The sequence below is a fragment of the Sivoneniella epilithica UHCC 1019 genome, from assembly GCF_040830845.1.
Taxonomy (GTDB): Bacteria; Cyanobacteriota; Cyanobacteriia; order Leptolyngbyales; family Leptolyngbyaceae; genus ULC077BIN1.
Genome location: NZ_JBFPDP010000012.1, coordinates 57,672 through 115,342, shown reverse-complemented (window position 1 = coordinate 115,342; position 57,671 = coordinate 57,672). Strand labels below are relative to the sequence as shown.

45 protein-coding genes and 1 tRNA gene (2 of these 46 cut by a window edge) are annotated in these 57,671 nt (G+C 48.3%); 29 read left to right on the top strand and 17 right to left on the bottom strand.

Annotated features, from left to right (window positions below; genetic code table 11):
* On the bottom strand, positions 1–866 hold the 5' portion of the coding sequence (locus tag AB3R30_RS10070; RefSeq protein ID WP_458649045.1) for an NAD(P)H-quinone oxidoreductase subunit F. Its footprint begins 970 nt before the window's first position; 866 of the gene's 1,836 nt are visible here — the first part of the coding sequence; its start codon is at positions 864–866; the stop codon falls past the left edge of the window.
* Between the two features lie 636 nt (positions 867–1,502).
* Here AB3R30_RS10070 and AB3R30_RS10065 point away from each other — a divergent pair.
* The 6 genes from AB3R30_RS10065 (at position 1,503) to AB3R30_RS10040 (ending at position 6,656) form a co-directional block, all read left to right on the top strand.
* Positions 1,503–1,811, top strand: coding sequence for a carbon dioxide-concentrating mechanism protein CcmK (locus AB3R30_RS10065; protein WP_458649044.1), 309 nt, complete (start codon positions 1,503–1,505; stop codon positions 1,809–1,811).
* Between the two features lie 104 nt (positions 1,812–1,915).
* Complete coding sequence (locus tag AB3R30_RS10060) at positions 1,916–2,257, top strand: carbon dioxide-concentrating mechanism protein CcmK (RefSeq protein WP_171574167.1); 342 nt, start codon at positions 1,916–1,918, stop codon at positions 2,255–2,257.
* 6 nt (positions 2,258–2,263) lie between these two features.
* Positions 2,264–2,566, top strand: coding sequence for a EutN/CcmL family microcompartment protein (locus AB3R30_RS10055; protein ID WP_458649043.1), 303 nt, complete (start codon positions 2,264–2,266; stop codon positions 2,564–2,566).
* Positions 2,567–2,709: 143 nt separating this feature from the next.
* Complete coding sequence (locus tag AB3R30_RS10050) at positions 2,710–4,809, top strand: ribulose bisphosphate carboxylase small subunit (protein ID WP_458649042.1); 2,100 nt, start codon at positions 2,710–2,712, stop codon at positions 4,807–4,809.
* 108 nt (positions 4,810–4,917) lie between these two features.
* Positions 4,918–5,559, top strand: coding sequence for an LbetaH domain-containing protein (locus tag AB3R30_RS10045; protein ID WP_458649041.1), 642 nt, complete (start codon positions 4,918–4,920; stop codon positions 5,557–5,559).
* Positions 5,560–5,651: 92 nt separating this feature from the next.
* A complete protein-coding gene (locus AB3R30_RS10040) occupies positions 5,652–6,656 on the top strand; it encodes a carbon dioxide-concentrating mechanism protein CcmK (protein ID WP_458649040.1) in 1,005 nt (334 codons plus the stop codon).
* Positions 6,657–6,720: 64 nt separating this feature from the next.
* On the opposite strand, the gene AB3R30_RS10035 is transcribed toward AB3R30_RS10040, so the two are convergent.
* Genes AB3R30_RS10035 through AB3R30_RS10020 form a run of 4 tightly spaced genes read right to left on the bottom strand, consistent with a single transcriptional unit; the run spans position 6,721 to position 10,809 of the window.
* Positions 6,721–7,551: an ABC transporter permease gene (locus AB3R30_RS10035; RefSeq protein WP_458649039.1), complete on the bottom strand. Its 831-nt coding sequence runs from the start codon at positions 7,549–7,551 to the stop codon at positions 6,721–6,723.
* Complete coding sequence (locus AB3R30_RS10030; RefSeq protein ID WP_458649038.1) at positions 7,548–8,480, bottom strand: ABC transporter permease; 933 nt, start codon at positions 8,478–8,480, stop codon at positions 7,548–7,550. Before AB3R30_RS10030 ends, AB3R30_RS10035 begins: the two co-directional genes overlap by 4 nt.
* Positions 8,481–8,538: 58 nt before the next feature.
* Positions 8,539–9,651: an ABC transporter substrate-binding protein gene (locus AB3R30_RS10025; protein WP_458649037.1), complete on the bottom strand. Its 1,113-nt coding sequence runs from the start codon at positions 9,649–9,651 to the stop codon at positions 8,539–8,541.
* Between the two features lie 24 nt (positions 9,652–9,675).
* The gene (locus AB3R30_RS10020) at positions 9,676–10,809 is read right to left on the bottom strand and encodes an ABC transporter ATP-binding protein (RefSeq protein WP_458649036.1); all 1,134 of its coding nucleotides are present in this window, start codon (positions 10,807–10,809) and stop codon (positions 9,676–9,678) included.
* A gap of 469 nt (positions 10,810–11,278) precedes the next feature.
* Here AB3R30_RS10020 and mrdA point away from each other — a divergent pair, with 469 nt between their 5' ends.
* Together mrdA and trmFO are read left to right on the top strand one after the other, a co-directional pair.
* A complete protein-coding gene (mrdA, locus tag AB3R30_RS10015) occupies positions 11,279–13,090 on the top strand; it encodes a penicillin-binding protein 2 (RefSeq protein ID WP_458649035.1) in 1,812 nt (603 codons plus the stop codon).
* A 49-nt stretch (positions 13,091–13,139) separates the two neighbouring features.
* On the top strand, positions 13,140–14,507 hold the full coding sequence (gene trmFO, locus AB3R30_RS10010) for an FADH(2)-oxidizing methylenetetrahydrofolate--tRNA-(uracil(54)-C(5))-methyltransferase TrmFO (RefSeq protein ID WP_458649034.1): 1,368 nt from the start codon (positions 13,140–13,142) through the stop codon (positions 14,505–14,507).
* A gap of 48 nt (positions 14,508–14,555) precedes the next feature.
* Here trmFO and AB3R30_RS10005 read toward each other — a convergent pair whose 3' ends face one another.
* The 4 genes from AB3R30_RS10005 to aqpZ all read right to left on the bottom strand — a co-directional run bounded on the left by AB3R30_RS10005 (position 14,556) and on the right by aqpZ (position 17,403).
* Positions 14,556–14,765, bottom strand: a complete 210-nt coding sequence (locus AB3R30_RS10005) for a hypothetical protein (RefSeq protein ID WP_458649033.1) — start codon at positions 14,763–14,765, stop codon at positions 14,556–14,558.
* A gap of 186 nt (positions 14,766–14,951) precedes the next feature.
* The gene (locus AB3R30_RS10000; protein WP_458649032.1) at positions 14,952–15,488 is read right to left on the bottom strand and encodes a pentapeptide repeat-containing protein; all 537 of its coding nucleotides are present in this window, start codon (positions 15,486–15,488) and stop codon (positions 14,952–14,954) included.
* Positions 15,445–16,446 (bottom strand): UDP-glucose 4-epimerase GalE, encoded by a 1,002-nt coding sequence (gene galE, locus AB3R30_RS09995; RefSeq protein WP_458649031.1) that lies wholly within the window; start codon positions 16,444–16,446, stop codon positions 15,445–15,447. Before galE ends, AB3R30_RS10000 begins: the two co-directional genes overlap by 44 nt.
* A gap of 180 nt (positions 16,447–16,626) precedes the next feature.
* Complete coding sequence (gene aqpZ, locus AB3R30_RS09990) at positions 16,627–17,403, bottom strand: aquaporin Z (protein ID WP_458649030.1); 777 nt, start codon at positions 17,401–17,403, stop codon at positions 16,627–16,629.
* Positions 17,404–17,799: 396 nt separating this feature from the next.
* Between aqpZ and AB3R30_RS09985 the strand changes: the two genes are divergently transcribed.
* The gene (locus tag AB3R30_RS09985) at positions 17,800–19,197 is read left to right on the top strand and encodes a mechanosensitive ion channel (protein WP_458649029.1); all 1,398 of its coding nucleotides are present in this window, start codon (positions 17,800–17,802) and stop codon (positions 19,195–19,197) included.
* Between the two features lie 77 nt (positions 19,198–19,274).
* On the opposite strand, the gene mscL is transcribed toward AB3R30_RS09985, so the two are convergent.
* The gene (gene mscL, locus AB3R30_RS09980; protein ID WP_458649028.1) at positions 19,275–19,676 is read right to left on the bottom strand and encodes a large conductance mechanosensitive channel protein MscL; all 402 of its coding nucleotides are present in this window, start codon (positions 19,674–19,676) and stop codon (positions 19,275–19,277) included.
* Positions 19,677–19,989: 313 nt separating this feature from the next.
* Here mscL and AB3R30_RS09975 point away from each other — a divergent pair, with 313 nt between their 5' ends.
* A complete protein-coding gene (locus AB3R30_RS09975; RefSeq protein WP_458649027.1) occupies positions 19,990–20,715 on the top strand; it encodes an ATP-dependent Clp protease proteolytic subunit in 726 nt (241 codons plus the stop codon).
* Between the two features lie 72 nt (positions 20,716–20,787).
* On the opposite strand, the gene rpiA is transcribed toward AB3R30_RS09975, so the two are convergent.
* Positions 20,788–21,507 (bottom strand): ribose-5-phosphate isomerase RpiA, encoded by a 720-nt coding sequence (gene rpiA, locus AB3R30_RS09970; protein WP_458649026.1) that lies wholly within the window; start codon positions 21,505–21,507, stop codon positions 20,788–20,790.
* 69 nt (positions 21,508–21,576) lie between these two features.
* On the opposite strand from rpiA, the gene AB3R30_RS09965 reads away from it, so the two are divergent.
* The 3 genes from AB3R30_RS09965 to AB3R30_RS09955 all read left to right on the top strand — a co-directional run bounded on the left by AB3R30_RS09965 (position 21,577) and on the right by AB3R30_RS09955 (position 25,094).
* Positions 21,577–22,674 (top strand): tetratricopeptide repeat protein, encoded by a 1,098-nt coding sequence (locus AB3R30_RS09965; protein ID WP_458649025.1) that lies wholly within the window; start codon positions 21,577–21,579, stop codon positions 22,672–22,674.
* Between the two features lie 8 nt (positions 22,675–22,682).
* Positions 22,683–23,450 (top strand): MOSC domain-containing protein, encoded by a 768-nt coding sequence (locus AB3R30_RS09960; protein WP_458649024.1) that lies wholly within the window; start codon positions 22,683–22,685, stop codon positions 23,448–23,450.
* A 279-nt stretch (positions 23,451–23,729) separates the two neighbouring features.
* Positions 23,730–25,094 (top strand): NAD-dependent succinate-semialdehyde dehydrogenase, encoded by a 1,365-nt coding sequence (locus AB3R30_RS09955; RefSeq protein ID WP_458649023.1) that lies wholly within the window; start codon positions 23,730–23,732, stop codon positions 25,092–25,094.
* A gap of 203 nt (positions 25,095–25,297) precedes the next feature.
* On the opposite strand, the gene AB3R30_RS09950 is transcribed toward AB3R30_RS09955, so the two are convergent.
* From AB3R30_RS09950 to AB3R30_RS09940, 3 genes are all read right to left on the bottom strand, one after another.
* The gene (locus AB3R30_RS09950) at positions 25,298–25,504 is read right to left on the bottom strand and encodes a hypothetical protein (RefSeq protein ID WP_458649022.1); all 207 of its coding nucleotides are present in this window, start codon (positions 25,502–25,504) and stop codon (positions 25,298–25,300) included.
* Positions 25,505–25,724: 220 nt separating this feature from the next.
* A complete protein-coding gene (locus tag AB3R30_RS09945; protein WP_458649021.1) occupies positions 25,725–27,833 on the bottom strand; it encodes a CHASE2 domain-containing protein in 2,109 nt (702 codons plus the stop codon).
* Positions 27,834–27,977: 144 nt separating this feature from the next.
* Positions 27,978–28,769 carry an LmeA family phospholipid-binding protein gene (locus tag AB3R30_RS09940; RefSeq protein WP_458649057.1) on the bottom strand — a complete coding sequence of 264 codons (792 nt, stop codon included), beginning with the start codon at positions 28,767–28,769 and terminating at the stop codon, positions 27,978–27,980.
* A gap of 189 nt (positions 28,770–28,958) precedes the next feature.
* Here AB3R30_RS09940 and AB3R30_RS09935 point away from each other — a divergent pair.
* From AB3R30_RS09935 to tilS, 7 genes are all read left to right on the top strand, one after another.
* Positions 28,959–29,040: transfer RNA gene (locus AB3R30_RS09935), tRNA-Leu, on the top strand.
* A gap of 60 nt (positions 29,041–29,100) precedes the next feature.
* Positions 29,101–30,474: a hypothetical protein gene (locus AB3R30_RS09930; protein ID WP_458649020.1), complete on the top strand. Its 1,374-nt coding sequence runs from the start codon at positions 29,101–29,103 to the stop codon at positions 30,472–30,474.
* The gene (locus AB3R30_RS09925; RefSeq protein WP_458649019.1) at positions 30,455–32,173 is read left to right on the top strand and encodes a tetratricopeptide repeat protein; all 1,719 of its coding nucleotides are present in this window, start codon (positions 30,455–30,457) and stop codon (positions 32,171–32,173) included. Before AB3R30_RS09930 ends, AB3R30_RS09925 begins: the two co-directional genes overlap by 20 nt.
* Before the next feature lie 29 nt (positions 32,174–32,202).
* Positions 32,203–33,987, top strand: a complete 1,785-nt coding sequence (locus AB3R30_RS09920) for a DUF3352 domain-containing protein (protein ID WP_458649018.1) — start codon at positions 32,203–32,205, stop codon at positions 33,985–33,987.
* 199 nt (positions 33,988–34,186) lie between these two features.
* Complete coding sequence (ccsB, locus tag AB3R30_RS09915) at positions 34,187–35,194, top strand: c-type cytochrome biogenesis protein CcsB (RefSeq protein WP_458649017.1); 1,008 nt, start codon at positions 34,187–34,189, stop codon at positions 35,192–35,194.
* A gap of 1 nt (position 35,195) precedes the next feature.
* The gene (locus AB3R30_RS09910) at positions 35,196–35,621 is read left to right on the top strand and encodes a KGK domain-containing protein (RefSeq protein WP_458649016.1); all 426 of its coding nucleotides are present in this window, start codon (positions 35,196–35,198) and stop codon (positions 35,619–35,621) included.
* An 18-nt stretch (positions 35,622–35,639) separates the two neighbouring features.
* Entirely contained in the window at positions 35,640–36,662 is a 1,023-nt protein-coding gene (gene tilS / locus AB3R30_RS09905; RefSeq protein WP_458649015.1) for a tRNA lysidine(34) synthetase TilS, read from the top strand.
* Here the strand turns inward: tilS and hmpF are convergent.
* Positions 36,652–38,391, bottom strand: a complete 1,740-nt coding sequence (hmpF, locus tag AB3R30_RS09900) for a pilus motility taxis protein HmpF (RefSeq protein WP_458649014.1) — start codon at positions 38,389–38,391, stop codon at positions 36,652–36,654. The genes tilS and hmpF overlap by 11 nt on opposite strands.
* 657 nt (positions 38,392–39,048) lie before the next feature.
* Between hmpF and AB3R30_RS09895 the strand changes: the two genes are divergently transcribed.
* From AB3R30_RS09895 to AB3R30_RS09870, 6 genes are all read left to right on the top strand, one after another.
* Positions 39,049–40,371 (top strand): response regulator, encoded by a 1,323-nt coding sequence (locus AB3R30_RS09895; RefSeq protein ID WP_458649013.1) that lies wholly within the window; start codon positions 39,049–39,051, stop codon positions 40,369–40,371.
* Positions 40,372–40,458: 87 nt separating this feature from the next.
* Positions 40,459–40,824, top strand: a complete 366-nt coding sequence (locus AB3R30_RS09890; protein WP_171572673.1) for a response regulator transcription factor — start codon at positions 40,459–40,461, stop codon at positions 40,822–40,824.
* Between the two features lie 11 nt (positions 40,825–40,835).
* Positions 40,836–41,366, top strand: a complete 531-nt coding sequence (locus tag AB3R30_RS09885) for a chemotaxis protein CheW (RefSeq protein ID WP_458649012.1) — start codon at positions 40,836–40,838, stop codon at positions 41,364–41,366.
* 153 nt (positions 41,367–41,519) lie between these two features.
* Positions 41,520–44,333 carry a methyl-accepting chemotaxis protein gene (locus AB3R30_RS09880; RefSeq protein ID WP_458649011.1) on the top strand — a complete coding sequence of 938 codons (2,814 nt, stop codon included), beginning with the start codon at positions 41,520–41,522 and terminating at the stop codon, positions 44,331–44,333.
* Between the two features lie 275 nt (positions 44,334–44,608).
* A complete protein-coding gene (locus tag AB3R30_RS09875) occupies positions 44,609–50,830 on the top strand; it encodes a response regulator (RefSeq protein WP_458649010.1) in 6,222 nt (2,073 codons plus the stop codon).
* Positions 50,831–50,940: 110 nt separating this feature from the next.
* Positions 50,941–51,171, top strand: a complete 231-nt coding sequence (locus tag AB3R30_RS09870; protein ID WP_458649009.1) for a hypothetical protein — start codon at positions 50,941–50,943, stop codon at positions 51,169–51,171.
* 20 nt (positions 51,172–51,191) lie between these two features.
* On the opposite strand, the gene AB3R30_RS09865 is transcribed toward AB3R30_RS09870, so the two are convergent.
* Positions 51,192–51,434 carry a ferredoxin-thioredoxin reductase variable chain gene (locus AB3R30_RS09865; protein ID WP_458649008.1) on the bottom strand — a complete coding sequence of 81 codons (243 nt, stop codon included), beginning with the start codon at positions 51,432–51,434 and terminating at the stop codon, positions 51,192–51,194.
* Positions 51,435–51,593: 159 nt separating this feature from the next.
* On the bottom strand, positions 51,594–53,549 hold the full coding sequence (locus AB3R30_RS09860; RefSeq protein WP_458649007.1) for a PP2C family protein-serine/threonine phosphatase: 1,956 nt from the start codon (positions 53,547–53,549) through the stop codon (positions 51,594–51,596).
* 398 nt (positions 53,550–53,947) lie between these two features.
* Between AB3R30_RS09860 and AB3R30_RS09855 the strand changes: the two genes are divergently transcribed.
* From AB3R30_RS09855 to AB3R30_RS09845, 3 genes are all read left to right on the top strand, one after another.
* Positions 53,948–54,601, top strand: a complete 654-nt coding sequence (locus AB3R30_RS09855; RefSeq protein WP_458649006.1) for an LON peptidase substrate-binding domain-containing protein — start codon at positions 53,948–53,950, stop codon at positions 54,599–54,601.
* Between the two features lie 266 nt (positions 54,602–54,867).
* Positions 54,868–55,248, top strand: coding sequence for an STAS domain-containing protein (locus tag AB3R30_RS09850; protein WP_458649005.1), 381 nt, complete (start codon positions 54,868–54,870; stop codon positions 55,246–55,248).
* Between the two features lie 127 nt (positions 55,249–55,375).
* Positions 55,376–57,671, top strand: partial view of a TIGR03960 family B12-binding radical SAM protein gene (locus AB3R30_RS09845; RefSeq protein ID WP_458649004.1) — the 5' portion only. 377 nt of this gene lie beyond the right edge of the window; the window shows 2,296 of its 2,673 coding nt (coding positions 1–2,296); its start codon is at positions 55,376–55,378; its stop codon lies off the right edge, out of view.

The window sequence follows — 57,671 nt, the reverse complement described above, 5'->3', positions numbered from 1 at the left end:
ACCACTAGGGCAATAGATGCCACAGGAGACAAAATCAAGATCGGCTGGAGCTTAATTAATATATAGGCTCCGCAAGAAACCACTACCGAATTTCGCAGAATAGAGGCTGGGTTGGGTCCTTCCATGGCTTCATCCAGCCACAGGTGAAGCGGAAACTGCGCGCACTTTCCGGTTGGTCCTGCGATTAGCGCTAAGCCTAACAAGGTGGCTATAGTTGGGGGCAACAGTGCCGTTTCAGACCATTCGTATAAGTCTACAAAGTTCAGCGATCCCGCAAAGGTGGCTAGCGTCACCACTCCCATCAGCAACAGCACATCCCCGACTCGTTTGGTCAGAAACGCATCTCGTGCAGCTGTCACCACCAACGGCTGAGCGTACCAAAATCCCACCAAAAGATAGGTAGACAGCGTTAGGGCTTCCAATAGGGCGTAGGACAGAAACAGCGAGTCGCTGAGCGCTAAACCTGTCATGGCAGCTTCAAAAAAGCCCATTAGGGCAAAAAACCGAGCGATCGCCCAGTCTTTCTCCATATAGCCTAAGGAAAAAATCTGAGCTAAAAGACTAAGGACTGTAACCAGTTCAGCAGCGCCTAAACTTACTGAAGACAGATCAATTGCGAAGGTCAGATCAAGATCAGCAGCATGAAACCAAGGAAGCAGAATTAGCTGCGGATCAAAACGCAGACTTGTCCGAAACGCGATCGTTCCATGCACTACCGCTACCAAGGTCATCAAAATATTGAAGTACGCAGCTGGACGAGGACCTGTTCGACGAACATATCCAATTGACCAAGGCAGCGTTAACACCGCTCCTAGCAATCCATAGATTGGAAGACACCAGCTTGTTTGCAGTAGAAACTCGCCCATCCAGACAGCCTTCTTAAGTAGTTTATGGTGACAAACTATGGCAACAAAAAACTGAACGCACTCTATCTAGTGTCAAAAATCAGTGACCTGAGCCTTAGCAAATCTTAATTAAGATTTAATCTATCTTGTAATTCCCTAACCATATCAATGTTTCTCCAGGAAAAACAATCTTAGCGAACTACAAACTTATCTGTATAAATGTAACTTATATCTACGTAATGTTTTCTTAAACATTATTTGAAAAAAAGTCTAGGCTACTAAAAGCTTAATTGCCGTGAAATTGGATGGGCGATCGCGCTGATATAATCCCTAATTAAGACCTTAAAACGTTGATGGACTTAAATTTCAGCGCTGTAAATCCATTTTTTAGAGAGACAAAAGATAACGCACAAAATGTGAGAAAATCCATATCAAGGTTGAAATAGTGGCAAAAATTACAACTCCACTAATTTGATAAGCTTCTCTGATGTCCAAGATTTGCAACTATCATTGGTCTTTATATTGCATAAGTGTCGGTTCCGCCTCTATGCTTGTTATGCCTAGTGAAAACCTCGACAAGCCTTGGAATAGTGGGATCTCCGTCAAAATTTTCACTCTTGTTCAAAATGATTAGTTTCACTTATCAGGAGACTAAGGATGCCGATTGCAGTTGGAATGATTGAAACCCGGGGTTTCCCGGCAGTTGTTGAAGCCGCAGATGCCATGGTGAAAGCCGCTCGCGTCACATTAGTAGGATATGAAAAGATCGGCAGCGGTCGCGTCACAGTGATTATTCGGGGTGACGTGTCCGAAGTCCAAGCTTCAATAGCCGCTGGTGTTGAAAACGTGAAGCGAGTCAATGGAGGTGAAGTTCTTTCCACTCACATCATTGCTCGTCCTCACGAAAACCTGGAATATGTTCTACCCATTCGCTACACCGAAGCAGTAGATCAATTTCGCAGCTAACGCTTAAGCACTGCAACTCCGTTTTCGGGCGGCAGAAGTGGGTTCAAGTTTGTTTAGTCACATCACACAGTTGTTTAAAGTTTATTTGGAAGGGAATTTATACAATGGCAATCGCAGTTGGAATGGTTGAAACCCTGGGTTTCCCAGCAGTAGTCGAAGCAGCAGACGCAATGGTAAAAGCGGCTCGCGTTACCCTAGTGGGCTATGAAAAAATTGGCAGTGGTCGCGTGACGGTCATTGTTCGTGGGGATGTTTCTGAAGTGCAAGCTTCTGTGGCAGCCGGTATTGAAAACGTGAAGCGGGTTAACGGTGGGCAGGTTCTTTCCACTCATATCATTGCTCGCCCTCATGAAAACTTGGAGTATGTTCTGCCTATTCGTTATACCGAAGCAGTAGAGCCATTCCGTGAGAGCGTCAGTGGTATTCGTCCTCTTAACCGCCCCTAACGCCGAATGCAGATTGCCAGAGTTCTTGGCACGGTTACCAGTACGCAAAAAGAACACTCTCTCAGGGGTATTAAGTTCCTCGTCCTTCAATTTATTGATGATGATGGGGAACCGCTTCCTGGGTATGAGGTTGCAGCGGATAACGTCGGTGCCGGTATTGATGAATGGGTGTTAGTGAGTCATGGTAGTGCTGCTCGTCAAGTCTCAGGAAGTGAACAGCGTCCTGTTGATGCAGCAGTGATTGCCATTATTGATACGGTTAGCCTCGAAAATCGGCTTCTCTACAGTAAGCGAGATCAAGATCGCTAGTGTAAACACAGCGTCTTATCCAAGGTGTTTATGTGTCGGATTTTGGTTTGCCAAACTCAGATTCTGTTCTACGCTTCGCTTCAAGTATTGACATAGGCTGTAACGCTAACTCACTACGGTTTCAGTTTGGAGAGTTTGATTCTATGGTAGCCCGTGTTTATGCGGATGCTCCGACATCTCATGCAGACCTAGTCAATGATCAGGTGGATGTAACGGCTTATATCCATTCATTCTCTAATGTAATGGGGGATGTTCGGGTGGGTGCCAATGTTGTCATTGCACCGGGTGTTTCTATCCAAGCAGACAAGGGGAATTCGTTCCGAATTGGTACAGGGTCTAAAGTTCAAGATGGTGTGGTGATTCACGGGCTAGAGCAAGCTCGTGTGGTTGGGGATGATGGCAATTCCTATTCTGTTTGGATTGGGCAAAATGCATCTATTGCGCATATGGCATTGGTTCATGGACCTGCTTATATCGGAGATGGATGTTTTATTGGGTTTCGTTCAACGGTATTCAATGCTCGAATTGGACGCGGCTGCATTGTCATGATGCACGCTCTGGTTCAGGATGTGGAAATTCCACCGGGAAAATTTGTGCCTTCGGGGGCAATTATTACCAGCCAACAACAAGCAGATCAGCTACCCAATGTCCGGGAGTCTGATCAACAGTTTGTGATTCAAGTGATGGGTGTGAATGATGCGCTGCGATCGGGCTATCACTCTGCCGAAAGTGTAGCTCCTGTAACGTCATTTCAAGAAAAGAAAAACCAGTCTACCGCAACTAACTTGGCAGGTGAGGGCGGTGAATCTCACAGCCGTCTTACAAAGGGAGGAAGTATGGATACAGAGGTCGTGGGTCAAGTGCGTCAACTGTTGGCGCAGGGATATCGGATCGGAACGGAACATGCGGATAAGCGACAGTTTCAAACGGGTTCCTGGAAAAGCTGTGCGCCCATTCAGGCTGCGCGTGAATCAGACGTTGTGGCAGGGTTACAAGCCTGTCTTTTGGAACATGCAGGTCAATATGTGCGCCTAATTGGGATCGATCCACAGGCGAAAAAGCGAGTCTTAGAAACCATTATTCAGCGTCCCCACGATCAGCCGGGTCAAGCCTCAACTAGTTCGAGTCGCGGTAGTTCTGAGTATTCTGCGAAGAGCTATGCGATTCCTAAGGCAGCCTCTAATTTTGGCGGTCACAATGGACAATCTCAGTCTGGCAGTTTGGCGGCAGAGGTAGTTGCTCAAGTCCGAAGTCTGCTAGCACAAGGTGCGCGGATTGGGATGGAACATGCGGATACACGCCGATTCCAGACTAGCTCTTGGACAAGTTGTTCCCCGATTCAATCCACACGAGAAAGCGATGTGCTGGCGGGTTTGGAAGCTTGTACTCGCGAACATTCTGGTGAGTATGTCCGGCTGATTGGGATTGACCCCAAGGCAAAGCGGCGGTTGGCTGAGATGATTATCCAACGCCCGGACGGAAAGACGGCTCAGGGTTCTAATCAAGGGACAGGTTCGGCGCAAAGTTCGGCTCATGCTGCTGGCACTGCGTCTTCCTATGCAACTTCTAGCAGTACAAGTTCTGATTTGTCAAAGCAGGTTGGGCAGCTGATTGCTCAGGGCTATCAAATTGGGGTGGAGTATGCGGATGAGCGGCGCTATAAGACGAGTTCCTGGCAAAATGCACCGATGATTCAGGCGCGGCGTGAAGGGGATGCGATCGCGGAAGTTGAATCATTTTTAAGCGAACATGAGCGCGATTATGTCCGGCTGGTTGGGATTGATCCCAAAGCGAAAAAGCGGATGGTGGAAATGATTGTGCATCGTCCCAATGGGAAGGGGGGTACAACTGCAACGGCTCCCAATCGAGCCGCACCTTCTGCTTCGGCTCACGGTGGTCAAGCTTACAGTAGTCAAGCTCACAATAGTCAGTCCCATAGTAATCGTCCGAGCAATGGCGCTCAAAAAGACGGGGCGATCGCTGAACAAGTTCGTCATTTATTAGCTCAGGGCTTTAAAATTAGCACTGAGTATGCCGATGAACGCCGCTACAAAACTAGTTCTTGGCAGGGCGGAACTGCCATGCAAGGATCTCGTGAGGCGGATGTGATGAAGGCGCTGGATGGGTTTATGAATCAACATGCGGGTGAATATGTCCGGTTGATTGGCACCGATCCCAAGGCAAAGCGCCGAGTGGTTGAGAAGGTGATTCAACAGCCCAGTAGGCAAGCCGCAAGCCGCTAGGGATTAATCTGAGAGTCTGAGAGATTGATTTTGGGTTTTGAGTTTTGAGTTTTGAGTTAAAAGATAAGTTGATTTAACTCAAAACTTTGGACTCTATCAAGGGGGGTTATGTCTTCGCTATCTCTGCAACTGCGACCCATTAGCATATCTCACTACTATGTCAGTGGTGATGTGACGATTCAGGAAGGGGTTGCGATCGCTCCCGGTGTGTTAATTCAGGCAGATCCTGATAGTTGTGTGGTAATTAAAACCGGAGCTTGTATTGGCATCGGTGCAATTCTTCATGCTTCCAAGGGCATTTTGGAGATTGGAGAGGGGGCAAATATTGGAGCAGAAGTATTGCTCGTTGGGCAAGTTTCGATTGGCAGAAATGCTTGTATCGGCTCTGCTTCAACTATTTTGAATAGTTCAGTTGCATCCGGCATCCTCATTCCCCCCGGTTCAGTGGTTGGCGACTTAAGCCGTCCGCCTAGTACACCAGAGACAGATGAGCTACAGGCAACCGAGACTGTATTTTATCCGCCTGCTGAATCAGCAACTCCTGAACCGTCATCCACAAATCCAGACCCGGCTCAATCACCAGAGTCAACGCTAGTCATTAATTCCGATCCTTCAGCCCAAAACCTAAACGTATACGGGCAGGTGTATGTCAATCAGCTTTTAGTGAAGATGTTTCCCCATCACCAAATTAACCAGCCCTCGACTGCATCCACTCATCTATCCAATGCGGCTGATCCTTGGGAAGATTAAGCGTGAACGACTAGATGAAAGACGCTATTTCAACGCTTCTCTTGATTAAATGCAGTTAGGATAAGAGTACCGATGGATACCCGCTTTCACGCATGAGCAACCGAGAAGATTTCACCGATACCGCGTTGGGTTTGGTTTCTGCCCAGAGCTTTCCCGCAATTGTTGGAATTGCCGATCACATGCTGAAGTCCTCTGGTGTAACGCTAGTGGGCTATGAAAAAATTGGCAGCGGTCACTGTACGGCGATCGTGCGAGGCTCAGTGGCAGATGTGCGCTTAGCCGTGCAGGAAGGTGCTGAACGAGCGCAGCAATTTGGGCAAAAGCTCTCTACCCTAGTGGTGCCTCGTCCCATGCCGAACCTAGAAGTGGTGCTGCCGATTGGCAATCGATTAGCGCAGTTGGCTACGGGACGCGGACACAGCAAATTGAGTAATCAAGCGGTGGGCTTGCTAGAAACACGCGGCTTTCCGGCAATGGTCGGGGCGGCAGATGCCATGATGAAATCGGCGGATGTGGTGCTTGCTGCGTATGAGACGATTGGAGCAGGATTGTGTACAGCGATCGTCCGGGGGTCAGTGGCAAACGTGGCAATGGCGCTGGATGCGGGCATGATTGAGGCAGAGCGCATTGGTGAATTACACGCGGTGATGCTGGTTCCTCGTCCGCTGGAAGATCTCGACCAAACGCTACCGCTAGCAAGCTGCTGGATTGAGGAAGTTCAACCACTACGGATTCCACTAACGGTAAAGGAAACGGAAAAAGAACTGGTGGCATTGCCCGAACTGATGCAAGAAGCTCAGCCTTTAGCGACACCGCTGGAGCAGAAACGTTTAGAGCCGATTCAAACCGCTCCAGAGTTTAACCCGATCGCGGCTGAGCCAAGAGAAGTTGAGCTTAAAGAAGTGGAAGTTTTGCAGGATATAGCTGCACCCGCCTCTCTGTTAAAGCTGGAAGCCGATGCGCCAACTCTTGATATTAGTGCTACTTCCGATGCCGAAGATGCCAATTCAGCCCAATCCGGGCTGCGTGAAACGCTTCCTACGGGAACCGCTAAAGTTCGTCCCAAACATCATCGCCACCGTTTCCGCCATAAATAATATTGCGTTGCTAAAAGATTATTATTACAACCCTGCAAAAATTTTCCGAACCTCAAACCTAGCCTCACTTCAAACGCCTTTGCTCACTTTGATAGCGAAAATATTCAGCAATCACAAAGAGGAAACCAGAAGCGCTAATGAGGATGACGCTAAGGGCATTAATATCGGGTTTAACTCCCGTGCGAATGCGGCTAAAAATTTCCATGGGTAGAGTATTTGTGCCACCCCCTGCCGTAAAACTGGCAATCAGGAAATCATCTAGGCTGAGGACAAAGGCAAGGAGGCAACCAGAGACGATCGCTGGGGTGAGTTCGGGCAGCAACACCTGGATAAAGGCTTGAAAGGGGGTCGCTCCCAAATCTAGGGCAGCTTCTTCCAAATGGGGATCAATGTTAGTGAGACGGGTAGACACGACTAGCGCCACATAAGAAATACAAAAAACCACATGGGCAGCCACGATCGTGCCAACGCTGAGTTGAATTAAGCCACCGCTCCAAGGGATGGCAACTGCTGCTAGAAAAACTAGGGTGGAAACCGCGATCGCAATGTCAGGAATGATCAGCGGCAAGTAGGCAACACCTTGATAGATGCCTTTCCCTGGAAAGCGATAGCGCGACAAGCCCACTGCCATTAGGGTTCCTAGCACCGCCGCGATCGCCACCGCACATAGCGCCACAATTAAACTAGTCCGAAGCGCCGCAATAATGCGCTCATCAGCAAAAAACTTTTGATACCACTTCAGCGTAAATCCAGTCCAGCCAGCACTATAGGGCGATTCGTTAAAACTGTAGAACGCCAGCACCAGAATTGGCAGATACATAAAGCCAAACATCAGCAGCGTAAAAAGTGCCTGCCAAGGGGCTGAAAACCGAGTCGTGTTTTTAGCGGTACTCATAAATTTGCACTACTCCGATCGCCATATTTCAGCAGCAAGCCAATCGAAATACTGACTGCCAAAATAATAATCATGCTCAGGGCTGACCCAAACCCCCAGTTTTGACTAGCTCCTAAAAACTGGTTATAAATTAAACGCGCCAAAGTCATGCTAGATGCGCCCCCTAGCAATTCCGGGTCTATAAAATCGCCAATACTCGTAATAAAGACCAATAGCGATCCGGCAGCAATACCGGGCAACACTTGGGGAATAGTCACTTTCCAAAACGCTTGTATGGGTGTGGCTCCTAGGTCTGCGGCAGCTTCTAGTAACCGTCTATCCAGCTTTTCCAATGAGGCATAAAGAATCAGCACCATGTAGGGTAGGAGGCTATAGGTCATGCCAATGTAGACCGCCGGGGGACGATTGAGAATGTTCAAAGCAGGCAGCCCAATTGCCGTGAGGATACTGTTCAAGACTCCCGTTGGGCGCAAAATCGTAATCCAAGCATAGGAGCGCAGCAAGGAAGAAGTCCACAGGGGCAACACAAATCCAACAAGCAGGAGGTTTCGCCAGTTTTTGGGTGCTTTGATGGCGATGAAATAAGCCACAGGAAAACCCAGCAGCAAGCACATGAACGTGGTTCCGATCGCAAAGGACAGCGATCGCCAAATCACCCTCAAATAGATGAAAGCAGTAACAGCAGGTTCAGTTTTGGTGGCAGGTCGAATTTCAACCGCCTGAAAAATTTGCAGATAATTATCTAAGCCCGACGGATTGACCACTTGTCCGGGTCGAATGCCTGGCACCAAACTCAACTGAAAAATCAACAGGGTTGGAATCACCAGTAATAACCCTAGCCAAATTCCAGCGGGAGCCAGCAACGCGATCGGTTCTAACCACTGGGGCATAGATTTGGAACTGGCTTCTGAGGGAACAGGGGAAGTCATGGGAGTTACAAGGACGAGTGAGGAATGGCGAATGACGAGTGGCGAATTATGAGTATATCTAGCTGCTGGTGAGGATTGTCCAGTATTTTTCGTAAAGTTCTTCGACAGCACGGGGCAAAGGCTTAATGCCCTGAGAGTTTTGCAGAATGCTATCGGGCGGAAATAGGGCTTCGTTATTGCGGACTGGGGCGGGAAGTTGGTCAAAGGCAGCTTTGTTGGGGGTGGCAAAAAAGAGACGCTCTGTCACTTGGGAGGCAACGGCTGGCTGCAACATATAGTTAATCCAAGCGTAAGCCGCATCTTGGTTGGGCGCGTTTTTAGGAATCACCATTGCATCGCTCCATAAGGAGGTGCCACTTTGCGGAACGACATATTTTATTTTGGGATTTTGTTGGGCAACCAGCACTCCATCGATCGAAAAACCCATTGCCATGACTAAATCTCCGGTTAATAGCTGATCTCGCCATGCGTCAGTCGTAAAGCTAGCGATCGCCGGTTTTAGCACCTTTAGTTTTTCAAACGCCTCGCGAATTTCATTGGGATTGGTGGAGTTGTAAGAGTACCCTAGCGATCTCAGCGTTGCCCCAAATACCTCCCGCGTATCGTTTAAGAGCGTGATCCGACCATTCAATTTTTCCTGGTTTTTCCAAAGATAATCCCAATCTTCGGGGGGCGGATCAATCTTATCGCTGTTGTAGATTAAGCCTGTAGTGCCCCAACTGATCGGCACATGATGACGATTGCCAGGATCATGCACGGAAGCTCGGAACTTAGGCAAAATATTGTCCAAACCTGAAATCCTAGACTCCTCTAACTCCCTCAGCAGCTTGAGTTCCAGCATTTTGGCAACAGAATAATCAGACGGATAAACAATGCTATAGGCGGCTCCTTTGCCTGCCTGAAACGTGGCTAGCATGGTTTCATTGGCATCAAAGGTATCGGCAATGACGCGAATTCCAGTTTGGGCAGTAAATTCCCGCAATAAATCAGCATCAATATAGTTAGACCAGGTATAAATATAAAGTTCATTCGCTGCGCCTGTTTTCCCTTGCACTGGGCGCACTTCTGCTAATGTCCAGCCACAGCCCGACAGCGCTAGCCCAGAAGCAGACGCGATCGCGGTTTGCAAAAATTGGCGACGACCCAGATGATGAAATGAAGAGTGAGGCATAAGGGAGAGGCTAGGGGTGAGAGGCTAGGGGTGAGAGGTAGGTAGCGCCAAACAATCGTTCACATCCCACAGAAGATAGAGCGGCGTGTCTTCGCCTGGGAGATCACCGGAAAAGCTGGGCTGCCGAACAGTCAGGCGATCGCCTGATGCTAACTCCACCACATAGTGAACATGGGTTCCGAGATACATCACCGTGCGAAGTCGCCCCTCAAAGGTATTCGCTTCCTGAGCAAAGGGAGATAAACTCAAGCGAATTTTTTCAGGGCGGACACTAATCACCACCGAGCCGGAAGTCAGGGATGCTCCATTAGATGGCTTTGCCTTCATTTTCAAACCGTTGCCAGTAATTAGCCACAGGACATTCGCAGAAAATCCCTCAATCTTGCCGTAAAACAGATTGGTATCTCCAATAAAATCTGCCACAAAAGATGTTTTAGGATGTTCATAAATCCGCTCTGGAGAATCAATTTGCTCAATGTTGCCTTGATTCATCACTGCAATGCGATCGCTCAAACTCATCGCCTCTTCTTGGTCGTGAGTCACCATCACAAACGTTAAACCGAGTTCCTGGTGCAGGGTCGATAGCTCTACCTGCATTTCTTTCCGCAATTTTAGATCCAGTGCGCCCAAAGGTTCATCCAATAAAAGCACAGCAGGGCGATTGATTAAGGCTCTTGCTAATGCCACCCGTTGCTGTTGCCCCCCGGAGAGTTGCGCGGGAAATCGCTTAGCAAACCCATCCATTTTGACCAACTTTAACGCTTGATCCACCTGGCTTTGAACTTCCGCCTTACTTTGTTTTTTAAGTCGAAGCCCAAAGGCGACATTTTCCCAAACCGTAAGATGGCTAAACAAGGCATAGCTTTGAAAGACAGTGTTCACTGGGCGACGATAAGGCGGCACTCGGTTAACCGATTGTCCTCGAATCAAAACCTCTCCCGAAGAGGGAGTCTCAAAGCCTGCAACTAACCGTAGCGTGGTAGTTTTGCCACAGCCAGAGGGTCCTAAAATGCTAAAAAATTCTCCTCGACGAATGGTCAAGTCGATGCCGCGAACGACAGGTTCTTGATTATAAACTTTGGAAACTTGACGAAGTTCGACATCGAACTCGGTGTCGGCTGTCGTAAAGGTTCGATTTTGGATCGCAGCCTGAGACATAGGGGAGATGTTCCTGTGAGCGTTCAATCCTCATTCCGCAAATTGATAAGGCTTTAAAGCAGACATTTGGTTTATTGTATCGATTGGTTCTCGATTCACAAAGTTAGGTTTCACAAAGTCAGTTTAAGCCTATCTAGATTGCAATTACGCCATATATTCATCCAGACATGCACCCAAAGTAAACTATCCTAGCAATTTAGAGGAATTGCAAAATTTCTTTATTGAATTCTTTAGATTGAATGATTATAGGTTGCCCACCTTGCAAAGAGAGTCATCAACTGAGTCATTTTTCTTTTCATTGCACCTATCTAAAATCTTTGTAGGGTAAAAAGTCTAGGGTAAAAAGGAAAGCTTTCTGATTCTGAATTGATATTTGTGAGGTGCGAATGGCAATAACCTTTTGCGCTAAGGTTACGTTTACTCAGTGAGTCTCGTTGCTAAGTAAACAAGTTGTTACTGTTTCTGGTTCATGACGCTAACTCAATCGCCTTTCACGACTGCTACTCAATCTGAAACCCGCACGGTGGGACAGCGCTATCGCTCGATTTTTCTGATGGCGATCGCATCCTTGATCGTGTTGGGAGGGTTGGGAGGTCGCTTAGTCTATTTGCAGCTTTTGGACGGAGCGACTAATCGAAAATTGGCTGAAAACAATCGCATTCGGCTCATTCCTAAGCAACCTGAACGCGGCAAGGTTTTGGATCGCAAAGGTCGAATATTAGCGGGAAGCCGATTGTCGCATTCGGTCTTCTTGTGGCCCCTAGCTCGCAAGAAAGGAGAATGGGGCACCACGGTGAAGCGCCTCTCTCAAATTCTCAAAATCCCTGAAGAAGTGGTGCAAGCGCGGCTTGATCAGGCAGGCTATAACTCACCGTTTCTGGTGCGAATGGCGCGAGGCATTAGTCCGGCACAGGTGACAGCGCTCACAGAATATAGTGCTGAGCTAGAAGGGGTGCAGGTGGATGCAGAAGCGGTTCGTTATTACCCGAATGGAGATTTGGCAGCCCATGTATTGGGGTATACGGGCGAACTCAGCGATGAGGAACTGAAGCAGCGCAAAGAGGATGGCTATCGGTTGGGCGATGTGACGGGGCAAATGGGGATTGAGTTGGCATATGAGGGTGTGCTGCGGGGAGAGTGGGGCGGTCAGCAAGTGGAGGTGGATGGAGCGGGACAGGTAGTCCGAATTTTGGGGCAGAAAGCTACTAAGGCAGGGCAGGATGTGAGACTGACGCTGGATGTGGATTTGCAAAAGGTGGCGGAACAGGCGTTGGGCGATCGCAAGGGAGCAATCGTGGCGCTTGATCCTCGTAATGGTGCCATCCTAGCCATGGTCAGCCGTCCGGCATTTGATCCTAATTTGTTTTCAACCCGGATTTCCGATGCTCAATGGCAGCAGTTGCAAAGCGTGGATCATCCTTTTGTGAATCGGGCGTTGCAAGCCTTTCAGCCTGCGAGTACGTTTAAGATTGTGACCACGGCAGCAGGTTTGGAGTCGGGTAAATTTGCTCCAGATACCGTATTGCCCACCTATCCTTCCCTGACCATTGGCGGCATTGTATTTAACGATTGGAACCGGGCGGGGTTTGGTCCGTTAGATTTTCCAGGGGCGATCGCCCACAGCAGCGACACGTTTTTTTACCAGGTAGCGATGACCGTCGGCGGCGAAACCTTGATCGACTGGACGCGGCGCTTTGGATTTGGGCGCAAAACTGGAATTGAGCTAGGAGTTGAAGAGTCTGCTGGTTTGGTGCCCGATGATGCCTGGAAGCGCAAAGAATTGAAGGAAGGCTGGTTTTTGGGTGACAGCGTGAACATGTCGATCGGACAGGGATATCTGCTGACATCGCCGCTGCAAGTGGCTGTGATGTTTGCGGTGCCTGCCAATGGTGGTTTTTTAGTGAAGCCGCATTTATTAAAAGATAATGAAGAATCTAAAAACTGGCGTGAGCCTTTAAACATGCTGCCCAGCACCACTCAAAAAATTCAGAAAGGGTTGCGGGAAGTTGTGACCTATGGCACGGGTGGGGGAGTGGATGATCCAAGTTTGCCCGCTATTTCCGGCAAAAGCGGCACCTCTGAAGATATGGGCGATGGCTCGGATACCTGGTTTGGTGCCTATGCCCCTTCCGACACACCTGAAATTGTGGTGGTTGCCTTTGGCGAACGATCGGGAGGTGGTGGCGGCTCTGTGGGCGCACCGATCGTGCGGCAAGTGCTAAAAGCCTACTTTGATCTGAAGAAAAAAGGGGCTTCTGTGCCTAAAGTTGAAGCGAATTGAGGGAAGAGAATAGGGAACAGGGGAATAAAGTATAGAGGATGCAAGTACGGTGAAAGAATCCATTCATGTGATTGGCGGCGGATTGGCTGGAACAGAGGCAGCATGGCAAGTTGCCCGGGCGGGTGTGCCGGTGATTTTGCACGAAATGCGCCCGCAGCGGTTGAGTCCGGCGCATCACTCTGAGCATTTGGCAGAATTGGTGTGTAGTAATTCGTTTGGGGCACAGGCAAGCGATCGCGCCTCTGGGTTGTTGCATGAAGAACTGCGTCGCCTCGGCTCAATTGTGATTTCCACTGCCAATCGCCATTCTGTGCCTGCGGGTGGAGCTTTAGCCGTCGATCGCGCCGTCTTTAGCCAAACCCTAACCGAGACTTTAGCAAATCATCCGTTGATTGAACTGCGTCGGGGTGAAATTCATGCTATTCCTGCGGATGGAATTGTCGTGCTGACTACAGGACCCTTAACCAGTCCCGATTTGGCGGCTGATCTGCATCGCTTTACAGGCATGGACTACATGAGCTTTTTTGATGCCGCTAGTCCGATTGTGGTCGGTGAATCGATTAACTATGATCTTGCTTTTCTAGCCTCTCGCTACGATCGCGGCGACGCAGCCTATCTCAACTGCCCCATGCACCGGGAGCAATATCTCCACTTCTGGCAGGAACTTTGTCAGGCAGAACAAGCTGAATTAAAAGACTTTGAGCGAGAAACCGCCAAGTTTTTTGAAGCCTGCTTGCCCATTGAAGAAATGGCGCGACGAGGCGAAGATACGATGCGCTACGGTCCACTCAAACCGGTAGGCTTGTTTGATCCACGCTTGGGCGACTTTCGCGAACCCGAAAACAAGGCAAAGCGCCCCTATGCAGTGGTGCAACTGCGGCAAGAAGATAAAGCGGGTCAACTGTGGAATATGGTGGGCTTTCAAACGAACTTGCGCTGGGGCGAACAGAAGCGGGTATTTAAGCTAATTCCTGGCTTGGAAAATGCAGAATTTGTCCGCATGGGCGTCATGCACCGCAACACGTTTATCAATGCGCCGGAACTGCTGCACCCCACGCTGCAATTTAAGCAGCGCCCAACGTTACTCGCGGCAGGGCAGTTGGTGGGCACTGAAGGTTATACGGCAGCGGCGGCTGGCGGCTGGCTGGCTGGCACGAATGCGGCAAGACTAGCATTGGGGCAAAATCCCCTTGTGCTGCCGGGAACTACGATGATCGGAGCGCTGTTTGAATTTATTAGTTCAGCGTCGCCCAAACATTTTCAGCCGATGCCGCCAAACTTTGGCATTTTGCCTGCACTCCCCGATCGCGTTCGCAACAAACAAGAACGGTATGGGATGTATCGCGATCGCTCTTTTGCTGATCTAACCTACTGGAACCATCAGCGAGCCAATGAAGGGTTAGAAATAGCGATTTAATTCGGGCGATCAGGCGATCGCACTCAAATTTATAATTCAGCGTATTCTCTATTCTCGCTGGGCTGTAATGATCCAGCGTCGGTATTGCTGAGGATAGACGCAGCCCGTACTATAAACAATTTCTAGATTGCCGCCCGACACCATCCGCAGGCAACTTGGATGTTTGCCCAATTGCCAATAGGCGAAAGCAACGCCCCCCGCCAAAAGACTGATTCCACCCGCGATCGCGGCAGATTTAACTGAAAAATTCAATCGCATCAGTGCAGCTTCTCAAACTTAGCTTCATTTGTCAGTTACATAGCGAACGGTTTAGTACGGAGTTTGGAGTTTGAGTTCTGAGTTCGGAGTTTTGAGTTCGGAGTTCGGAGTTTTGAGTTTTGAGTTTTGAGTTCGGAGTTTGGGACTTGGAGATTTGAGATTACTCTTCCACACTCCGTACCTCTTCTATAATCCATTCGCGCCGTCCAAATCGGCTTGCAGTAAGTTGGCTCCGGTTAAATTAGCCGCGTCCAAATCGGCGAATCGTAGGCTCGTTTGTTTGAGGAATGCATTTTGAAGATTGGCTTGAGTCAAAATCGCACCACTCAGATCGGCGGCTTCTAGATTGGCAGCCGATAAATTTGCGGCGGTGAGGTTGGCAAGGCTAAGATCAGCGGATTGCAGGCTTACTTGAGTCAGGTTGGCTCCTTGCAAATTGGCTTCACTCAGATTAATCCGGTTGAGCTTCGCTTTTTGCAAGTTGGCATTTTGTAAGTTAGCTCCCGGCAAATGTACACCCTGCAAATCGCAGTGAGGACAATAACGGGTTACAAGCAGCCAAACTACGCGCACTTTAAGCGATTTCTGAAAGGATCGCACCATGCCAACGACACCGAATCCTAGTAACATTCCGACAACAACGAGCTTGGTGAGCTTGCGTTTATGCATTCGCCATTCGTCACTCGCCATTGCCATGTCGTTTTTGGTGCCAGTTCCAGGCATGAGCAATAATTTGGTTGAGGTCGGCGTATTTAGGATTCCAGCCTAAGATGCTGTGGGCGCGATCGCTGCTGCCAACTAGCGCCGGGGGATCACCAGGACGACGAGGACATTCGACTGCTTTAATCTCGCGATCGGTAATCTGACGGGCTGTTTCAATCACTTCTTTCACTGAAAAACCGTTACCATTGCCCAAGTTAAATACGGTTGTCTCGCCGCCTTTCAGCAAATACTCTAGACCCAGCACATGCGCCTCCGCCAAATCAGTGACGTGGATGTAATCACGAACACAGGTGCCATCGGGAGTTGGATAATCGGTGCCAAAAATAGAAATAGAATCTCGTTTGCCCAGAGCCGTCAGCAACACGAGCGGAATCAAATGGGTTTCAGGCACATGGTCTTCGCCTAATTTCCCTGCCGGATCAGCCCCTGCTGCGTTGAAATAGCGAAACCGAACTGATTTAAACTGATAGGCGCTATCAAAATCTTTTAGCACTTGCTCGATCATCAGTTTGCTAACCCCATAGGGGCTAATTGGATCTTGTGGATGATCTTCTGGAATGGGAACAGTTTTAGGAACGCCGTAGGTTGCACAAGTGGAAGAAAAGACAAACTTGTTGACGGAAGCCGCCATCATCGCTTCGAGCAGCGTCAGGGTGCCCACAAAGTTGTTGCGATAGTATTTTGCTGGATCCGTGACCGACTCTCCCACATAGGTGAAGGCGGCAAAGTGCATCACAGCAGCAATATCGCGAGTGGCAAAGAGGTTGTCTAGCAAGGGGCGATCGCAGGTATCCCCCACGACGAGTTCCACCTTCAATACATCTTTTGCAATATCTTGATGTCCATAGGCAAGATTATCTAGCACGACCACCCCATAGCCCGCCTGCTGTAACGCCAACACCGTATGGGAACCAATGTAACCTGCTCCACCCGTTACCAAGATCGTTGGTTGCGACATGATCTGTTTCTTCCTACTTTTACCCCTACCAGACTAGCCTTTCAGCGTTGGAATGCCAAAGCTCCAAAGCTGGATCTTTATGCTGATGAATTTAACGTAAAAAAGAAAGTAAAAAAGGAGCGATCGCTCCTTTTAAAGACATAAAAACCTTTCAACTCAGCATTATCAGTATTGAGATTACTAACGGATGCTAGCGACTTCATCTAGAGCATCAACTCGACGAGGATGCTCAAAGAAGTTGTAGTAAAGAAAACCAGCGGCGATCGCGCCCAAAATAGGAGCCAACCAGAACAACCAAACCTGGGATAAAGGCGTGCCACCCACAAACAAAGCCGGCGCTAAACTCCGAGCCGGATTCACGGAAGTATTAGTCACTGGAATGCTAATCAAGTGAATCAGAGTCAAAGCTAAACCAATTGCAGAACCCGCAAACCCAGCAGGAGCGCGGTGGTCGGTTGCACCCAAAATGACGATCAAGAAGATAAAGGTTAAAACGAACTCAGCCACGAAGCAAGCCAGCAAACTGAAGCCACCAGGAGAAAACGCCTCGTATCCGTTGGTGGCAAAAACCCCGGCTGCCGTTGCGTCAATCGCAAATCCTGGCTTGCCACTCGCAATCAGATAGAGAATACCTGCGCCCAAAATTCCACCCAGCACTTGAGCAATAATATAGGGCAGCAATTCGGAGCCAGGAAAGCGCTTGCCAGCCCACAGCCCAAACGATACGGCGGGATTAAAATGACCACCAGAGATATGACCTAACGCATAAGCACCCGTAAAAACGGTTAACCCAAAGGCAAGAGAAACGCCTAATAGCCCAATCCCTAAAGGAAAGGGAATTTGATCCGTCAGTTTCCCCCCTGTGAACGCTGCTGCAAGTACAGCACTTCCGCAGCCACCTAAGACTAGCCAGAAAGTTCCAATAAATTCTGCAAGGAGTTTTTTTGTTAAAGGCATAGTCGCGCATCCTTCCAAATAAAAGCAAATCGCTAGATGCAAAATTTGGTGATTTATGCTACCAATTCATCATTTAGCATTTGAATTTTAGCAAGAGTATATAAATTTATTAAATATTTTTGGTAAGTTTAAGTTTTTCTAAGATGAAGATGGGCGGCGATCACTGGCAATCTGGTCTATTTGATATATTGCAAGGCGATCGCGCTACTAGGTATCTGCTCAGTATTTATTCGTGCTGAGAAAAGCAAAGAAATTCTTGCGATTGCCGTATCATTGGCAATGACAACATGGCATAAGATAACGACAAAAATACTCAAAATTTGCTTTTTCTAGCAACCTAGAGCGATTTACGGCTTTTGTTGGCTGTTTGACGTTAGAAATTTTCAAAGGGGCACCATGATTCAATGTTCTTTGGGTACTGGGTACTCGATCGCCAGTGGTGCGATGAGGAGTTTTAATCTACTGCTGGGGCAAACGTCTACCACGGTAACTTCCACTTCATCGTCTCCTGATGCGTTCGAGAATGTAACGAGAGATTTGCCAGGATTGCTCTTAAATTTGGTGGGAGCGATCGCGATCTTCCTGATTGGTTGGGTAGTTGCCGCATTTTTAGCATCCCTAGTTCGGAAACTGCTTAACAAAACAGATTTAGATAACCGGATTACCAACCTGACCGCTGGTGAAAACAATGGACCTAGTATTGAGGGCATTGCTTCATCGGTTGTTTTCTGGATTGTGATGATCCTGGCGGTGGTTGGGGCATTAAGTGTCCTCAAACTCACCAGCGTTTCGGAACCTCTCAATAATTTCCTCAATCAAATTTTTGACTATCTTCCGCGCATTGGTGGGGCAGCAATTATTGCAGCGGTTGCTTGGCTAGTGGCAACGATTACCCGACTGGTGGCAATTCGGATTGCTCACTCCTTTGCCTTAGATGAGAAGCTCACCCATGCAACTGACCGTCCCACTGCGAGATCGGGGCAATTGCGACTCAGTGAAACCCTGGGCGATATTCTTTATTGGTTTGTTCTCCTATTTTTCCTGCCCGCTATTTTGAGCGTATTGGATCTTCGAGGACCATTGCAGCCCGTGCAAACCCTGCTCAGCCGATTTTTAGATGCGATCCCGCAAATTCTCACCGCACTCTTTATTCTGGCATTGGGCTATGTGGTGGGTCAATTTATCCAAAAACTAGTGACCAATCTGCTGACTAGTATTGGGTTTAACAATATTTTGGTCTGGTTGGGGTTGCCTTCCCAAGCGGCAGTCATTCCACCTCCACCCCCCATCAATCGCCCTTATAACGATGATCCTTTGCTGATTGAACCCGATGCTGGCAGAGGCGTTTCTACCCGCACTCCTTCTGAAATCGCTGGCATTGTGTCGCTGGTGGGCATTTTGCTGGTTGCGGCAGTGGCAGCGATCGACGTTTTAAACATTCCCGCATTGACCCTATTGGTCGGTGGACTGTTGGTGATTTTCGGGCAAATTTTGGTTGGCTTAGCGATTTTTGCAGTAGGTCTGTATTTTGCCAACCTTGCTTATAACTTGATTGCTAGCTCTGGAACGCCTCAATCTAAGATTTTGGGGCAAACAGCAAAAATTTCGATTTTGGTATTGGTGTCAGCCTTGGCACTGCGGCAAATTGGGATCGCACCCGACATCATCAACCTGGCGTTTGGCTTGTTACTCGGCGCGATTTCCGTCGCGATCGCGATCTCCTTTGGGCTAGGCGGACGCGATGTTGCTTCTGAACAACTGCGTGAATGGCTTGCTAGGTTTAAACGCCAGTAGAGGTCTAAATCTCAATATCTAATATCTAAAAAAGGCACCTGTTAAAGGGTGCCTTTTTTATAGTTGTGATGGTGTGCTTAAGGTTGGTTCATGGTGTCGGTTAGGCGATCGATCGCGGCTGTCAGACGTTCCTGAGATTCCAACATTGGGTCAGGTGGCGGCGTGGCGGCTTCCTGCTTCCGCATAAACTTTTCAAGCGCTCGAATAATCAAAAAGATCACAAAAGCAACGATCAAAAAATTGACGATCGCGATCGCTAATTCGCCTAACCCAAACGGGAGATCCTTAAGTTGATCAACATTTGCGGCTTCCAGTGCTGGTTTCAACGCCACAGACATCAGCCAAGTGACAAACGCATCTACAATTTTGCCAAAAGCACCTCCAACAATCACGGCAACAGCTAACTCAATCACATTGCCGCGCAAAATAAACTCTTGAAAGTCTCTCAAGAAACCTGTCGCGCTTGCTCGTCTAGCCATAGTCACTACTCCTTGTCTACTGCACTCTAAACAAACTTGTGGAACCACATGAGTGATTTGCTAACAGTATCAACTACTTTGATAAAAACGCTTGAAACAGTTTGAAACAGTTTTTGGCGTTGCTGAATCGATATGAAATTCGTAGGGGCAATCCCTTGTGGTTGCCCTCAGCTTTGCCAGGGTAGGCACAAGGCGCTACCCCTACAAACGAAAATCATACTTACATTCAGCAACGCTTTTATTTGCTGCACCACAAACTTGAAGTAATCTGTGTACGACCCGATTTTTTGTAGATAAGTTGACTGTAGATAATTTGACGACTAAAACAAGTTCTCAAACTTTTTTGTTGATCGCGGCTCTGTTCCTTGGCATCCTCGATCCGCTCAGTGCTGAAATTGCGTTTGGAAAAGATTTCACGCGATCGCAGCCCAAGCGGAACCAAACAGAAGTCCCGAAAACCGGACAGTCTAACGGCGATCGCAAAAATAGTAGCAACGTGGGTGAATGGCTATCTGGTGCAAGAATCATATTTATAACTGGGGAAATCAACGCTGAAATGGCGGAGAGTGTGATTGCTCAACTGCTTTATTTAGACTCGCAAGCACCCGAAAAAGACATTTACTTATACATCAATTCTGGCGGAGGTAGCATATCCGCAGGACTGGCAATGTATGACACAATGCGCTCTTTGCGCTCCAATGTGGTCACCGTCTCATTAGGAGAAGCGAGTTCGATGGCAAGTCTATTGTTGGCAGGTGGAACCAAAGGAAAGCGGCTAGCGTTGACCCACTCGCGTATGATGATTCATCAACCCTTGGGCGGAACGTGGGGGCAAGCCAGCGAGATTGCCATTGAAGCAAAAGAGATTTTGTATTTAAAAAGTCTCCTCAATCGGCTACTGGCTGAATCTACAGGGCAGTCGCTGAAAAAAATTGAAGAGGACACGGATCGCAATCTTTACCTGTCGGCTGAGCAAGCGAAAGCCTACGGACTGGTTGATAAAGTTGTTAATAAGCTGCCCTCAGCCTCTCAGCCTTAACGTTATGTCCATATGCTCATAAGAGAGGCTCATAAGAGATGCTCATAAGAGATGACGCGATCGCCCTCAAAACTAGCGTCTAATTTCACGCACAGCGGGCTGACCGTCAATCACTTCGCCCACCAGCACGAGGTCTACCATGTTGACGAACAAGCCATTTTCCAATACGCCAGGAATATTATTGAGGGTTTTCTCTAGCTCAACCGCATTGTCGATCCCATTGGCAAACTTCACATCCAGAATCAAATTGCCCTGATCGGTGACCACAGGACCCGATTTTTTTACGCCCATGCGAAGCGTCACTTTACCATTCAAACGCTCGATCGCTTTAGTGACTGGGTTCAGCGCCTTAGGAATCACTTCCACAGGCAGCAAAAAATTGAGATTTAGCTTATTCACCAGTTTGCCGCTGTCTACAATTACAATAAATTTTTTAGAAAAGGCTTCTACCAGCTTTTCTTGAGTATGGGCAGCGCCGCCACCTTTGATTAAATTAAGATCAGGATCGACTTCATCAGCGCCATCGATCGCAATATCAATGCCGTCAATCATATCCAGCGTTGTTAAAGGAATGCCGCATTCTCGCGCCAACACTTCCCCCTGAAATGAAGTGGTCACACCTTGAATGTCCGTCAGGTCGCCCGATTTGAGGCGATCGCCCAATGCCTGAATCATAAAGGCTGCCGTTGACCCAGTTCCCAGTCCTACAATAGAACCAGATTTCACCATTGCGGCGGCGGCGGCTCCAACTTGCTTTTTCATCAACGTTGCGGGGTCAAGTTCTGCACTCATGGGTTTTCCTGGGGTGGTTTAGAGATCTAGCTTCCATTCGTCAGTCTACTATTTTGGCGGCACCTTCTTATGAATCAACCGCACGATTTTCACACCGACTATCTAGCAGCCCTCAACCTGACACCAGCCGAACGCCGCCAGCAAATTGAGGATGCAGCCACACCCGCCGATATGAGAGCGATGCTGCTGTATCAAGAAGGGCGACAGTTAGCGTATGATCGGCAGTCTGAAGCGGCGATCGCCAGTTATACCCAGGCAATTCAAGCGAACCCTAACTATTCGCCAGCGCTTAAAGGGAAGGCAAGCGTGTTGAGCAAACTAGAACGCTATCACGAAGCATTTAAAGCTTACACTGCCGCTCTTGAGCGAGATCCCGATGATTATTCGCTGTGGCGCGATCGCGGCACCGTTTTGTTTCAATTGGGGCAACAAGCAGAAGGAATGGCAAGTCTGGAAAAGGCACTGGAACTCAACCCGAATGCATCGGACGTGTGGAGCCTCAAAGCCATGGAGCTAGCCCGATCGCACCAACGCACTGAAGCCCTAAAAAGCTGCGATCGCGCCATTGCCGCTAATCCCGAAGAGCATTCGGCTTGGCGACTGCGGGGTTTGCTATTCAACGAACAGAATCAGCTAAAAGACGCTTTAAGAAACTATGATAAAGCGCTGGAACTGAACCCCGATGATGCAGAACTATGGATCTGTCAAGCCAAAGCACTTAGCAAGTTACGCCGTGAAGCGGAAGCAGTGATTAGCTACGATCGCGCCTTAGATATAAAACCACGAGAGTTTGACCTGTGGTATGAGCGAGGGCTATCGCTACGGCGATTGGGGCAATGTGAGGACGCGATCGCCAGCTTTGATCAAGCCCTCTCGCTGAATCCCTACTGTTATGATGTTAGCCGCAGTCGTTTATACACGTTATTGACGACGGGCACATTAGTCAGTCATTTAATGGGGAACTGTAGCGTTGCCGAGCAAAAACGTCTATGGCATGATTTGAACCAAGCCCTAACGATTTTTTCTAAACGAAAACTTCCGGCGCTGGTGGTGATTGGTTTAGTTGTCCTGTTTAGCACCCACAGTCAAGCGATCGCCCTGTTAGCCGCCAGCATATTTGCAAGCATTGCTATGTGGGCTGACCTGATTCACGAAGCCGAAAAGTAGACAGCACTATGGTTCACCTTGCCAAGATTCTAATTTATCCGATTAAGTCGCTTGATAGCGTGGCGGTGACTGAGGCAACGGTGCTAGCCAGTGGTGCGCTGAAGGGCGATCGCGAATTTGCCATCATCGACTATCAAGGCAAGTTTGTGAATGGTAAGCGCATCTCGGCGATTCACAAACTCCGCGCCAGTTTTGATTTAGAGAATCGAATTGTTTCTCTGGAAGTTCAGGACACTGCACCAGTGAGCTTTCATCTAGACGGCGATCTCACTCCGCTAGAAAGTTGGCTAGGCGACTATTTCGGCTTTCCCGTTAAGCTGATTCAAAACTTAGAAATGGGCTTTCCCGACGACACCGAATCCCCCGCCCCAACCATTATCAGCACCGAAACCATCGAAACGGCGGCGGCATGGTTTCCTCTAAGCGTGGCAGAGATGCGATCGCGCCTTCGCACCACCCTAGAAATCGCCGCAGAACCCTTTTGGGAAGAGCAACTATTTAGCACCGCAGGAAATCTCGTTCCTTTCCACATTGGCTCAGTCCCATTCTTCGGCGTAAACCCCTGCCAGCGCTGCATTGTTCCCACCCGCGACTCCACTACCGGACACCCTTATCCCAACTTTCAAAAAATCTTTATAGAACACCGCAAAGCTACTTTTCCTACTTGGGTCGAAGCCTCTCGGTTTAACCACTACTACCGCCTAGCAATCAACACCCGCGCCCCCTCTTCTGCCGCCGGAAAGACAATCTACGTCGGCGATTTAATCACCCTGTAAGCAAAAAGCATCATTGAGAATGTTTGATAGAGCGAGAATGTCTAATAGAGCGAGATCGCCCAACGTCTATAAGCCTTGAACAAAGACTCTTTGGAAAGCTAGCGGTGAGCAGTAAATTCGACAAGAATGATGAAGTTTAGATAAACGGTGCGATCGCTCTTTTAGAGGCTATTTGCCATTTGCAGTGTGCTGTTTCTAATGAAATGTTTGGTTTTGGGAATCTGACTGGGCAGGTTTCTAGAATGAAAGCAGCGGTGATTGCGAAGCGAGGGAGGATCTATGGGAATTGCGACAGTCAACCCGGCGACTGGCGAAGTGGTGAAAACGTTTGAGGCGCTTTCAGATGCAGAGATTGACAGTAAGGTAGCGATCGCCCAAGCGGCATTTTTGCAGTATCGCCAGACGAGCTTTGAGCAGCGATCGCAGTGGCTTCAGGCGGCGGCGGCAATTTTAGAGGCTGAGAAAGATCGCTTGGGTGCGTTGATTACTCTGGAGATGGGCAAGACGTTAAAGTCCGCGATCGCAGAAGTGGAAAAGTGCGCGGTGGTCTGTCGATTTTATGCGGAACAGGGGGCGCAGTTTCTGGCAGATGAGGCGATCGCCAGTGATGCTAGCCATAGTTTTATTCGCTATCAGCCCTTAGGAATTATTCTTGCCGTCATGCCGTGGAATTTTCCCTTTTGGCAAGTGTTTCGGTTTGCGGCTCCGGCTTTGATGGCGGGGAATGTGGGGTTGCTAAAACATGCGTCTAATGTGCCTCAATGTGCGTTGGCGATCGCAGACGTGATTCGGCAGGCAGGGTTTCCCGACGGGGTGTTCCAAGCGTTGCTGATGGACTCCAGTAAAGTTGCGGCGCTGATGGCAGACGATCGCATCAAGGCTGCCACGTTAACAGGCAGTGAACCTGCGGGGGCAAGTTTAGCGATCGCGGCTGGAAAAAACATCAAAAAAGTAGTGTTGGAACTGGGCGGCAGTGATCCGTTTATCGTGCTGCCGAGTGCAGATTTGCAGGCTGCTGCTGCTACTGCCGTCACCTCGCGCATGTTGAACTGTGGGCAAACCTGCATTTCTGCAAAGCGGTTCATCGTGGCAAATTCGATTGCGGATGAGTTTGAGAAATTGCTAATTGCTGAATACGAGCAGCTAAAAGTGGGTGATCCGATGCTGCCGGAAACCGATTTAGGTCCGCTGTCCACGTCCAACATTTTGGAAGATATCGATCGCCAAGTGCAGGCGATCGTTCAGCAAGGCGCACGAATTTTGATGGGCGGCACCCGACTCGATCGCCCCGGCAACTACTACCAGCCAACACTAATCACTGATATTGCAGATGATAATTCTCTAGGGCGAGAAGAATTCTTTGGTCCCGTGGGGCTGCTGTTTCGCGTGGCAGATATCAATCAAGCGATCGCCTTAGCAAACAATACCCCTTTTGGCTTAGGCTCCAGTGCTTGGACAAATGACCCCGCCGAGCAGGAGCAGTTAATCGACGACATTGAGGCGGGATGCGTATTTATTAACGGTATGGTGAAATCTGACCCCCGCTTACCCTTTGGCGGCACCAAGCGATCGGGCTTTGGTCGCGAGTTGGGCGTTCACGGGATTCATGAATTTGTGAACATTAAAACGATTTGGGTGAAATGATTCCTTTAGCGGCGTTGCTTTGGGCAATTCCAACATAGACTGATCATCCCCAAGCTGAACATGTCCCCGTCTGACTTCATGCGGAATGCGATCGATCTCCCGTTTCTCTTCCTCTTCAATCAAAGCACTGTACCGTGTTGCCGCTTGGAAAAGACACTAGTTGACAACCGCATTACAACAGTCAGTCCCACTTCTAAGGAGTTCTAATCAATTGAAATCGATTGAGGTCCGCTTTTGCCGTTGTGAGTCACTGTGGAAGAAAAAGAAGCACTACCTTGCTTATCGAGCCAGCTTTTGATCGGCTCATCAGCCAGATTCAGCCGCAGTAGCCCAGAGAATAAGCCGCCCATGAAGGCAACGGGCTGTTGAGTCAGTTCTTTGAAGATAGGGGCAAGTTCGTCGAAAAACATAGCAAGGCTCCTTTGCTGAAATCAAAACAAGAAACTGATGACTTGGGTACAAACAGTCTCTTTGGCGATTGTAGCGCTGGTTAGAGGCGAACTGATACAGTTTTGAGTTTTGAGTCCTGGAATAACCGCGTGTAAAGGTCTTCAGAAAATTATCACTTTCCAATTTCAAATTGATATGAGACTACTTTGGATTTCAAATTGGTGCCTTTCTCGCCAATCATCACTCGCCAATCGTCATGCGATAAGCGGCAATTCCACCGCCTGCTAGGATAATTGCCAAAATGGGCGGAACCATTGGAATCCAGCCTTGATGACTAAAGGCACTGATTCCAATGATCACCACGATCGCAATCAGTCCAGTTTCCCCGATTAGCACCCAAATAGGACGACGCGCCACAAACCAAGCGATCGCGCCAGCCAAAACTGCCCAGCCTCCAACCCATACCAATTCAAGCTCATTAGACCCATACCAAATTAACGGTTTCCCATCTAGTCCGGCACTCAAAAACTGGCTAACCATTTGAGTGTGGATCAATACTCCTGGTAACCGCGAATTTTCTTTTTCCGTCAAGCTAAACGGCGTGAGAAATAAATCTTTGGCATTGGCGGCGGTGGTGCCAATTAGCACAATTCGGTCTTTAATCTGTTCTGGCGGCACTTGCCCATTCAATACTTGGCTGAGACTTACCTGCTGAGCAACAGTTCGTCCGCGATAGTTCAGCATCACCTGATAGCCTTGATCATCGAGATCCTGATAGCCTCCTGCGGTTTTGCTCAGCGGCGGAAATGCAACGGTTCCTAGTTGGGCAACTGTGCGATCGCTAGGGCTGGGCTGCAACTGAATTCCTTCTTTTGCGAGGTATAGTCCTGCTAGCCTTAACGCAAAGGAATGATAGGTGGTGGTGTCCAAATCGGCAAACATGAGATTCCGCCGCACAACGCTATCGGCATCTAGCACCACATCATTAAACCCAACGCGATCGCTAGGAACACCTGGTGGCGCAGGGGTGATGGGCGTTCCAAGATTGGTAATTGTAATAATGTTGGGCGCTTTCAAGGCAGTCAGCAGTTGCGATCGCCCTGGTGCTTGGGGAATATCTCGAAAAATATCCAGTCCAATCGCTCGTGGTTGATGGCGCTGAAGTTGGGCGAGGGTTGCGGCGATCGTCTCATCAGACAGGGGAAACCGTTTTTGGGCTTGAATGTCGGCTTCAGTAATGCCCACCACCAGCAAACGCGGATCGGGAGCAGGCTCCGGTCGGTTTCGGATTTTCCAGTCATAGGCAGCAATTTCCATGGGTTGTAACCAGCCCAAGTTTCTGGCTCCCATGACGATGCCGATCGCCACCAGGCTGACCGCGCCAATGACAAAAGCCGCGACTGCTCGATGCTGGGGTTTTACTGCAACATTCTCCACCTCAGAAGATGGGGACACCGCTGTTTTCAGCATAGCCATCTGCTCTAGGGGCACCAGTGTTTCATCGCTGCCCAACGTGGGCGCATCCACCAGCGCGGTCTGATCTAGTGCTTGCAATACCTCTCCTGCTGACTGAAAACGTTGATTGAAGTGATACCGCACCATTTGGCTCAGAATCCGGGCAAGCCAAGGAGTCACCATGGCGCGATCGCGCCAAATCACTTCTCCTGTGGTTGGGTGCGTGGGCAATTGGGATGGGTGCAGCCCAGTGAGCGCTTGAATCGCCGTAATCCCCAACGCATAAATATCACTGTTGTATCGAGGTTTGCCAGCCAGTTGCTCACTGGGGCCATAGCCCTGAGTAGCAATACCCACCGTTAGATTAGTCTGCCCCGTTTCTTGGAGCAGTTGCGTTTGGATTTCTTTAACCGCGCCAAAGTCGATCAACACGATCCGGCGATCGTATTGTCGCCGCATGAGATTACTGGGTTTGATGTCACGATGAACAATGTTGTGCTGGTGAACAAATTCTAAAATCTCCAGCACATCTCGCAGTAGCACCACGACTTCTGTTTCTGACAACTGCTTCAAATCTGCCAGTTCGTCGCTGAGCGGTCGCCCTTCAACATAGTCCTGCACTAAATAAAACTGGTTGTCTTCTTCAAAGTCATGCAGCAAAGCAGGAATGCGATCGTGTCCGCCGAGTTTTCTCAGAATTTCTACTTCATTAAAAAATAGACGACGGGCAATCTCCAAAAACACTGGATCTTGGCTAACAGGCTGAAGCTGCTTGATCACACATTTAGGCAAACTCACCTGTTGAGTATCTTCAGCGACATAGGTGCGCCCAAAACCACCGCTTCCCAGCACATGCAGCAATCGATAACGATGATTCAGCAGCGTTTCCGACATGATCTAAGCAAACAGAAAATTAATCAGCATCTTTATCTCTGATCATGCTTTCCCAACAAAATCAACAAGATTTACAGATCATGCCTATATTTTCCCGGATCTCTCACTTTCCAGGGAAAAGATAAATAACGCGATCGCCCCTAATTAACTTATTTTACTCGCTTTCGGAAACCGCTCAATTTGAGCATAGCCACTAAAAATAAGCTGCTTACCCTTCGTTTCCAGGCGATTGATCCGCATCATCACCCCATCCAAGTCAAAGCGGTCTAAATCCACCATGCCATTGAGGATTTCGGCAAACGCTTTTGTTAAAACCTCAGAAACCCCCCGCAGTTCTTCCGGCACGACTTCTGGCTCAAACTGAGGATTTTGAAATAGCAGCTTGCGGCGGCGTTCCACATCTAGAGTGGCGCTGAGACTAATCGGCACGGTTCCATTCGGCAACGCAGCTTTGGCAAAAATCATCAGCCGATTGTCTGGCAAAAGCTGAACGTTCACATCAGTAAACGAAACAGGTTCACCGCCAGACAATTGTATTAACTCAGGATTAGTTAGGTTTTCCTGGTGCTTTCTCACTAACTCTGCGGTAAAAGCATGGTTAATTCCGGCTTCAGTGAGCGTTACCTGGGCAACGGCTTGGGTTGGCTGACGCAGCCGAATATTGCCTGATAAAACAGAACTAAAATCGATGGAGACGGCATCGGTTTCAAACGACATCTCTTCAACTTGAAAATCTCGCCGAATTACGACGTTCCGTCCCTCCATCCGAAAATTGTCGATGCTTCCCTGAAGCAGCTTGCTAGAAGGATGACAACGAATGACTACCTCAACTGATTCACTTTCAGTAAACAGGTGTCGAATCGATTGGCTGGCAACTGTGTTAAGCATTCGCTCTCCAAAGTCACCGCCCGAATTTGCAGTGAAGCCGCCAAACATACCTGTCACTTTTTCAGATACAGTTCATCTCATTGTGTAACAAACTATGAAGAACTGGCAACTTTATCAAAATTAAATTCTTGATAGGAGCGATTGAAATCTTTTATTTGACTTTGAGCCTTCGAGTTTGCTGTTAAATTTTGGTTTTTCATCAACGCCTTGATTTGCTACAATAGCTAAACGAGATACGCGGGTGTGGCGGAATTGGTAGACGCGCTAGATTTAGGTTCTAGTTTTTCACGAAGTGAAGGTTCAAGTCCTTTCACCCGCATTTCACTATTGATATAGCTAAAGTACAATACAGGGGCATTTTTGTAGGTGAAGCGCAATCATGTCCAGTTTTGAGGTACTCCAACAGCGACTTGAAGAGTTTCGGGAAGCAGGGCGAAATCTTCAGCTAGAGCCGTTGGTGACGCGCAAGGCTCTAGCACGGTTTGGGGTGGAGTATCAAACGGAACTGGTGGATGAACTGGAGCAAGCCGTTGAAGATTGCTCTGGGCAAGATAACAAGCTGATTTTTACCGGGCATCGGGGCTGTGGTAAATCGACTTTGCTGGCAGAGTTGGGCTTTCGGCTAACGGGAACAGGGAAATATTTTGTCGTGAATTTCTCCATCGCCGACACGATCGAAGAATCAGCGGTGGATCACGTCAACATTTTGTTTTCGATCGCGGTGCAACTGTTGGATGCATCAGAACGGCGGGATGTGAAGCTGAAGCCCGGTCTGAAGCAGGATCTCTATCGCTGGCTGGGCAAGCATACCCAAACAGAATCTAAAACGGTGGAATCGGCGATCGAGACCAGTGGTGAAGCCAGCCTCAAGGGAGGGATTCCTGTCATTCTGGAATTTTTGGCAAAGGTGAAATCTAGCCTTAAACTCAACTCGGTGATTCGGAAAGAAATCAGCATCGAATTTGCCCGGAAGATTTCTGACCTGATTGCCCGAATTAACGAAATTCAAACCTACATCGAAAATGCCACTGGGCAAACGGTTTTGGTGATCATTGATGACTTAGACAAACTGGATTTGGGCGTAACGGAAACAGTCTTTAGCAAAAATATTAAGACGCTGTTGGCTCCCACGCTTCAGATTGTGTACACCATTCCAATTTCAACCCTACGAGAAGCGGCGATTAAGAGCATTGTCACGGCGAACATCAAGAAGATTCATACGATGCCCGTGGCGAAGTTTTTTAGTAAAGCCACAGTGCGCCAGCCCGATCGCGTCCCTGATGCCGCCATGATGAGCGTGTTTGGCGAGATTTTAGATCGGCGTTTACCGAAACATCTAATCGATCCAGCCATTTTGCCCCAGATCATTCTCAAAAGCGGCGGCGTGCTGCGAGAACTAATTCGGATTGTGGATCTCTGCTGCGATCGCGCCCTACAACAAATCCGTCGCCAGATTCGCCAACAGCAGTTTGACCAGCCAACCGTCGCGATCGATCAACCCATCTTGGACTCTGTGCTAACGGATTTGCAGATTAGTTACTCCGAGTCGATTGGACAAAACGACTTTGACCTGCTGATCGGGATTTATCGCGAGTTCAAGCCCAAAGATCTGGAAAGTCAGCGGTTTTTAGATTTGCTGCATGGCTTGTATGTCTTGGAATATCGCAATCGCGTGCATTGGTATGACCTCAACCCAATCGTCAAAGATTTGCTAGTGGAAGAGGGGGTGCTGGATGGTGCCGCAACGGGATGACCCCCAAACCGACAACGAAGAAACTTACGACCAACTGATTTCCCTGATTGAAAACTCCCAGGGACGACTCGCGCCGATTATTGTCTCCTGTGACGACAGTGCGCTGCGACAGCGGATCATCATGCGCTACGAAACCGAGACACGGCAGGCACAGATTCGCCCCTACCGGATTGTATTGGGGCAAGAACCGAGTATGAGAGCCGAGTTGGAGGCGCTGAAGCAACAGGAGAAACATTTGCAGCAGGATGGAGCGGCAGTGTTTACGGTGACGGGAGCCGAGTTGCTGTTGCGAATGACAATTGATCCTCAGGACGAACAGAGCGAGTTAGACAAGTTTTTTGGCTACCTGCAATGGACACGGGAAGGCTTGCGAGAGTTTCGCTATCCGATTGTTCTGTGGGTGACGCAGCGAATTTTGCGGGAAATGAGCCGTCGGGCACCGGATTTTTGGAGTTGGCGCAAGGCAGTCTTGCGGTTTGTGGATGAATCGCCGCAGCTAACTCAGTTTCCCATCACGATTAACCCATCCTCGCAACCAATCCAGGATCAACCCAAAGCCGAAAATTTGCCGCCCCTGGCAGAATTGCAGGCTGAAATTGCCACCCTCACCGCCAAAAATCCAGACGCACCCGGACTGGCAACCCTGTATGAGCGACTGGGACAGGTTTACGCCCAACGCATTAGCCAAGGCATTGCCCAAAACCTGGAGCAAGAACGAGAGCAAACCATCAACGCTTTCCAGCAAGCTATCAGCCGCTATTATCACCAGAACAACCGATCGTCCGAGATGAGCGCACTTACACAATTGGGGCTTTTCCTTCAGTTTCAATCCCTTGATCCAGAGACGATCTCGTGTCACGAAAAATCGCTGGAGGTAGCACGAGAGATTGGCGATCGTCAAGGTGAAGCCGCTGCTCTCGGCAATTTAGGAAGTACTTATCTCATGCTAGGAGAATACCTACAAGGAATCGATTACCTTCGGCAGGCTTTAGAAATCCAACGGGAAATCGGCAATCGCAATGACGAGGGAGGAAGCCTTTGTAATCTGGCTAATGCTTATAGCAAACTGGGGCAATACCCACGGGCAATTGAATTTTATCAACAGGCTTTGGAAGTGCAACGGGAAGTGGGAAATCGCAATTTTGAGTCCAATTCTCTTGGAGGTTTGGGCAATGTTTATGACTCGCTAGGGCAATACCAGCAAGCGATTGACTTCGCTCAGCAAGCCTTAGAAATTACACGTGAGCTTGGAGATCGTCAGGGTGAAGCCAACTGGCTTATGAATTTGGGCAATGCTTACCGCAACCTGGGGCAATACCAGCGGGCGGTCTACTTCTCCCAGCAGTCCTTAAAAATTAGGCGCGAGATTGGCGATCTCCACGGTGAAGCTCTTTCTCTATTTAACATGGCGAGGGCGCTTGCCAAACTGGGGCAATCTTGGAAAGCGCTTCAGCATTTCCAGCAAGCCAAACAGATTTACCAATCTCTGGGGCTGAAACATGAAGTAGAAAATTGTACGACTGAGATTTATCAACTCAACCAAATTATTCCGGTGCAGCAGCCTAATCCTGCGCCCCAAATTAATGATCAACCCTCCGTCCCGCGTCCATCTGTCAGTAAACGCCGTCAAAAAATCCTCTGGTTTTGGGTTTTGGCAGGTGTGGCGATCGCCTTTTTAATATGGTGGGTACTTCACTAGCTGCGTCAACACTCTTTGGATAATTTCTCGTGGCGATCGCCCGGAGTTTTGCTAGAGTGGCAGGGACATTGCCCGTTGAGCTTAGTGAAACACTCATGGTTGCCCAGAAAACAAAATCCCCTCTGCTGCTAACGGCTGGAGCCGCTGCATTGCTGGTTGCTGGCGGTGGTGGGGCGTATTGGTATTTATCTCAGTCTAAAGCCGCTCCTGAAGACCTGCCCGTGGGTGCGGAGGTGATTCCGCAAGATGCCCTGATTGCCATTTCTGTCACCACAGAGCCGGGGCAGTGGCAAAAATTGCGTGAGTTTGGCACGGTTCAAAGTCAGGCGGCATTTGATAAAAGTTTGGCAGAAGTGCGCGATCGCCTGCTGACCGCAAACGGATTTGACTATCAAAAGGACATTCAGCCATGGGTGGGTGAAGAGGTGACCGTGGCATTTTTGGGACCCAAAGCGCCTGTAACTTCTCCGGCGATTCCGCCTAATCAGCAGTCGCTTGTAGTGGTGCTGCCGATTCGCGATCCGTTGAAAGCAAAAGAGATTTTAGAACAGCCGCGTCCTCAGGGTGGCAAGCTGAACAACCGCAGCTACAAAGGCTTTGACATTAAGGAAACTCAAGGAACGGCACAGGCATTTTCAGCAACGGCGATCGATGGCAAGTATCTCCTAGTCACGAATGATCCTAAAGCCACCGATCGCGCGATCGATGCCTACAAAGGAGAGGCAACCCTGGCAAGCACTCCGGGTTATAGTCAGGCGTTGGGTCAGGTTAAAGTCCCTCAAGCCTTTGGCAAAGTGTATGTCAATCTGCCAGCAGCGGCAGTGGTGACGGCGGCAAACACCGGGCGATCGCTCTCTCCACAAAACTTAGAGCAACTTCAGCAGAATCAAGGGGTTGCGGCTACTGCAACCTTGGAGCCAGAAGGCATCCAGCTTAAAAGTGTGTCTTGGCTCAAACCAGACAGCATCCGCAAGTTTGATGGCAAAAACACCGCTTCCGTTATGCCAACTCGCCTACCTGCGGATACGATTGTGATGGCATCGGGCGGCAATTTGAAAAAGTTTTGGCAGGACTACAGTCAAGGCGCAGCAGCGAATCCAGTCACGCCGATTAACCCAGATGTGATTCGCTCAGGGATTAAATCCACGGTTGGTATGGATTGGGAGCAAGATTTTCTGCCCTGGATGGATGCCGAGTTTGCGATCGCCCTTGCCGCTGCGCCAGAGGGCACTCCTGCCAGTCTCCCGTTCAGCTTGTTGATCATGACCAAAGCCAGCGATCGTCGGGCTGCTGAAGCCACTTTAAAGAAGTTGGATGATGCCATGGTCGAGCGCTATAAATTCAAAGTGGAAGAAACGACTGTTGCTGGAAAGCCTGTGACTGCGTGGACAGTGCCCCAAGGTGGAGCCATCATTAATCGCGGTTGGTTAGATGGCGACATTACCTTCCTATCGCTAGGCGCACCGATCGCCAGTGCAATTGTGCCACGCCCCACTAAACCGTTAGCAGACAGTGAGGCATTCAAAAAAGCAATCCCTGCGGGACTCAACCCAAACAACGGGCATTTCTATTTGAATGTGGATGAGGCAATTAATGCGAAAAAATTCCCCATTTTGCAACTGCCACCCGGTAACCGAGAACTGGTTGCAGCCGTGCGATCGCTGGGGATTACGGCGGCAGTGAGCGGCGATCGCACTACTCGCTATGATGTGTTTGTGGGTTTACAAAAAGCGGGAAATCCCAAACCCTTGCCTAACCCAACCGTTCCACCTGCCTCACCTAGTCCGATCCCGGTTGTGCCGCCCCCGCAATAAGAGGCAGGAGGCAAGAGGCGGAAATTAAATAAATTCGAGATTCGTAGGGGCGCGGCATTTGGGCAAAAATCCTTGCAACTCAAGCAGAGTCATCTAGCCAAATGCCGCGCCCGTACAATTCCTGTCCGTATTGCCGTCAGCATCGTAGGATAGAGGAATAAGAACGCTTCGCTCAAAGATTTTTTGTGGAGAACACGAAATGGATCTGGTTCAACTGCAAGGCATTTTAGACAATGCTTCTTTTGCAGTGTTGTTTATCACGATGCTGGTGTATTGGGTTGGGGCAGCCTTTCCAAACTTCCCCTATTTGGCGATCGCCGGAACGACGGGCATGGCGATCGCCAATCTTTGCATAGCGGCACTCTTGGGCGCACGCTGGTTAGAAGCCGGATACTTTCCCCTCAGCAATCTCTATGAGTCGCTGTTTTTCCTAGCCTGGGGCATTACTACAATGCACTTTGTGGCAGAGCGAATGAGCCGCAATCGTTTAGTCGGCGTGGTCACTGCGCCGATTTGTATGGGCATTGCTGCTTTTTCTACGTTGACATTGCCCACTGAGATGCAAGCCTCTGCGCCCTTGGTGCCAGCGCTCAAATCCAACTGGTTGATGATGCATGTCAGTGTGATGATGTTGAGCTATGCCACGCTAATGGTAGGTTCTTTGCTGTCGATCGCGTTTTTAGTCGTCACCCGTGGGCAAGCGGTCGAGCTAAAGGGCAGTTCTGTCGGGACAGGTAGCTATCGCGATCGCAAATATCAACTGCGGAAAGCGGGTGAACCCTTGGGTGAGAGTTCAGGGACAGAAATGACGGCGGCATTTTCTAACAATGGTTCTGTTGCGGTCATGGCACCTCCTGCGATCGCGGTTACCCTATCACCCCAGCGTCTCAGCTTGGCAGACACCCTAGATAACATCAGCTATCGCATGATTGGGCTAGGCTTCCCGCTGATTACCATTGGGATTATTGCCGGAGCGGTTTGGGCAAATGAGGCATGGGGTTCCTATTGGAGTTGGGACCCAAAGGAAACGTGGGCGCTGATTACCTGGTTAGTGTTTGCTGCCTATTTACACGCTCGAATTACCAAAGGGTGGCAAGGTCGTCGTCCAGCACTGCTAGCAGCAGTGGGCTTTTTAGTCGTTTGGGTCTGCTATTTAGGCGTGAATTTGTTGGGGAAAGGGCTTCATAGTTACGGCTGGTTTTTCTAAAATGGATGAGTTTCAACCTTTGGATAATGATGAAGTGCTGTTTGTCAGCCTCGGTCGGGTGCTGATGGCAAACCCCACCTTTAAGGTAGGCGAGTTTATCGATGCGTTGGCGCAGGCAATTAGCGATCGCGAAGAAGATTGGGTCGAAGAAAACGAAGGCTGGTTTAACGACGGTTTAGACTGTCAAGCCCTACGGTTTAGCGGTCAGGGTTGGCAGCGGGGTCGAGTTCGCATCCGGCTAGAATTTTTGCCCGATAGTCCCAAAGCGCGTCTGCCTGAACGCCGCACTGAACAGCCACGCCGTTTAGGGAAATTAGAGCCGCGCCCTGATGCCCCTTCTCGTAGCGATCCAAATGATGCCTATCGGTTAGGGCGATCGGAGTCAAACTTGGAAGACTTTTATGGTAGCCCGGATGATGATTACTAGCTCCTAACCCCCGATCAAATGAGTCACCTCGTTGTAGAAAATTCTCTTCCTTCTTGGACAGTTCTGCACGCTCATTTGCATAAAAGCCTGAAAAAAAGGCTTCTACTAAAGCGGGGATCGCGGATTTTGATGGCAGTGTCCGGTGGGCAAGATTCTCTTTGTCTAGCAAAGATGCTGTTAGATTTGCAGCCAAAATGGGGTTGGAACCTAGCGATCGCCCATTGTGATCATCAGTGGCGATCGGATTCGGCAGCAAATGCTTTATTTGTGCGAAACCTGGCGAATCAGTGGCAAATTTCCTACTTTGAGCAAACGGCTGAAGGGGTTCTATCCAGTGAAGCCGTAGCGCGTCAATGGCGCTATGAAAGCTTGATACAGATTGCTCAGCGGCAGGGCTATGACATCATCGTCACAGGACATACTGCCAGCGATCGCGCCGAAACATTGCTCTATAACCTGATACGTGGCAGTGGTGCCGATGGCTTGCAAGCGTTGACTTGGACGCGATCGCTGGCTGCAAATCTTCAGCTAGTTCGTCCTCTGTTGAGCATCACTCGCGCCCAAACTGCCCAGTTTTGCCAGGAAATGGAACTGACTATTTGGGAAGACAGTACCAATCAAAGTTTGGAATTTGCTCGAAACCGCATTCGTTTAGAACTCATTCCCTATCTGCAAGCTCACTTTAATCCTCAAGTAGAGCAAGCGCTCAACCAGACTACAGAATTACTGCAAGCGGAGGTAGAATACCTGGAAGCGGCAGCCAGTCAGTTACTTGTTCAAGCAGAGTGGGGCGTTGAGGGACAATCTGCTCGGTTTAATCGGCGAGTCCTACAAACGGCAGCGATCGCCCTACAACGCCGTGCTGTTCGCCAACTCTTGCAGCAAAGTTTGCCTGAAACTCCTAACTTTGAACAGATTGAAAAATTGGTCACGCTAATTGCCGCCCCCAACCGATCGCAAACTGATCCATTTCCAGGCGGCGCGATCGCTCAAGTAGAAGGAGATTGGATTTGGCTACGGGATAGCAATTCTACGGATTAGTCAAGCTGCTAATGACTTGGCGAATTTCGGCAATTGCCTGCTGCTGCGAGTCGGCGGCTTCTTGCCCTTGTGCCATGCTACCCGCGATCGCTTCCAGTTTTTGGCGCATTCCGTCTGTAGCATCCTGCACAGGCTGAAGCATTTCTTGATAGGTTGCAACTTTACCGATCACTTCAGAATCGGCTTTACGTCGGGTTAGGAGTTCATTTTCAAACCGCTTGAGTTCATTGCGTTTAGCTTCTTGCTCCGTTGTTTGAGTATTGACCATGGTTTCCGTCTGTTGAATTGCCGCTTGCATTTGCGTGATTTGAGCTTCGAGTGCCTGTAGCTCATCGGCTTGCTGCTGCCGTTGGGCATCAATTTGAGTCAAAATCGGTTCAAGATCGATCACGCCCTCACTGCCCTCTGCTTCGGCAAGACCTTGGCGACGGCGAAGAATTGACTGATGTTGGTTGAGAAACGCTTTCCGTTCTTGAAGGCTGCGGCGCTGCCCAACCAGAGTTTCATACAACATTTGGTATCCATCTTGCTCGTCTGACATCTCATTTTCTAGATTGAGGCGATCGTACTCATTTGCCGCCTCAATTTTGGCTTTGATATCATCAATTTCTTGTTGCTTTGATCGCAATTCTTCCTCTTGACTTTCCACAAAACTAGATAGTTTCAATAGTTCGCTTTCCAAATCTTGGGTCACCTTTTGCAGGTCATCCATCGACATTTTTTCCAGCGCTTCCACATCTACTTGAAATCCAATTTTTACGTGGTCAGAGGTGGCTGCCAACCGATAGACTTGCTGATGTAGTTCATCCTGACTTTGAAGCTGGCTAGAAAGCAATCTTACATAATCCTGTTTGCCGATTAATGCAGCCTGCTGAGATCTGAGTTCTGCTTTGGCTTGGTCTAAAGCAGCTTGAGCCTGATGCCACTCTTGCCAGCGATCGTTAATCGCTTGTGCCTGCTGTTCAATCTCATGATTGCTTTGATTAATCTGCGATCGCTGCTGCTCCAAAGTCTGCCAATAACGGTTCAGCCGCTCTTGATGGTGAGATAAAATTTCAAACGAAGCATTCAGCGATTCTCGAACTGGTTCTACTGGAGATGTCCCTGTCAACCGATCTAGCACTTCATACAATGCGCGTGACTTATCCTCATCTAGCACCGTAGACTGCTGCATTGTTGCCTGTTGTTCTTCCATGCGGCGCGTCTCACCCCGCAGATGATCCCAAGCCCCTTCTAATTCTTGGCGGTTCCGCTCATAAGCTTCTTTTTGCTGGTTAATTTCTTCTTGCGAAGCATTAATCTCTTGGCGCTGCTGCTCCATTTGCTCAAAGTCTTCTTCCATCTGCTGAAGCTGTTCCCGCCGAGCTTCCATTTCCATTTCTCGACGGTTTAGCTCTTGACTTTGATAGGTGAGCGACTGCTTCCACTGCTCAATCTCTTCTTCTTGAGTTTTGAATTTTTCCTGCAAGCGAGAGAAGTTTTGCAAGATACTGACCAAAGGACGACCTGCTTCTTGAACGCGCTGCACTTGCCGATTGGCTGATAGATCAACCAGCACCAAGGCGCCCGCCCCATAGCTGGTTGCCTCATCAGACGGAATCACTTCGTCGCCTGAAATCGGCGCCCAGTTCTGTTCGGATCGCTGACAGGCAAGTAGTCTAAGTTCGGCTTTGCCACCCCCACCGATGAATCCACCGCTTTTCTTTTGTACTTCTGCTAGATACAGCACGCCACTAATCCCCTTCTTTGTCTTTGCCCAACCAAAATTAACAAATGCGTTAGTTAAACTCGTTAATCTAAGCCTAATTCACAAATTGCTTCAGCAGCCTAACGCACTAGGCAAGATGGATCTAAAGCATCATGACGCGAATTTATCCAAATGATCTGCCTGGAGTGATAAACCATAGAACACTATTGCCTGATTAAACTAGCTTGCCCAATCCGGTTTGCCGCTGATATAAGACTGATTAAATATGCACTTATGCCCAACGCCGATATCTTGAAAACATCCATACCTAGTCAATCAAGAAGGATTTATTTGACTTATTCCGTTGAAACACAGAAACCACTATTGATAGCAGAACTATGGCAACATGAGGATTTTTTGTGCTGGATTCGTACCTGAGAAAAAATAATATCCTAACAGGTACAAACTGAATGCATGGATAAATCATGGATTATTCCAGAAAGATCTGCAAAGATTTAGCGAAATCTAGCTGCCAAACCTGATATTTGATTCACGGCATTGTTAATGGTTGATGGCTCAGCTTTTGCCCCTAACTTAACATCGCTTGTGAGATTTACTAAAGAAATGTAACAGGTGAAGCGGCGATCGCTCTATTTGCCAGTTTCTAGGTGAACCTTTTAAGAAAATAGCCAAATATTCATGCAGGGCAAACTTAGTGAAATTGATATTCGCAGTATTCTGCAACTCATTGAATTGGGGCAGCGAACCGGAGAACTTTTCGTAGAAGCCTACCCCTCCCAGTCTACTGCGGTAGATTCGGAGGTCGCTCAGACGATAGGAACTCAAACCGCTGTTTCTAGTGAGCAATTTTGGTTTGTTTTCTTTTTGAATGGACAAATTATTTATGCGGCTGATCCCGATGTGCGACTGGTGCGGCTACGGGATTATCTCCAGCGATATAGGGTAGAAGAAGCCCTTAATCCATTAATGAAAGGAGCGATCGCCACTGCTAATGCTCCTGAATATAGCTATCTTTGGGCGCTGATGGAAAACCACACGCTTACTCCTGCCCAAGGTCGCAGCATCATTCAAAGTATGGTGCATGAAACCTTATTTGATTTACTCAGCCTGCACCATGGCACCTTTATATTTGAAATTGGGCAGCCCTTATCTCCCCAACTCACCTCCTTTGAAATAGAACCCTTGTTAACCCACACCATGAAACAGGTGCAACGCTGGAAACAGTTTTATCCCTATATTTATTCCACCGAACAATGTCCCGTCATTACGAATGTCGGCGTTTTGCAGGACACGCTATCTAACCGCACTTTTGATAAACTCTCTAAATTTGCAGATGGAAAAACCACGCTCCGACAAATTGGCAGATATCTGAACCGTGATATTTTGACCGTTGCTCAGGCAATTTATCCCTATATTCAGCAGGGCGTTATTCAACTCACCAGCCCAGAAATGATGGTTCAGACCGTCCGCAAGGGCAATGATTTAACTCGGCGATCAACTAACCCGGATCACACTAAAACACATCCGCCTAAAATTGTTTGTATTGATGACGGAGTGACCGTTCGGGAGACAGTGAAGCAAATTTTGACTCGGCAGGGTTATGAGGCGATCGCGATCGGGAACCCCCTAGAAGCCTTGAGCAGCGTTTTCCAAATTATCCCCGACCTGATTTTGTGTGATATCACCATGCCTGAACTAGACGGCTACGAAGTGTGCGCCATGTTACGCACCTCCACCCTATTTCGCCAAACACCCATTATCATGCTCACGGGCAAAGATGGCTTCATCGATCGCGTTAGAGCTAAATTAATTGGAGCTACAGACTATTTAACAAAGCCATTTGGCGAAAGTGAGCTATTAATGCTAGTCGAGAGCTACATTGGTTCAGCCCAGATCGAACGTCAACAATCATCAACTCAATTCACAATCAACCCAAAAGATGAAGTACAACTTGAAAGAACAAACGTAATTTCAACACCATCAACGCCACTTAACTCGTAAATGGGGGTACTTTAGTTAGTAGCAGTTCAAGGTAAGCGGCGATTCGCTCTTCCCGTTCACCTTCAAACCGGCAAGCAGGTAGAAAGCATGAGTATAGTTCTGGTTGTCGAAGACAGCGTCACTCAACGAGAAATGATTAAAGACCTCCTCAAAGGGAGCGGTCTGGATGTTGCAGTTGCCAGCGATGGCGTGGAAGCACTAGAGCAAATTGAAGGGAGTTGCCCCGATCTGGTTGTTCTAGATATTGTCATGCCCCGGATGAACGGGTATGAAGTGTGCCGTCGTCTCAAGGCTGATCCTAAAACTCAGAACGTTCCAGTGGTCATGTGTTCTTCAAAAGGAGAAGAATTCGATCGCTATTGGGGCATGAAGCAAGGAGCCGATGCATACATTGCTAAACCCTTTCAACCCACTGAATTAGTTGGAACTGTTAAGCAATTATTACGAGGATAGGGGCTGAGCAAATGGTAGGAATTCCAGATTTTCTAACCGGCAGAGGACACGACCAAGCACCCGAATTTCAGGAGCTTGAGAGTCCTGAAGGTGAACTCCATCTACGATTTTATGTCTCTTCGGGAACTGAGTTCGCCCTGCCTGCCACGGGCATTAAAGAAGTTTTGTCTCCTCCTCCCGATCGCATTACGCCCATTCCGAATGTTTCCCCCTTGCTTTTGGGTACGCTGAATGTGCGGGGTCGGGTTGTTTGGGTTGCCGATTTGGGGCAATTTCTCGGAGATTCAGTGCCACTCAATACCGACAGACCCGAAGTATCTGTGATTGCCGTAGAAGATCAAGACTTGATGCTGGGGTTAGCGGTAGATAGGATTGTTGGCATGGAATGGCTTGATCTAGACGAGGTGCAAATGCCTCAAAATGTACCCGACAGCGTGGCTCCGTTCTTGCGAGGAGAATGGATTCTAGATACTCTAGCGAGTAAATATCTGCGGTTGCTCGACCAGATTGCAATTTTACGGTCAGCACGGTGGGCAGCATAAAGGAGGGCGATCGCAGCATGGCAAAACAGCATCATGAAATTGGATGTTCGGTCTTACAAATCGGGGATAGTATAGATGCTATTCATTGCATTTTGAGCCATCACTCTGGGAAGCCGAGGCTATCGTACTCAATAATCAACTGGGAGAGGGCACATGGGAACAGGTACTGAGTACGCACAAGACTATCAGCGAGCTCAAATTGCCTACATGAACGGCAGCTATGAGGACGCTGCTCAAATCGTCGATCGCTTAATTCAAGACTTCCCAGATGATCCAAGCGCCAATTTGCTGCGAGGGCATATTTACTGCTATGGATTGCAGCAATACGACGTTGCCAAAGAGCAATATGAGTCTGTATTGCACCTAACTGACGATCCCGATTTCACTAACTATGCAAACCAAGGCTTGGAACATCTGGGTGAACAAGCTGGCGTTCCACAACAGACTTTTGACGAATTCAACGTTAGTCCAGATGCAACCTTTCATGATGCTTTGGATGATGAAGGATTTGCTGGCTCCTTTAATGCTCCTACCAACCTACAGGATTTCCCCTCTGACTCGTTTGATAGCCTGACCAATGACCCTGTTCCCGACTCGTTTGATAGCCTCACCGATGAGATAGATTTTGCTGCTTTTGACGATGCTTTTGACATCGATGGTTTCAACACTCCAGTAGACTCCCCATCCAATAGCGACATCCAGTTTGATAATCCTTTTGGAGAAGAAAGCTTTGCCAGCACGAATGAATCCATGCCCGCTTTTTCTGATCCGTTTGCTGTTGAAACGACCCACTCTGGGCAAGACTCTAACGCTTTTAGTACGACAGACCTAGATGCGTTTGCGGCTCCTACTGATATGCCGGGCGATGATTATGGGCTAGATGCTTTCAGCGATCAATCTAATTTTCCATCAACGTTTGATGAATTCGACGATGCGTTTGCTCCTTTGGACTTGCAAGAAGAGGCTCCTTACTCGCCGCCTTTGTCGGGTGGAGGGTTAAGCGATCGCCCCCCTGAAGCTTCTAGCGGCATTCGCGGCAGTCTATCCCATCCGGTCGGCGAAGACGACACGTTGTTCATGGGATCTGCAAACGCTTATGAGGATGGAGATTCTTCTTTCAATTCATCGGATGAATCAGTACCACTGAATGCTGACTATCGAATGGGCAATTCTGGTGCTGCTTATAGCAATTCGTTGAATGATTCCATTGGATCAAGTGGATCAACAGGGCAAAATAATGTCGATTTCTTGGATGAATTCGACGAGTTTGATGATTTAGGTAATCTGTCTGATTTTGATTTGTCAGAAAATTCGGCAGGGTTTACTCGCCCAGCAGTTGGGGCTGACTTTGGGATTCCTTCTGCTACCGATCCGCAAGATTCAGCGATGGATTTTACTTCCCCTGGCGATCGCTCCTTTGTCAACGATGATGAGGTTTTTAGTCTCACCAGCAGCACGGATCAAGTTCCTGCGTTTACCCAGTCCGATCCCCAAAATCTTGATCCGGCAGTCACCGTGGAGCAAGGACTTCTCGCCCCGATGGAAAACGCATCTATTGCGGCGAAACACCTGATTATTGCTTTGGCGGCTGGCATTTGTTCGGCGATCGGGGTGGCTGGTGTAAACTACGCTGTCTCTTCTAGCGTTTCTCAAGAAAATCCGGCTGTGGTTTCCCAACTACGAAACACGGGTTGGCTAATGACTGGAACCGCCGGAATTGCGAGTTTTGTAGCAACGTTTGCTTTAGGGCAAGTTGCCGCGAAACAAATGAAGCGTTCCACTGATGATTTGCAAGCTCAGTTCAATTCGGTTTGTCAGGGAAACCTAAACGCTCGTGCCATCATTTATGCCGAGGATGAATTTGGGCAACTGGCGACTGGCTTTAATCAGATGGCACGAGTGATTTTGACGACCACCAGTGAAGCTCAACGGAAAGCAGAAGAGCAAGAGCAAGCAAAAGAAGATTTGCAACGCCAAGTGATTCGGCTTCTAGATGACGTAGAAGGGGCAGCAAGGGGTGATTTGACCGTGCAAGCAGAAGTGACCGCTGATGTATTGGGTGCAGTTGCCGATTCCTTCAACCTGACGATTCAAAACCTGCGGGAAATTGTGCAACAGGTAAAAGTAGCGGCACGGCAGGTGAGTAAAGGCTCTACCGACAACGAAATGTTTGCTCGTAGTTTGTCCTCAGATGCCTTACGGCAGGCGGAAGAATTGGCGGTTACCCTAAATTCTGTGCAGGTGATGACTGAATCGATTCAACGGGTGGCGGAAAGTGCCCGTGAAGCGGAACAGGTGGCGCGTTCAGCATCTGAAACCGCATTGAGGGGCGGTGAAGCGGTAGAGCGTACTGTAGCGGGGATTTTGCAAATTCGGGAAACTGTGGCAGAAACCACTCGCAAGGTAAAACGTCTGGCAGAGTCTTCTCAGGAAATTTCCAAAATTGTTGCTTTGATTTCACAAATTGCCTCTCGAACAAATTTGCTAGCGCTAAATGCCAGTATTGAGGCGGCTCGTGCTGGAGAAGCTGGTCGTGGGTTTGCGATTGTGGCAGATGAAGTGAGACAGCTAGCCGATCGCGCTGCCAAAGCGTCGAAGGAAATTGAACAAATCGTCCTCCAGATTCAAGGTGAAACTGGATCGGTGATGACGGCAATGGAGGAAGGAACGCAACAGGTGATTGAGGGGACAAAGTTGGCGGAACAGGCAAAGCGATCGCTAGAGGATATTATTACCGTATCCAATCGCATCGACGTACTGGTGCGATCAATCACCGCTGATACAGTCGAACAAACTGAAACATCTAGGGCAGTGGCGCAAGTCATGCAGTCGGTAGAACTTACGGCTCAAGAAACATCTCAAGAAGCTCAACGGGTGTCCGGATCGCTGCAAAGCTTAGTAGGCGTTGCTCGTGACTTGCTTACCTCCGTTGAACGATTCCGGGTAGAAACGGTAGATCGTAAGTAAGATGGTGTTCAAGGGCGATCGCTTATTCCTCATCAGATTCCAATTGATGTCAATTTTTAGTAGATCGAGTACATTAAAGCAATCCAGAACATGGTTTCATAAAAACCATGAAATTAACGATTACATTTCTAATTCGTTTTTCTGGATAGTGACCCTGTTCAGCCAAAATTCTACTCAGCAAAATTTCACATTGACCCGGTGCATCACTTGTTTCAATTGCCGACGGCAATGTGTTTTGCTAGCAACAACCCTCTCCGAAGGAATGGAGTACTGCCATGCAGCCTGATCAACAGCAGCGAATCATGGGCTATTTCATTGAGGAGGCGAAAGACCACCTCAATACAATTGAGCAGGGTTTGCTGAATCTACAAGCAACCATCGAAGATTCAGAAACGGTGAATGAGGTTTTTCGAGCGGCTCACTCCATCAAAGGCGGTGCTGCCATGTTGGGGTTGGACAGTATTCAGCAAGTTGCCCACCGTTTAGAAGATTACTTTAAACTCCTCAAAGAAACATCCATCCGTGTTGACCAAAAGCTAGAATCTCTTTTCCTAAAGGTCTTTGATGCTCTTCAAGAATTAGTCGGGCAACTGCAAGGTTCCTTTGGTTTGACTGAAGAAAATGCCAAGGTGGTCATTTCAGCCGTTGAGCCTACCTTTAGTGAATTAGAACAGCACTTATCTCAGATTGCCGCTAACGCTCCAGCCGTCTCTCGCGAACCTGTTTCTACACCTGCTTTTGTTTTTTCCCATCACTCAGAAAATGCAGTCGAAGAACTCTTCAAGGGAGAGATTCCGGCTCGTTTGCGGGAAATGCTGCAATTATTCAAACAGCCTGATGTAGAGACAGCACCCCGGCAGCAACTTCAAGAAATTTGTCGCAGTTTAAGCAGCATGGGCGAACAGTCCGGCTTGTCTGCTTGGTGCCATTTGATTGATACTGCTCGTCAGGCGATCGCTTATCCCGAAAATAGCTATCGTGTACTTGCTCCAATTGTTATTAAAGACATTAAACAAGCCCAAGAAATGGTGATTGCAGGTCGTGCTGGAGACATTACTCCTTGCGAACAACTGCAAGCGCTTCTTCCTGCTGACTCTTTGCTCGATACAATAGTCCAGGTCGATTTTGCAGATTTGCTAGCAGAAGTAGACCCAATGGATTTGTCAGAATCATCTGATTTAGATTTTAATGATTTTGACGAAACAGACCTTAACTTTGATCAAGATCTTTCTTCCTCTACTGATTTTTCTTTAAGCGGTTTAGAAGCCACAGAAATTGGTTTGGATTTAGGCAGCGATCTGACTACTCAACTGGCGGACGATGACTTTGACACTCATCAGGGTCCTGAAGTAGGCATGGCAGAACTCAATACGCTAGCCGATTTATTTGAAGGAGAAATGCCAGATTTAGGCTTGACCTGGCAAAAAGAAGAAATTCTCACAGATGACTCTGATATATTTGCGACCCCTGATACTGCTCAAGTCTTTGATCCCTCTAGTGACTTTTCTGACCTTCTATTTGACGAAGAATCGCCTCAAACTCACTCATCTGCTACTTCAGACGATGAGTTGAATGATCTATTTGGTGATGATTTCTCAGACAGCTTGGCATTAGATACCGCGATTCGTGAAACGATCCCTGGGGGAATCGCCCAAGAGTTGATCGCTTTTCCTCCGGCTGAAAGTAGCCCGATTGACTCAGATGACTTTGACGATTTATTAACCATTAGTCCGTCCAACTCATCATCTACCGATTTAGATGATGTCTTTGGAGATCTGATTTTAGAGGAAGATCTAGCCGATAGCGGCGATTCCCTATCGGATCTAGATCTGGAGTTGAATTTAGAGACTTTACAGCCTACAGATGCTCCCCTGTTAAACGAATTTTATAGCGATGATTTGAATCTAGATCTAGAACTGTCTGACTCTGACCTAAGCAGTCTGCCTGAGTCTACTGTTGTTCCTGATCCTTGGGGAGAACTGGAAGCCCCTGGAGCCCTTGAAGCTCCAGGTATTTCTTTAGAAGAACTGGCTTTAGAAGAAAATAGTCTAGATAACTTTCTAGAAAGCTTGCCTGATGACTCTATTCTGGATCTTGAAGCAATCTTAGAAAGCAATCAATCGTTTGATGAACTCCAGCCTGAAAGCTCTGAACCACTGGTTTCATCGGAGGAGACAATCCCCGACCCTTGGGGTGAGTTGTCAGAAGCACCTGAACTGGCGATCGCGGCTGCGGCTGTCCCAGATGAGATTTCTGCTCCTTCTCTGAGCGATTTTGACCTAGATCTCGAAGAGTTCAACTTTGATCAGGTTGAAGCAACTTCAGATTCAACAGCACCCTCTTTTCAACTTGAAGAAGAACTTGAAGGAAATAGTTTTGAAGAAAGTAGCAACCTAGCCCTTGATAACTTTTTCGATGATTTATCATCTGACTTTTCAGAGAGTATAGAAACTCAAACCGTCGAGGCTGACTTCAATACTCCAGATTTATCCACAGTAGATTTTAATGAACTCTCGAATCTAGACTCATTCCTAGGTACTCCAGAAAATGCATCTTTACCTGAAGATTCAATTTCTGAATTGCTGATAGATGATGAAAACTCGCTGAATTTTGATTTGCTTGATAATACATTTTTTGAAGAGGCTGAAATCAACGAAGCACCTCTAACTATTAATCCCATCTCAGATATTTCGGAGAGTGATCTTTCAGAAAGTGATCTTTTTGATGAGGCGATAGAAACTTCTACAGAAAATGAAGATTCTTTTGAATTCATGCTGGGTCAAGCAGATCCCCTTCTTTCCGAGGAGACAAGTAACCTAGACGATTTGTTTGGGGAACCCTTTGAGGAAAATACAGCAAACTTACTAGAGCAATCAGACGATCTATTGTCTGGGCAACTTGATAGTTCTAGTGATTCCATAGGCATAGGCGATTTAGATGATTTATTTGGAGAGACTAATTCTTTTGATAATTTGTCAGACTCGCTCAGCCTGACTGAAGAACCTATCCAGCTTGAGCCGCCTGCTATAAGTCCTACAGAAAATGAAGATTCCTTTGAATTAACACTCGACGAAACAGACGCTATTCTCACCGATGAAACAGGTGATTTAGATGATCTGTTTGGTGAAATAGCTGTTGTAGAAAATTCACAAGATTTTCTAGGGCTATCATCTGAGCAATTTGATAGTTCTGGCGATGCTACAGATGATTTAGAAGATTTATTTGGAGAAACTAATCCTTTTGAAGATTCAGCAAACTTGCTCAATCTCACCGATGAAATTAGCCAGTTCGACAAATCTGAGTCTCTGATTGATGAGCTTGAGGATCTCAATGGGCTTGATGAACCTTTGACAGACTCAGATCAGCTTTTAGAGCTTGAGCTTGAGTCTTACCAAGTTTCCCTTTTAGATAATGAGGGACAGCTTGAGGATGGTCTTGTTTTTGAAGATAGTCTGGTTGTTGCAGAATTTGAAGTTGAAGATGACCTTGCAACTGAAACTCTTCTAGTCTTTGAAGAGCTATCTTTTCCAGACTCATCTCTAGATATTGAGAATAGTTCAAGTTTGGATGATTTACTAGGGGATGAAAATCCTTTCACTGAAGAACCATCTGAACTAGATGATCTATTTGGTGAAAATGTTTTTTCGATGGAGCAAGATTCCGACAGTGAGTTGAACAATTTGTTAGGAGATGAGCTTTCATTTGAGACTATTCAAGGTGAAGAGGATCAAGGCGAAGATGACCATGTTAATCTTTTAGAACCTGATCAGGATTTGGAAGACTTAAGTTTGAATGAATTAAGTTCTTCTAACAACGATTTCTTAGATTTAGAAAACATTACAGCAGATGAACTCCTTCAAGATGATTTAGCTTCAGCAACTGATAACTTCTCTGATTTAGATAATCTTCTAGGCTCGGATGATCTTTCAAGTGGTGAGCTTCGAGATGATGAAATATCGTCCATGACACCGGACGATTTTACTAATGCTGATCTTGCTGACTCTGATGCGTTCTCTGATTTAGATAATCTTTTAGACAGCAATGATTTTTTGGGCGAGGAGTTGCTAAATGATGCTTCTTTACAGGATGAGATCGCTTCCACATCATCAGAACCAGATGAATTCGATGATTTGGATAGTCTTCTTGATGATGAAGTTTTTCCTTCTGAGAATAGCGAACCTGAGAGTAACGAATTTGATGAATTAGAAGCATTATTGGGCGGTGGCGCTGTTCTTGGTGCTGGCGCGATCGCTTTTGCGAATGGAGATGCTGATAGTGAAGAACATGCCGATGTTGGGGAACCACTAGCGTTTGATGAATTTTCTGACCTAGAGTCTTTGTTAGGGGATGAAATTGATTTCCATGCTGCGGGGTCAGCCCTTAGTGAAGGTGCGGGAAGTAGCTCTGGGTTTGATGATCTTGACGATCTGCTGAAGGACACCGAGGAGAAGTTAGGCGGGGTTCCGTCTGTTAAAGTGGTTCGGGGTAGCGCTCCTCAGCCGCGACGCACGAATCGTCCCACCCGTGGATTTAGTGAACAAACGATGCGGGTGCCAGTCAAACATTTGGACAACCTCAGCAACTTGGTTGGGGAACTGGTGGTTAATCGCAATAGCCTAGAACAAGATCAAGAGCGCTTACGGCAGTCTTTAGACAACTTGCTCTATCAAGTGCAGCAGTTAAGCGATGTTGGACAGCGGATGCAGGATTTATACGAGCGATCGCTGCTCGAAAGTTCTCTGCTTGCGAGTCGGCAAGGCTACCGGGCTGAACCGTTTCAATCCAACTTGCGTCGTGCAGAAATGGTTGAAAATGCCGCTACTCGTTCCAATGAAGTAGAATATGACCCGCTCGAAATGGATCGATTTACCGGCTTTCACTCTCTTTCTCAAGAAATGATTGAGTTGATTGTGCGAGTCCGAGAATCTTCTTCTGATATTGAGTTCATCGTTGACGAAACGGAACAGGTCACGCGCATGTTTCGCCAAGTCACCACTCAACTTCAAGAGGGACTAACCCGGTCTCGCATGGTGCCGTTCGCTCAAACCGCCGATCGCCTGCCGCGAGCCGTTCGCGATATTTCCATGAAAGTCGGCAAGCAAGCTGAGTTGGTGATTGAAGGGCGAGAAACCTTAATCGACAAAATGATCTTGGAGCAACTCTATGATCCAATGACCCACCTGGTGAACAATGCAATCACCCACGGCATTGAGTCTCCAGACGTTCGTAAAGCGGCTGGAAAACCTGCCTCTGGGCGGATTATCATTCGGGCATTTCACCAAGGTAACCAAACCATTCTTTCGGTGTCAGACGATGGTGCTGGCATTGATGTGGAACGGGTCAAATCGAAGGCAGTTGAAAAGCGCCTAATCAGCCAAACTGAAGCTAGAAGCATTTCTCGATTAGACGTTTATGATATTCTCTTTCATCCTGGATTTAGTACTAAAGATCAGGCGGACGATTACTCTGGTCGCGGTGTGGGTATGGACGTGGTGCAGACTAGCTTAAGTGAAATTCGAGGAGTGATTAGTACCGATTCTACTCCTGGAAAAGGGACTACTTTTACCATTCGTCTGCCGCTGACCTTAAGTATTTCTAAGGCGCTTTGCTGTATCAGCGATCGCGCTCGAATTGCCTTCCCCATGGATGGGGTGGAAGATATGCTAGATATGCCGAAGGAGCGCCTTCAAACGGATGCAGAGGGTCAGTCCTCCATTGCTTGGCGAGATACGATTCTTCCAGTACGACCCTTGGCGGAACTGCTAGGCTACAACCGCCACTTAGGACGCGGTAACGTCTATGGAGGCAACCAAGAAGACGATATTGTCTCTGTTGTGGTGCTTCGTAGTGCTGGCAACTTTTTGGCGCTGCAAGTGGATCAAGTTTTAGGAGAACAGGAAATTGTTATCAAACAACTTGAAGGTCCTGTTCCTAAACCAATTGGTGTCGCAGGTGCAACAGTTTTGGGCGATGGACGCATCATGCCGATCGCCGATGTATTGGAACTGATTGATCTGTCCATGGGTCGAATTCGTCGCGATGCCGGCGGTTCACTGTGGGAGCAAAGTGACGATGGTATGGCTCCAGAAGCTCCTGCTACCAAAACTGAGCCAATGGTGCTGATTGTGGATGACTCCATTACCGTTCGCGAACTACTGTCTATGACCTTTAATAAAGTCGGCTATCGAGTTGAACAGGCACGAGATGGACAAGAAGCCTGGGAAAAACTCCGTTCTGGTTTACCCTGCGATATCGTTTTCTGTGATATTGAGATGCCTCGCATGGATGGGCTAGAGTTGCTTTCCCGGATTCAGAAAGATCCTAATTTGAAACTCTTACCGATCGCGATGCTCACTTCACGGGGTGCCGATCGCCACCGTCAAATGGCAGCCACTCTAGGAGCCAGCGGCTATTTCACCAAGCCCTATTTAGAAGAAGCCCTGCTAGATGCAGCGCAGCGAATGCTAAAAGGCGAACGGTTGCTGAATAACGGCTAAGTCCTTCTATCCTCTCTTTAGACAGCACGAGAAAAGGTCAAGACAGTAACTATCCGTTATTCCTTAATTCAGGATCTTCATGTCCTAACCTATTCATCCGCTACCATACCATGTCGCACGATTTACGCTGGATTGCGCCCACTCCGCCCGAACCGGATTTTGCGGTGTTGGAAGTTCATCAACTCACGCACGAGTTTCATGAAGAAGTTCAGCATCGTCATGAGTTCGATCGCTATTGCCAGTGGTACTATGCGACTGCTGAGAGGCATCGCCGTGAAGCCCAAAAAATGCAGAAAGACGTAAATCTATTCGGTTGGTTTTGTCGAGGTTTGTGGCGATAGTGACTCTTGCGGCTGAACGCTCACACTTTTTCTAGCTCAAACGCTTGTAGATGAACTTTAAACTTGGCTCCAAACTTAACTAGGTAAGGAAAATTGGCGCTGACGGGTCGCCCTTTGTATTCTTTGACAATTTGAACGACCTCGCCTTCCTGCCCTTGCAGATCAAACTCTTGATTGCGATGGTCTGGATGATGGTAAACAACAATAGACTGAGCGACTTGAACGCGATCGCCCACTGAAAAAGATTCTGTATCAATCTGCATAATTCAACAATTCCTGCACAACCGCAATTCCCAGAGGGAGTCCTGTGGAAAGCTTCGCTAACGTTTTACGAATCGCCGCTGCTCCGAGCGGTTCTTACTGCCCACTAGCGACAGCTTTTTCATCTTTGCATAAGAGCGTACCATCCTACATAAAGGTCATTATGACTTTGGGGTTAACTGTTCCCGGCGGGGCTGACTGCCGGGATGCACCTGTACCCAAATCGCCACAGCGCTCCCAATCAACAGCGTTGCTAAAATCAGCCCAACCCACAGCAGTTTGTTTGGTTTTTGCCCTTTTCCTGCCTGACTATCAGCCGCTTGATCTGCCATGCCTGCCTCTTGTAAAAGCCCGCGTGAAGAGGCTGCCCAGTCTGAAGTCAATGGGGCGCGAACGCCAGGGAATGAGACATCTGGCAGTGGAGTAGAAACGTGACAATCCAATAACACGACTGATACATTGTCATGCCCATTATTTTGATTGGCTAGATCAACCCACGCTTGGGCGGCTTCACTCAACGTTTTTTTACCCCGGAAAACTTCGCCCATAATGTCTAACCAAGCAGACTCGACCCAGCCGTTATCGCTTAGTCCATCGGAACATAGCAATAAAATACCGTCTTCTTCTAGTACAAAACGTTGAATGCTAGGGCGCAAAAATTCTGAATTTCGGGTGCCAAGCGCTTGAATCAATGACCCTGAGTCAGGTCGCTTTAAGGCTTCTCGATAGAGCGATCGCCCCATCCGCACTTCTCTCGCCGCCACATCATCATCCACAGTCAACTGATGGCAATAGCGAGGAGTGAGCCAGTAGGCGCGGCTATCTCCCACGTTGACAAGATAGAGTTCGTGGCTATTTTCTGCGACTTGTCCAGTGGACAGCAAAACTTGCTGAGGGAACTGGAGCGCCATTACCAACGTTGTGCCCATGCGTCGCCGTGCCTCGCGCCCCTGCATGTCGTTTTGGGCAGCAATCATGTCATTGATCACCCGAACGATCGCCTCAATTTGTTCGGCGACAATCTCAGGAAGAACCAGGCTTTCTGCCGTTTTTACTTCTGCCAATAGCGCCTGAATTTGTAGCTTTAGTGTTTGAACTGCAAGCTGGCTAGCAACCTCGCCGCCTTCATGCCCACCGATCCCATCACACACTGCCACCAAGCGCGGAAAAACTTCATCGTCGGTTTTGATGCTACCTGCTTGGGTCAGATCGGGGTAACAGGTATCTTCATTGTGATCCTGTTGCGGTCCTGGATCGGTAGCGCTGGCAATTTGCAACCGTAAAGGAAGCTGAGCCGTCTGTTGGAGCAGTAATTGGTTAAGCTGAGCCGCGATTCGTGAAACGATCCCTACGGGAATCGCCTCTAACTCAACCCCAACTTCATGCATGTCCTGACACAATTTTTGTAGCGGCACGGCAATCTCTGGTTTTGCCTGATCGAGCCATCCTAGCCAGACATTCGCCAGGTCTGCCAACCCTAACATTGGCGTATCTAGCGATGTCTCATCGTCTGTGGCAAATTCTGCGGCAAATAATGCCTCATCCACAAAAAGCTGACATAAACGCACTCGCCATCCTTCTACTCGGATATTCTCCGCAGCAAGCAAGCTAGCGCTAACTCCTTGCTCAGCTAAGGGATTCCACAGGTGCAACAATTGCCACAACCAATAAACTTGACGGGCTGCGGTTGCCTGTCCCCACGCTTGAGCGATCGCCGGAAATAGGTTCCCTTGCTTATCTAAGGGAACATTCTCTAATAAAAAAACTTCTTCCGCTGCGAGATCGTCCCCTTTAGACCATAAACCATGAACTTCAGGGACATGGAGCCGATAAGGGTAAAGATATAAATACGGCAGTAAAGCGTCGGGTAATTCCTCAGTTGGAAAATCGGGCTGTAGACCGGGCTGGGTATCTAGCCAAATTTGTGGCGCTTTGACCACATATCGTCCTCCCACCTGGCTATCGACAGGAAACTGTAACACTGCTTCTCCCATCGCCCAAACATAGCGATACACCAAAGGTGTTTGACAGCTTTTGCAAAGGCTATTGCCAAAATCATTTAAAGGCGCTGCACAGTGTAGATTAGGACAATAAATTTGGGGTTGGGAAGAACTCATATCACAACTGAAGGAGATGCTTAAAAAAATATACCGACCATAAGGGTATGGCACAATGTGCTTTCTGTCCTAACCCGATGGGCGAGGTTTTTGCCTAGCCCATTAGGATTGACTGCACAAGGTGGACTTATCATAACAGCCATTTTTATAAATGCTTGGATAGAGTAAATGCTTAGATAGAGAAACTGAAACAAGGACTATATTATCCGACCCTAATTTCAGATCTTATCTAATCTCACTAGGATTCTAGGCGTATACCTAGGTGTAAATGAATTATTTTCACCCTAGACTAACAAAGGACGTGCTTTCTCAAAACGGGTTGTGGGCATACTTCCCAATCCTTTGTCGAGATGGGCTACAGTAGAAAAAATACAGTCGTCTTTAAAATAAGGAGACTAATGGCATCTTCTTCCTCGATCGCGGTTCGAGAACTGCCCCTTTTCCCATTGCCCGAAGTTGTATTATTTCCAGGAAGACCCCTTCCCCTACACGTTTTTGAGTTTCGCTATCGGATCATGATGAATACGGTCTTGGAAAGCGATCGCCGTTTTGGCGTATTAATGTGGGATCAAGCCCAAGGCAAACCCGCTGCTGTTGGGTGTTGTGCTGAAATCATTCAATTCCAACGTTTGCCAGACGATCGCATGAAAATTCGCACTCTTGGGCAACAGCGTTTTCGCGTTCTAGAATACGTTAGAGAAAAGCCCTATCGGGTTGGCTTAGTGGAGTGGATCGAAGATAATCCCCCTGAGCAAAACTTAAACCCTATGGCAGAGAGCGTTTCGCAGCTTTTGCAAGATGTCGTCCGGTTGTCTGCAAAGTTGACAGGCGAACCAATTGAGTTGCCAGAGACTATGCCCCAGTCGCCCTTAGAGTTATCCTATTGGATTGCGAGTAATTTGTATGGGGTTGCCGAGGAGCAACAAGCCCTTTTAGAAATTCAAGATACGGCCGTCCGTCTCGAACGGGAGGTAGAAATTTTAACCTCAACTCGTAACCATCTGGCAGCCCGCACTGTATTAAAAGATACTTTGAATAATACGCTTCAGTGAACTCTTGGAATCTAACTGCTAGCGTAATATAGCCTGCTAGCGTAATATAGCCGAATAGGTCATAGCGCTGATTCATTGTAAGTGTTTTTGCTAGAAAATGTAAGTATCGGAAGCTACATCTGCGGAAAATACTGACGAAACCTTTAAAGAGCAGCAAATCGGGTAAAGATTCGGCGAATACTCAGTGTTTTAATAGGCAACTTTAATTAAGTGCAACTAGGGTAATGGGATAAAAGCTCACTAATTCCCCAGCACAAGGTTTGTTTATGCAGATGCTATCGATTCGCCCTCAGAAAACTCACTTTGAAACTTTTGAAACTTTTGAAACTGCTGTTGTGCTGCAACCTCAAGGCTCGTTGAGCATTGACAGTGTTACTTGGTTTATCCATCAAGTTAACGCGGCTATGGTGTCTGAGAAGCCTTCTAGTGTCATGATCGATATGAGCCAGGTTGACTTTTTAGATAGCAGCGGAGTCATGGCGATCGCCCATGGGTTGAAGTTAGCCCGAAGCGCCAATAAGCGATTCTGCTTGTGTTCTGTCTCTCGTGCTGTCTACATGGTGCTTGAACTTACTCAGCTTGATAGCGTACTCGAAATTTTTGAAAACCCTTCTGCGTTCAACTTAAATCTTAAACTAGCTGCTTAAAAGGTGAACGTTGAGATGAGCAATCGCACAATGGAGCGATGAATGTTGCCTGCTTCAAACTTCTGCCAACCAAGGGTTCAGTATACTGAAGACTAGGGTTGTTAGTTTGTAAAAAAGGGTGTTGCTTGTGGCGATCGCAGTCGAACCGTTATTGACTTCAGATATTCTTCGACCCGCGCGTTATTTAGGCAACGAGCTTGGTGCCATACACAAATCGTGGGATGAAGCCACAGTGCGCTGGGCATTGACCTATCCCGAAGTGTATGAGGTAGGGGCTTCCAACCTAGGGCACATTATTTTATACAGCATTTTGAATGCTCAGCCTCGTCAGTTGTGCGATCGCGCCTATCTGCCTGCCGCTGATTTCATCACCAAACTCCGCACTACGCAAACGCCATTATTTGCAGTCGAATCGCGCCAAGCACTCAGCCAGTTTGATATCTTAGGATTCAGCCTCAGCTATGAGTTGGGCGCAACCAACATCTTAGAAATGCTGGATTTGGCTGGCATTCCCCTCACTGCCAAAGACCGTAGTGCTCCCGGCGTGTGGAATGTTGAAACAGGCAGCTATCCGCTGATTTTTGCCGGGGGACAAACTGCCACATCAAACCCTGAACCCTATGCCGATTTCTTTGACTTTATTGCGCTGGGCGATGGTGAAGAACTTCTACCCGAAATTGGCTTAGTGGTTGAAGAAGGCAAACTCGCCAAGCTTAGCCGGGAAGAGTTGCTGCTGGATTTGGCTCAAGTGCCTGGCGTATACGTGCCACAGTTTTATGACTTGGCGGCGGATGGTTCCGTGCAGCCCAACCGGGCAGATGTGCCGACCCGAATTCTACGGCGAGTGGCTACACCCATGCCTGCTTATTCCATTGGGCTAGTGCCCTATGTGGAAACGGTTCACGATCGCCTGGTGATTGAAATTCGCCGGGGTTGTACGCGGGGATGTCGCTTTTGTCAACCTGGAATGCTGACCCGTCCAGCACGAGATGTGGAGCCGGAAGCGGTGATTGAAGCGATCGAGCAAGGAATGCGGGCAACGGGATATAACGAATTTTCGCTGCTGTCCCTCAGTTGTTCCGATTACTTAGCGTTGCCTGCCGTGGGCGTAGAAATCAAAAATCGACTGAAGGATGAAAATATTTCCCTTGCGTTACCGAGTCAGCGCGTTGATCGCTTTGACGAAAATATTGCCAATATCCTAGGGGGCACTCGCCAAGGCGGACTCACCTTTGCCCCCGAAGCTGGCACCCAACGCCTACGAGACATTGTGAATAAAGGGTTGACTAATGAAGAATTGCTGCGGGGCATCAAAACGGCTCACGAGCAAGGATGGGATCGGGTCAAACTCTATTTCATGATTGGGTTACCGGGCGAAACGGATGTCGATGTGATAGGGATTGCGGAGACAGTGCGCTGGCTTCAGCAAGAATGTCGATCTCACGGGAGAAAGTCGCTTAATTTCAATATTACGATTTCCAACTTTACGCCAAAACCTCACACGCCCTTCCAGTGGCATTCGGTTTCTGCGGCGGAGTTTGCGCGTAAGCAGGCACTCCTAAAATCAGAATTTCGCCATAATCGGGGATTGAAAGTCAACTTTACCGATGTTCGCATTTCGGCAATGGAAGATTTTGTTGGGCGGGGAGATCGCCGTTTAGCCCCGGTCATTCTCCGGGCGTGGCAACTGGGCGCTGGCATGGATGCCTGGTGGGAAAGCTTAGAGCGTGCCTATGGCGCTTGGTCACAGGCGATCGCGGAATCGGGATTGACCTGGAAATATCGTCAGGTTGAGAACGGAGAATGGAATATTTTTGATCAATCCGACCCTCAGCCTGTTTCAACATCGCCCACCTTAGATTCTGCTTCCTTCTACACCGCTCCTTTACCATGGGATCATCTTGATACAGGCATCGATAAACAGTGGCTAATCGATGATTTGCAACGGGCACTAGCCGCTGCCACTGTGCCAGATTGTTCCTTTGAAGGCTGTTCTCACTGCGGCGTATGTAGCGTCGATTTTGGACATAACGTTGTTGTGCCGCCCCCTGCCATTCCTAAATTTGTGGGGCAGTTTGTACCCAATCAGCAGCGGGTTCAACGAGTGCGGGTGTGGTTAGGCAAACAGGGCGACATGGCATTAGTCAGCCATTTAGATTTAATGCGGCTCTACGATCGCGCCGCCCGACGAGCCGCTTTACCCATCACGTTTACCGGCGGGTTTCATCCTGGTCCTCGGATTATTCCTGCCAATGCGCTACCGTTGGGGGTGACCAGTTCTGGTGAAATTGTAGATTTTGAGCTAACTCAGTCGATGGATCTGGAGGTGTTTCAAGCAAAGTTAGCCGCCCAACTTCCAGCAAATATGCCGATTTATCGCGTGGAGCAAATTAGCCTGAGTGCGCCTGCTGCAACTCAGTTAC

Bases quoted from the DNA above. Each gene is read 5' to 3' on its own strand.
- mscL (WP_458649028.1), bottom strand. From the start codon at position 19,676: ATGGCTAGACGAGCAAGCGCGACAGGTTTCTTGAGAGACTTTCAAGAG.
- tilS (WP_458649015.1), top strand. From the start codon at position 35,640: ATGAGTCACCTCGTTGTAGAAAATTCTCTTCCTTCTTGGACAGTTCTG.
- AB3R30_RS10065 (WP_458649044.1), top strand. From the start codon at position 1,503: ATGCCGATTGCAGTTGGAATGATTGAAACCCGGGGTTTCCCGGCAGTT.
- rpiA (WP_458649026.1), bottom strand. From the start codon at position 21,507: ATGAGTGCAGAACTTGACCCCGCAACGTTGATGAAAAAGCAAGTTGGA.
- AB3R30_RS09910 (WP_458649016.1), top strand. From the start codon at position 35,196: ATGGATGAGTTTCAACCTTTGGATAATGATGAAGTGCTGTTTGTCAGC.
- AB3R30_RS10060 (WP_171574167.1), top strand. From the start codon at position 1,916: ATGGCAATCGCAGTTGGAATGGTTGAAACCCTGGGTTTCCCAGCAGTA.
- AB3R30_RS09945 (WP_458649021.1), bottom strand. From the start codon at position 27,833: ATGTCGGAAACGCTGCTGAATCATCGTTATCGATTGCTGCATGTGCTG.
- AB3R30_RS09875 (WP_458649010.1), top strand. From the start codon at position 44,609: ATGCAGCCTGATCAACAGCAGCGAATCATGGGCTATTTCATTGAGGAG.
- AB3R30_RS09880 (WP_458649011.1), top strand. From the start codon at position 41,520: ATGGGAACAGGTACTGAGTACGCACAAGACTATCAGCGAGCTCAAATT.
- AB3R30_RS10040 (WP_458649040.1), top strand. From the start codon at position 5,652: ATGAGCAACCGAGAAGATTTCACCGATACCGCGTTGGGTTTGGTTTCT.
- AB3R30_RS10045 (WP_458649041.1), top strand. From the start codon at position 4,918: ATGTCTTCGCTATCTCTGCAACTGCGACCCATTAGCATATCTCACTAC.
- AB3R30_RS10055 (WP_458649043.1), top strand. From the start codon at position 2,264: ATGCAGATTGCCAGAGTTCTTGGCACGGTTACCAGTACGCAAAAAGAA.
- AB3R30_RS09850 (WP_458649005.1), top strand. From the start codon at position 54,868: ATGCAGATGCTATCGATTCGCCCTCAGAAAACTCACTTTGAAACTTTT.
- AB3R30_RS09870 (WP_458649009.1), top strand. From the start codon at position 50,941: ATGTCGCACGATTTACGCTGGATTGCGCCCACTCCGCCCGAACCGGAT.
- AB3R30_RS09950 (WP_458649022.1), bottom strand. From the start codon at position 25,504: ATGTTTTTCGACGAACTTGCCCCTATCTTCAAAGAACTGACTCAACAG.
- ccsB (WP_458649017.1), top strand. From the start codon at position 34,187: ATGGATCTGGTTCAACTGCAAGGCATTTTAGACAATGCTTCTTTTGCA.
- AB3R30_RS09985 (WP_458649029.1), top strand. From the start codon at position 17,800: ATGATTCAATGTTCTTTGGGTACTGGGTACTCGATCGCCAGTGGTGCG.
- AB3R30_RS10035 (WP_458649039.1), bottom strand. From the start codon at position 7,551: ATGAGTACCGCTAAAAACACGACTCGGTTTTCAGCCCCTTGGCAGGCA.
- AB3R30_RS09855 (WP_458649006.1), top strand. From the start codon at position 53,948: ATGGCATCTTCTTCCTCGATCGCGGTTCGAGAACTGCCCCTTTTCCCA.
- AB3R30_RS10020 (WP_458649036.1), bottom strand. From the start codon at position 10,809: ATGTCTCAGGCTGCGATCCAAAATCGAACCTTTACGACAGCCGACACC.
- AB3R30_RS09930 (WP_458649020.1), top strand. From the start codon at position 29,101: ATGTCCAGTTTTGAGGTACTCCAACAGCGACTTGAAGAGTTTCGGGAA.
- AB3R30_RS10030 (WP_458649038.1), bottom strand. From the start codon at position 8,480: ATGACTTCCCCTGTTCCCTCAGAAGCCAGTTCCAAATCTATGCCCCAG.
- AB3R30_RS09965 (WP_458649025.1), top strand. From the start codon at position 21,577: ATGAATCAACCGCACGATTTTCACACCGACTATCTAGCAGCCCTCAAC.
- aqpZ (WP_458649030.1), bottom strand. From the start codon at position 17,403: ATGCCTTTAACAAAAAAACTCCTTGCAGAATTTATTGGAACTTTCTGG.
- AB3R30_RS09890 (WP_171572673.1), top strand. From the start codon at position 40,459: ATGAGTATAGTTCTGGTTGTCGAAGACAGCGTCACTCAACGAGAAATG.
- mrdA (WP_458649035.1), top strand. From the start codon at position 11,279: ATGACGCTAACTCAATCGCCTTTCACGACTGCTACTCAATCTGAAACC.
- AB3R30_RS09925 (WP_458649019.1), top strand. From the start codon at position 30,455: ATGGTGCCGCAACGGGATGACCCCCAAACCGACAACGAAGAAACTTAC.
- AB3R30_RS09865 (WP_458649008.1), bottom strand. From the start codon at position 51,434: ATGCAGATTGATACAGAATCTTTTTCAGTGGGCGATCGCGTTCAAGTC.
- AB3R30_RS10005 (WP_458649033.1), bottom strand. From the start codon at position 14,765: ATGCGATTGAATTTTTCAGTTAAATCTGCCGCGATCGCGGGTGGAATC.
- AB3R30_RS09895 (WP_458649013.1), top strand. From the start codon at position 39,049: ATGCAGGGCAAACTTAGTGAAATTGATATTCGCAGTATTCTGCAACTC.
- AB3R30_RS09885 (WP_458649012.1), top strand. From the start codon at position 40,836: ATGGTAGGAATTCCAGATTTTCTAACCGGCAGAGGACACGACCAAGCA.
- AB3R30_RS09860 (WP_458649007.1), bottom strand. From the start codon at position 53,549: ATGAGTTCTTCCCAACCCCAAATTTATTGTCCTAATCTACACTGTGCA.
- AB3R30_RS10000 (WP_458649032.1), bottom strand. From the start codon at position 15,488: ATGCCTGGAACTGGCACCAAAAACGACATGGCAATGGCGAGTGACGAA.
- AB3R30_RS09960 (WP_458649024.1), top strand. From the start codon at position 22,683: ATGGTTCACCTTGCCAAGATTCTAATTTATCCGATTAAGTCGCTTGAT.
- AB3R30_RS10025 (WP_458649037.1), bottom strand. From the start codon at position 9,651: ATGCCTCACTCTTCATTTCATCATCTGGGTCGTCGCCAATTTTTGCAA.
- AB3R30_RS10050 (WP_458649042.1), top strand. From the start codon at position 2,710: ATGGTAGCCCGTGTTTATGCGGATGCTCCGACATCTCATGCAGACCTA.
- AB3R30_RS09955 (WP_458649023.1), top strand. From the start codon at position 23,730: ATGGGAATTGCGACAGTCAACCCGGCGACTGGCGAAGTGGTGAAAACG.
- AB3R30_RS09940 (WP_458649057.1), bottom strand. From the start codon at position 28,769: ATGTTTGGCGGCTTCACTGCAAATTCGGGCGGTGACTTTGGAGAGCGA.
- galE (WP_458649031.1), bottom strand. From the start codon at position 16,446: ATGTCGCAACCAACGATCTTGGTAACGGGTGGAGCAGGTTACATTGGT.